The organism is Lysinibacillus sphaericus OT4b.31 (assembly GCF_000392615.1).
Taxonomy (GTDB): Bacteria; Bacillota; Bacilli; order Bacillales_A; family Planococcaceae; genus Lysinibacillus; species Lysinibacillus sphaericus_B.
In genome coordinates, this window is sequence record NZ_KB933398.1 from 1,650,076 (window position 1) to 1,707,746 (window position 57,671).

The window sequence follows — 57,671 nt, forward strand, 5'->3', positions numbered from 1 at the left end:
ACTTCACAGTGCGAGCAGATGATTTTGATTTAATTTCGATGACACAGGGGTCACAAATGATTCGTGCGAAAATTGATGAAATCAATATGAAGGGCTTAGATGCTTCAACTAAAGAGAAAAACTTACTAACGGTCATGGAACTTGCGCTTGAAATGTGTGAACGTGGTATGAGTTTCAAAAAGGTTGACTTGTATCGTTCCCAAGCTAGTGAGTTCATAATTGATGGTAATGCCTTGATTCCACCTTTTGATGCGATTCCTGGTCTTGGTACGAACGTTGCAAAAACAATTGTAGCTGCTCGTGAAGATGGAGAGTTTTTATCGAAGGAAGATTTACAGCAACGCGGTCGAGTGTCAAAAACACTTATTGAGTATATGGATCAATTAGGGTGTTTGGAAGGGATGCCAGACGCGAACCAACTGTCATTATTTTAACGATACTTTATTGTCCTAAATAAGGAAATTTGCAATGTAATGTGAATTGTGCTATCCTTATGGTAATAATTTGTTGATAGTTTTCCAGCAAAAGAGTGGGTCCTTCCCGCTCTTTTCTGTTGTTATATCGTAGCAAAACAAATTTTTTGACTAACAGCAGGTAAGACCGTCAAATTTCACCAAAGCAAATGGTGGAATTTCTGTTTTATTACGCCAGAAATTGATAAATGCAGGAGGAAACAATGAGCAAAGTACCATCTGTTATTGAAGAACTTGCCATGCCAATTGTTGAAGAGTTAAATCTTGAGTTAGTGGATGTCGAGTTCGTAAAAGAAGGACGTAACTGGTTTTTACGTGTTTATGTGGATACACCTGAGGGTGGAATTGACATTGACCAATGTGCTCAAGTTAGTGAACGACTTAGTTTACTGTTGGATGAAAAAGATCCGATTACACAAAACTATTATTTAGAAGTATCTTCACCAGGTGCAGAACGTCCATTGAAAAAAGATGCTGATTTTGAAAAAGCGATTGGTAAATTTATTTATGTAAAAACCTATGAGCCCATCAAGGACATGAAGGAATTCCAAGGCTACTTAACGTCATACGATAATCATATAATAGTGATGGAAGTACGTATTAAAACGCGAAAAATTACAGTAACAATTGAACAGGAAAAAATCGCTTTGGCACGACTTGCCATCGATTTCACAGCATAATGCATATTTAGGAGTGAAAACAAAATGAGTAGTGATTTGTTAGATGCGCTAACTGCGCTAGAAGAACAAAAAGGAATTTCAAGAGATGTGTTAATCGAAGCGATTGAGGCGGCATTAGTAACAGCATACAAACGCAACTTTAACCAAGCTCAAAATGTCCGAGTAGATTTAAATTTAGATAAGGGCTCAATTCGTGTATTTTCACGAAAAGATGTTGTGGAAGAAGTAGATGACGATCGCTTACAAATTTCATTAGAAGATGCAAAGGCCATTAATCCAGCATATCAATTAGAGGATATCGTAGAGCAAGAAGTAACGCCTCGTAATTTTGGCCGAATCGCAGCACAAACAGCGAAACAGGTTGTTACACAACGTGTACGTGAGGCAGAGCGAGGCTTAATTTATGAGCAGTATGTGGATCGTGAGGATGATATTGTCACAGGTGTTGTTGAACGTCTAGATGCGCGTAATATTTATGTTGGGCTAGGTAAAGTCGAAGCAGCGTTACCACAAAACGAACAAATTCAAGGTGAAACGTATCATCCACATGATCGTATTAAAGTATACATTACGAAAGTTGAACGTACGACGCGTGGACCACAAGTCATTGTATCGCGTACACACCCTGGCTTACTACGTCGTTTATTTGAAATGGAAGTACCTGAAATTTATGAGGGTATTGTCGAAATCAAATCCATTGCACGTGAGGCTGGCGATCGTTCTAAAATCTCTGTCTTTGCTCATAATGAGGAAGTCGATCCGGTTGGTTCTTGTGTTGGTGCCAAAGGTGCGCGTGTACAAACAATTGTCAATGAATTAAACGGTGAGAAAATTGATATTGTTGAATGGTCAGAAGATCCTGTTGTATTTGTAGCAAATGCTCTTAGTCCTTCAAAAGTATTAGATGTGCAAGTGAATGAAGAAGAAAAGTCAACAACTGTTGTCGTGCCAGACTATCAATTGTCTTTAGCAATCGGTAAACGCGGTCAAAATGCTCGATTAGCTGCGAAACTAACTGGTTGGAAAATTGATATTAAAAGTGAAACAGATGCACGTGAGTTAGGTATTTACCCATCTGCAACAAGCACTTTTGTACCTGCGGAAGATGTGGAAAGCGACTACGAAGATGTAGCAGTTGACTTATATCAAGACGACGAAGAATAAGTAAGAAAGCCCGTGTGACTAGTCAACTGACTTCATGCTGTGGACGCCTAGCGTCGACTGCATAAAGTCATAGTCACCGGCACATGTCTTGGATTTGGCATGACGATGCCAAATCCGAAACTACGCTGAAGCAGTTAGTTTTAGTTATATTATGGTTAGTCCACCTCTTACGAAGCTTCAGAGAGGAAAGGTGATTCTTATGGTGGTTAATAAAAAAGTGCCTCTTCGAAAATGTGTAGCCACTGGAGAAATGCTACCAAAAAAAGAAATGATTCGGGTTGTTCGTTCGAAAGAGGGCGAAGTAAGCGTTGATGTCTCGGGGAAAAAGCCTGGACGTGGCGCCTATGTTTCAAAGTCAGAACAAGCGATTGACATCGCACGCAAGAAAAATGTTTTAGGGCACCAACTTGATGTAAAAATTCCTGAAGAAGTCTACGAAGAACTACTAACGATTATTCGTAGGGAGTCAATACTATGACAAATCAAGCAGTGTTTAATTTGCTTGGCATCGCGGCAAGAGCCCGTAAAGTCATTTCAGGAGAAGAGTTAGTAGTAAAGGAAGTCCGCAATGGTAATGCTAAGATAGTACTGCTTGCAAACGATGCTTCTAAAAACTCTAGCAAAAAAATTCAAGATAAATGCACGTATTACAACGTTGAGTATCATGTAGTTGGCGATCGTTATGATCTAGGACATGCTACAGGTAAAGAAGCCCGAGTGGCTCTAGCTATTACCGATAAAGGTTTTGCAAGCAAATTGTCTAGTCTACTCAACGAAAAATAATCGGGGGTGAGCAGATGACCAAAATCAGAGTTCATGAATATGCGAAACAAGTGAATAAGTCGAGTAAAGAGGTTATTGAAGCGCTAAATAAATTAAATGTGAGTGTAACCAATCATATGTCTATGTTGGAAAACGACACAGTGACAAAGTTAAACCAATCATTTAAACCAGCAACTGAGAAAAAACAAGCGCAACAACCTACTCAAAATGCATCACAACGATCACAATCTAATGGGCAACAAAGACCACAACAATCGGTGAAAAAACAAGAGGGACAAAAGCAGCAATCTGTTACCTCTAAACCAAGAACGAACACTCAGCAACAATCTCAACAATCGTACCAAAACCAAAATTCGTCTAACGAAAAATCTAAGAATACTAAAGGTAATCAAAATCGAAATATGACACAAAATAATAATAACAACAACAATAATAATAACCGAAGAGGCGGCGGCTACAACCAACGTCCAAAACCAGGAATTCACGGCGGTAAACGCCGTCATCCAAAAACGCATCAGCCTACATTACCAGTGAAACAAAAAGAATTACCAGAAAAAATTACATTTGTTGAATCTCTTTCTGTCGCAGAATTAGCTAAAAAGCTGCACCGTGAGCCATCTGAAATCATTAAAAAATTATTCATGCTTGGTGTAATGGCGACAATTAACCAAGAATTAGATAAGGATGCAATCGAGTTAATTTGTACAGACTATGGTGTAGAAGTAGAAGAAGAAATTCGTATAGATATTACGGATTTAGAAACGCACTTCGAACAAACAGAGGAAGTAAATGAAGCAGAATTATCAGAACGTCCTCCTGTAGTAACAATTATGGGTCACGTTGACCATGGTAAAACAACGTTACTAGATTCTATCCGTCATACAAAAGTTACAGCTGTAGAAGCGGGTGGTATTACGCAACATATCGGTGCTTACCAAGTAACTGAAGGCGATAAGAAAATTACATTCCTAGATACACCTGGACATGCTGCTTTCACAACGATGCGTGCACGTGGTGCGAAAGTAACGGACTTAACAATTTTAGTGGTAGCTGCGGATGATGGTGTAATGCCTCAAACCGTTGAAGCCATCAACCATGCAAAAGCGGCAGAAGTGCCAATTATTGTAGCGGTTAATAAGATGGATAAACCTTCAGCAAACCCTGACCGCGTTATGCAAGAATTAACAGAACATGGTTTAGTACCTGAAGCTTGGGGTGGCGAAACAATTTTCGTACCAATCTCAGCATTAAAAGGTGAAGGTATCGATACATTATTAGAAATGGTATTACTTGTAGCTGAGGTTGGCGAGTTAAAAGCAAATCCTGACCGTTTAGCACTTGGTACAGTGATCGAAGCACAGCTTGATAAAGGCCGTGGTTCAGTAGCGACGCTTTTAGTACAAGATGGCACATTAAAAGTTGGAGATCCAATCGTAGTTGGCCATGCATATGGTCGTGTACGTGCAATGGTCAATGATAAAGGCCGTCGTGTCAAAGAGGCTGGTCCATCAACACCAGTAGAAATTACAGGTTTAAGCGATGTGCCACAAGCTGGTGACCGCTTCGTTGTATTCGAAGACGAAAAAACAGCACGCCAAGTTGGGGAAACACGTGCAATGACAGCGATTCAAGCACAACGTTCTGAAAAGCAACGTGTCACGCTGGATAACTTGTTTGAACAAATGAGCCAAGGCGAAATGAAAGAACTTAACTTAATCGTTAAAGCTGACGTACAGGGTACAGTAGAAGCAATGGCTGCATCACTTATGAAAATTGATGTCGAAGGCGTTAACGTGAAAATTATTCATACTGGTGCTGGGGCAATTACAGAATCAGATATTTCTCTTGCGGCAGCATCAAATGCCATTGTTATTGGCTTCAACGTACGTCCTGATGTCAATGCAAAACGTGCAGCTGAAGAAGAAGGCGTAGACATTCGTTTACACCGCGTTATCTACAAAGTAATCGAAGAAATCGAGCAAGCGATGAAAGGTATGCTTGATCCAGAATTTGAAGAAAAAATTATTGGTCAGGCGGAAGTTCGTCAAACGATTAAAGTATCAAAAGTTGGTACAATTGCCGGTTCTTATATAACAGAAGGTAAAGTAACTCGCGATTCTGGCGTACGCGTCATCCGTGACAACGTCGTGATTTTCGAAGGTGAACTAGATACATTAAAACGCTTCAAAGATGAAGTAAAAGAAGTGGCAAGAGGTTACGAATGTGGTATTACAATTACAAACTTCAATGATATTAAAGAAGGCGACATTATTGAAGCTTACATTATGGAAGAAATTAAACGTTCATAATGATTGTCTATGCAGAGGTTGAATTCATCATTCAAACTGCCCATTCGTTAAAGGAAAAACGCGCTGTCTTACAGCGTATGATTACCCGCACAAAGCAGAAATTTAATGTGTCCATTGCGGAAATTGACCATCAAAATGTATGGCAGCGAACAAAATTAGCGCTTGTTGCTGTTTCTTCTTCGAAAGATGCAGCTGAGCGTGAAATCAATCATGCACTCCATTATTTGCAGTCAAATCCGTCTTGGGAGCAGCTAAATGTGTGGCGAGACTATTTATAAGTAGGGAAGGGTTTTTGCGCTTATTTGTACGCGAGAGACATAGTACTGTTAGCAGCTATGTCTCTATCCGTGTATAACATGTGCTTGGATCATTCAATCTTGCTACTCCTCTATATGTTTCACCGTTGAGGACGTGTTAGCAAGAGTAGAACCCAAGCAAGTAGTGTAACAATCTGGACATCGAAATTGAGGTGACGAACTATGTCTCTACGCTCAAATCGTGTTGCTGAGCAAATGAAAAAAGAACTTGGTGAGATTATTGGCCGTAAAGTTAAAGATCCACGTGTTGGCTTCGTAACTGTTACAGGCGTTGACGTAACAGGTGATTTACAACAAGCAACAATTTATATCACTTCTCTAGGCAATGAACGCGAACGAGAGGAAACACTAAAAGCATTAGTAAAAGCTTCTGGTTTCATTCGTTCAGAAATCGGTTCACGTATCCGTTTACGTCGAACACCTGAGTTAATCTTTGAGTTTGATTCATCGATTGAATATGGGAACCGAATTGATTCATTACTACGTGATTTACACAAAGAATAACCAATGTGCTTACGCGCTCTACTATCCCCGACAAGCGTTGAAGAGCCCAAAGTGAGAGGGATACTTACACTTTCACCCGATGCTTTACGACCGCTAAGGGAACGAGCTAAGGCCTACAAGAATAGAAAATAAAAAAGTCTGCCACATGCATGTCCATGCAGGCAGGCTTTTTTCTGTATGTTAGTACAAATACACGAAGGTAAATTTGAATTTGGGGGATTTATATGAACGGTATTTTACCGCTTTGGAAGGAACGTGGCATGACGAGCCATGATTGCGTATTTAAATTACGAAAGATATTACGTACAAAAAAGGTTGGCCATACAGGCACTCTGGATCCTGGTGTGGAGGGTGTCCTACCTATTTGCATTGGCCAGGCAACTCGTATTGCAGAATATTTAACAGATGCGGGCAAGACATATGAAGCGGTTATTTCGATTGGACGGACAACAACAACAGAGGATGCAGAAGGGGAAACAGTTGAGGAAGATAACACAAATAAGTCGTTTACACGTGCTAAACTGCTCGAAGTATTAGCTTCCTTAACAGGGGTTATTAATCAAACACCACCGATGTTTTCGGCTGTTAAAGTGAATGGTAAGCGCTTATATGAATATGCACGTAAGGGAGAAACTGTCGAGAGACCAACCCGTCAGGTGACAATTCATGCCTTAGAGCTACTAGATAATGCGGATTTTTACGAAGGACAAGAAATAACTTTCCCTGTCCGTATAGCCTGTAGCAAGGGCACATATATACGCACTTTATCGGTTCAAATTGGCGAGGCACTTGGGTATCCAGCCCATATGAAAGAACTCGTTCGTACAGCGTCAGGCACATTTAAACAAGACAATTGTTTTACATTGGCACAAGTAGCAGAGCTAATGGAAGCAGAACAAGTCAATACTTGTATCTTACCTGTTGAGCATGCACTATCAGATTACCCATATATTGAGATATCGCCTGCCATTGAAAAAGAAATTTTCAATGGACAAGTGCTTCCAGCAGATGCATTATTAAAGATACATGATAAAATTGTGTTTGGGATTAATGGGAAAGCATTTGCGGTATATCAAGCTCATCCGACAAAGGAAGGGTTTATGAAGCCACATAAAATGTTCCCGACGATAGAGTAGGAGGATTTTTTGTATGGAGGTCATTCATTTAAAATACCCACATCAATTACAGCAACGAGAAAGTATGCAACCGTATTCTTTGGCCATTGGTTTCTTTGATGGCGTGCATATTGGACATCAGGCAGTTATTGAAGCAGCAAAGAATGAAGGGAACAAGCGACAAATTCCAACTGCCGTTATGACATTTGATCCACATCCTTCCTTGGTGCTAGGTGGACGTAATGAAAAGGTATTTTACATTACATTACTACAACAAAAATTACAATTATTTGAAGAACAAGGTGTTGATAAAGTATTTGTAGTGCATTTTACGTCGGATTTTGCAAAGCTGTCTCCAGCTGATTTTGTGGATACTTTTATCCGTTCATTGAATATTCAGCATGTGACTGCTGGCTTTGATTTTTCATTTGGTGCATTTGGCAAAGGCACTATGGAAGATATGCGTGCATTAAGTGATGGGGATTATGGCGTGACAGTTGTTGACAAGAAGGCAGATGAGCTAGAAAAAATTAGCTCCACTCGTATTCGCAAGTTATTGCAAGAGGGCGATATGGAGGCAGCACGTACGCTATTAGGACGACCTTTCGAAGTAACGGGAATGGTTGTTCATGGTGATAAGCGCGGACGCACGATTGGCTTTCCTACTGCGAATGTCCAAGCATTAGAGGGCGCATTTATTCCAGCAAGTGGTGTATATGCTGTACGTCTCCTTGTCCAAAATAAATGGTATGATGGTGTTTGCAACGTAGGCTATAAACCAACGTTCAAAGACCCAAATGACAAGCAACTATCTATCGAGGTACATATTTTAAACTTCGAAAAAAATATTTACGGTGAAGAAGTACATGTCACTTGGTATAAACGAATTCGTAGCGAGCGAAAATTCGATGGAATAGAATCATTGAAAATACAGATCGAAAAAGACAAACAGGAAACAATTCAATATTTTGAGGCTCTGCGTTAATGCTTGCCTGGTCTATTGTTTTATGGTAACATTCATAAGTGCATAAAGTGCTTAACCTTAGCTCGGTATATCGATGACTCCAACGTTTACTGTGCTAGTGGGGATTAACAATTATTTAGGAGGTCAATAAAATGGCTATTACACAAGAACGTAAAAACGAAATTATCGCTGAGTACCGTACACACGAAAGTGATACTGGTTCTCCAGAAGTACAAGTTGCAGTTTTAACAGCGGAAATCAACGCTTTAAACACGCACTTACGTACACACAAAAAAGATTTCCACTCAGAACGTGGTCTTCTTAAAATGGTAGGTCGTCGTCGTCACTTACTTAAATATCTTCGTGAAACTGACGTTCAACGTTACCGTGAACTAATCAATCGTTTAGGCTTACGTCGCTAATTGACAATCGAAAAGCGGGATTATTCCCGCTTTTTCTTTATGTTTTAAAACTTTATACACCTTAAAATAAAGCCACTTAAACCAAAAAGAAATAAATCCTAAATAAATTGGCAATAACTAAATTTAAATGTATGATTATTTAATGAAATATTTAGCATAGAACAAGCATTTTTGGTACACTTACTATTAGTACATACAGACGAGTAAGTGTTTTTATAATAGAGAGGGGTTCATTGAATGAACGAAAAGAAAGTCTATTCCTACGAATGGGCTGGCCGTCCACTAATTATTGAAGTTGGACAGTTAGCTAAACAAGCAAATGGAGCTGCATTAGTGCGTTATGGAGATACTTCTGTACTAGCAACAGCAACAATGTCAAAATCACCAAAACCACTTGATTTCTTCCCATTAACAGTAAATTATGAGGAACGTTTATATGCAGCGGGTAAAATCCCTGGTGGCTTTATCAAACGTGAAGGCCGTCCTTCTGAGAATGCAATTTTAACGAGCCGTTTAATCGACCGTCCAATTCGTCCAATGTTCCCAGATGGTTTCCGTAATGAAGTACAAGTTATTTCTATGGTTATGTCAAATGATTCAGATTGTACGGCAGAAATGGCTGCAATGATCGGTTCATCTTTAGCTTTAGCGATTTCGGATATTCCGTTTGACGGACCAATCGCAGGCGTTCAAGTTGGTTATATCGACGGTGAATTCGTTGTGAACCCAACTGTCGAACAATCGAAATATTCAACTGTACACTTAACAGTGGCAGGTAACAAGGACGCTATCAACATGGTTGAAGCAGGCGCTCTAGAAGTGCCTGAAGAAATTATGCTTGAGGCAATTATGTTTGGTCATGATGAAATTAAAAAAATTATCGCTTTCCAAGAGCAAATTGTAGCTGAGGTTGGTAAAGAGAAAAAAGAAATTACTTTATTCGAAATCGACGAAGCGATTCAAGCTGATATTAAAGCTGCATGTGAAACAGAAATGCATGATGCAATTCAAACAGTTGAAAAACATGCACGTGAAGAAGCGATTCGAACTGTAAAAGAACGCATTGTTGCTTCTTATGAAGAACAAGAAGCTGATGATATAACGATGAAACAAGTACACACAATTTTAGATAAAATGGTGAAAGACGAAGTACGTCGTCAAATTACTGAAGATAAAATTCGTCCAGACGGTCGTAAATTAGACGAAATTCGTGCACTTTCTTCTGAAACTGGTTTACTACAACGTACACATGGTTCGGCACTATTCACACGTGGACAAACACAAGCCCTTTCAATTTGTACATTAGGCGCGCTTGGCGACGTACAAATTATCGATGGCTTAGGTATAGAAGAATCTAAACGCTTCATGCATCACTACAATTTCCCTCAATTCTCAGTAGGGGAAACTGGCCCAATTCGTGGACCAGGTCGTCGTGAAATTGGTCACGGTGCTTTAGGTGAACGTGCATTATTAGCAGTTTTACCAGATGAAAATGCATTCCCATACACAATTCGTTGTGTATCTGAGGTACTGGAATCAAACGGTTCAACATCTCAAGCTTCTATCTGTGCTTCCACTTTAGCAATGATGGATGCAGGTGTGCCATTAAAAGCACCAGTTGCTGGTATCGCAATGGGTCTTATTAAAAAAGGTGAGCATTATTCAATCCTAACAGACATTCAAGGGATGGAAGATCATCTTGGAGACATGGACTTTAAAGTAGCGGGTACTGCAAAAGGTGTAACTGCCCTTCAAATGGATATTAAAATTGACGGTTTATCACGTAATATTTTAGAAGAAGCGTTAACACAAGCTAAAATTGGTCGTATGCATATTCTAGAATCAATGCTTGCAACACTTGCAGAGCCACGTGCAAAATTATCTGCTTATGCGCCAAAAATTGTCATTGTGAAAATCAATCCTGATAAAATCCGTGATGTAATCGGACCTGGTGGTAAACAAATTAATAAAATTATTGAAGAAACTGGCGTGAAAATTGATACAGAGCAAGATGGTACAATTTACATCTCTTCTGCAGATGAAGACATGAATGCACGTGCAAAACAAATTATTGAAGACATCGTACGTGAAGCAAAAGTGGGCGAGTACTACTTATCGACAGTAAAACGTATTGAAAAATTCGGTGCATTCTGTGAAATCTTCGCTGGTAAAGATGGCTTACTACACATCTCAGAGATTCAAGAAGAACGCACAAAACAAGTTGAGGACGTACTAAAACTTGGCGATCAATTACTTGTAAAAGTGATTGAAATCGACAAGCAAGGTCGTGTGAACCTATCTCGTAAAGTGGTTGTACAAGAGGAAAAAGAACGCGCTGAACAAGATAAATAATAAAGTGAAAGAGGCTGGGACATAAATAGTTTCAGTTCACGTAAAAAATCGAGATTGCATGATGCAATCTCGATTTTTGCGTTTGTTTTTGACTAGATGTAGTGGAGGATTATCCTCGTACCGCATATTTTCTTCTATTCACGGCCATTAGTGCGAGGCCGATTTCGTTCTCAGCTTTCGATTTTCCACGGACAGAAAATCGTGTGAAACCTAAATTAGCTTTCAAGAATCCGAAAACTGGCACCACGTCAACTTTGCGTTGACGGTAAATCATAGCCGTTTCTTCTTCTGAAAGCTTCGCTCTTACATATTCTTTTTGCTCTTCCCATTTCTCATTGAACCATGAGCTTTCGATTCGTGCCTTCTTGTGCTTTTGTACAAAACTTACGCAATGGACAACCTGCGTGATGGATGAAAGGAACGAAAGCTTAAATCGGATTACTTTGACTAAATGGTGGATAGAAAAGGCGGTATCGTTTTTCTTGTAATTTCACTTCTAAATCTAGCGGTAAAATGAGTTGATTCATGTTATAATCTTTAAACATAAGTTCTTTCTATGTTAATTTTTGTAGGGGTACTTAAATTTTATCAGAAGATGTCCTTTTTTTATGCCTAAAATTATGAATAGATTTAATTGAAATAGAAGTGTTTCATTAGTTGTTCGGAGCGAAGGCGGCGACTCCAGTGGGAACAGCACGCACGAGCGGAAGCACCCGGACTGAGCGAAGCGAGGGAGAAGGCTGGAGTCGTGCCCGTGGAAAGCGTCCGCCGTAGCGGATAACAACGGCTACGAAGTAGACTAAAAAACAAAGCCTCGAAGATTTTACTAATCGTAAAATTTTCGAGGCTTTTCATTTTTGAAGTGAGTTGTTTTGTCCCAATCTCTTTTTTGAGATATAATAACAGACTAACATATATAATATTGCTAATGGGGGAGATTGTTTGGTTCAAGTACATACATGTCACAACGGTGTTCGTATTGTATCGGAGCAAATTGACCATGTGCGCTCTGTGGCACTTGGCATTTTTGTGGATGCTGGCTCACGATACGAGTTACCAGAGGAAAACGGTATTACACATTTTATTGAGCATATGTTATTTAAAGGGACAAAGACGCGTTCGGCACGTCAAATTGCCGAAGAATTTGATCGTATCGGTGGAGAGTTAAATGCCTTCACATCCAAGGAAAATACGTGCTATTATGCAAAAGTATTAGACCATCATGCAGCGCTTGCGATGACAATATTAGCAGATATGTTCTTTAACTCGACGTTTGCCAAAGAAGAATTAGAGAAGGAACGTCAAGTGGTACTAGAAGAAATTTTAATGAGTGAAGATGCTCCTGATGACGATGTCCATGAAAAGCTATGGGAAGTCATGTATCCAAACGATGCGCTCGGTCGCCCAATTTTAGGCACTGCAGCAACATTACAAACGTTTACAGCTGACATGATTCGCAACTATATGGCAAAACATTATGGACCGCAATCTGTCGTTATTTCAATTGCTGGAAACATTTCAGCAGAACTTTTGGCAACTATTGAGAACTTGTTTGGGCATTATCAGGCATCACCACTTGCCGTAGCGCCAATTCTTACAAAACCTCAGTTTCATGCAGGCGAAGTTGTGAAAGCACGTGACACGGAGCAGGCGCATTTAGCACTGTCTTATCCAGCTATTGGTGTAAAAGACCCAGACATGTATAGCTTTATTGCACTTAATAATATTATTGGTGGCAATATGAGCTCTCGCCTGTTTCAAGAGGTGCGTGAAGAGCGCGGCTTAGCCTATACAATATTCTCTTATCAATCCTGTTATGCAGACGTTGGTGCATTTACGATATACGGTAGTACAAGCCGTCAGCAATTACCCCAGCTACAACATACAATCGATGCAACAATGCTTGATATCGTAGCAGGTGGTGTCACAGAGGAAGAACTCGATAATGCAAAAGAACAGCTAAAAGGTAGTTTTGTCTTAGGTCTAGAAGGAACAGGCGCACGTATGAACCGCAACGGGACAAGTGAACTTGTGCATCGAAGACATCGTTCGGTAGATGAAGTTTTAGCTTCTATTGATGCTGTATCAATGGCATCGGTAGATCGTTTAATAGCCAAAATATTAAAATCAGAACCAGCCATTTCAATAATCGGCCCTGATTTATAAATAATGCAGAATCATTCACTAAGCTAAAGGTGAATGATTCTTTTTTTCCTTTCATAGAAAAAGACTTTCTCAATTAACTATTGATATTCTCAATAAACTTTGTTAGCATAAATGATATTGAAAATCATTATCATCTATTGGGAGGATATTTATAAATGAAGAAGTTTGCTTGTCTAGGTTTGATAACGTTATCATTAGCACTAATTGGATGTGCAGAACAACAGGAAAAAGTTAAGAGTGAAGATTCCGTTGAAGTGGAGGTGCAGGAACAAGATACGGCAGCTACAGAAAGCGATGTATTGGCAGATGGTATTGATGAAGGAAAATTCCAAGAATTACTAGCTGCTTTTCCAGTTACGGTTCCAGATAAAATTGCAACGACGTCTGTTCCTTTAACAGAAATGCTGCATTTGTTGGATATTAAACCTGTAGGAGTTCCGACATCTACAAATCCGATTCCAGCAGATTTTGATGCGATTACACGTATCGGCTCACCGATGGCACCTGATTTAGAGGTCATTTCAAGTTTACAAACAGATTTGATTCTTGGTGCATCCTCATTACAAGATTCACTGGATAAAACGTTACAAGGAATGAATTTACAAGCGGCTTATTTACCGACAGATTCGTTTGAAGATTTAAAACTAAGCTTTAAAGTATTAGGCACGTACTTTGGCAAAGAAGAAAAAATGAATGAAGTACTACAAAATATTGTAGAAAAGGAACAAGAATTAGCGAAGCTTGCGCAAGGCAAAGAACTGCCGTCAGTTATGTTGGTGATTGGAACATCGGATGACTTCATGGTTATGAACGATAAATCGTATTTAGGAAGTTTAGTAGAACAACTAGGTGCAAATAATATTGCTAAGTCAGTCTTAAAAACGGAATCCACATACTCAGCAATTAACTTGGAAGATATTGTTGTCGCTGATCCAGATATGATTTTTGTATTGGCGTCAGGGGATCACGGAGCAAATGAAGATAAGTTCAAACAAGAAGTGGCTAAAAATAGTGCTTGGACACAATTATCAGCCTATAAAAACGATAAAATTCATATACTAGATTATAGTATATTTGGTGTAACATCTATTACAAATGTCGATACAGCGTTAACAACAATTGCTGATTATTTCCTTGAATAGCGTGAGGTGCTTCACATGATTCGTACAACAAGAAGTCGCACAATTGTTATTATAACTTTTGCGCTCACACTGATAGCTGCGATAGTAGCAATAGGACTAGGCAGTGTGCATATTGCCGTTCCAGATATTTTAAAGACCATTTTTAATGGACGTGAAGAAGGGGTCTATACAACGATTATTTGGGATATTCGTCTGCCCCGTGTTTTATTGGCACTTATTATTGGCGCCAATATTGCTATCTCAGGTGCTTTGCTACAAGCAGTGATGGGCAATCCACTTGCAGATCCCGGACTTACTGGTGTAACGAGTGGAGCTGCAGCATTTGTTCTACTCATTATGTTAGCCAATCCTGAGTACACACATTTAATCCCGCTAGCAGCATTTGTCGGCGGATTACTAGCCGCTACAATTGTCTACGCACTTGCTTGGCGACGGACTGGCATCACGCCAATAACGATTATCTTATCAGGGGTTGCAGTCAACGCTTTATGCGGTGGGGTAATAGGTTTCCTTTCCATTATATATAGCGACCGTTTACCTTCAGCGGTGCAATGGCTGAATGGTAGCTTAGCAGCAAAAGGTTATGCATCATTGCAAATGATTTATATGTACGCCATTATCGGTTGGATTTTATCGATTTTTGCAATCCGCAAGGCTAACATTATTCGTTTGGGCGATCAAGTCGCTGTGAACTTAGGTGAAAATGTCACGCGTATTCGAATACTGTTATCTATCTTAGCTGTTTTTTTAGCAGCCATTTCTGTGGCAGCGATTGGCATGATTGGGTTTGTCGGTTTAATCGTTCCGCATATGGCACGATTACTTGTCGGCTCGGACTATAAATATATGTTGCCAATGAGTATGGCAATGGGGGCTATTGTATTACTGCTGGCTGATACGGGTGGTCGGACTTTATTTGCGCCATTGGATATTCCAGCGGGTATATTAATGGCGGTTATCGGTGGTCCATACTTTTTATACTTAATGCGAAAGAGGGCGTTTTAATGTTAAAAATTGAGCAGCTTTCCGTTTGCTATGAGCACAAAGAAGTTGTCCATGATTTTTCATTTGATGTCAAAAAGGGAGAGGTATTGTCCATCATCGGTCCAAATGGCTCAGGAAAGTCTACGATTTTAAAGGCAGTGTCGCGTATGTTACCTTATCAAGCGGGAACTATTACGTTTGACGGAGAAAATATGCGCCAATTGTCATCAAAGGAAATTGCAAAGAAAATGTGTGTATTGAGTCAGCGCAACCAAGCCCCAGCCGATATAACAGTACGTAATTTAGTATGTTACGGACGGTATCCTCATAAAAAATGGTTTGAACGTTTGGATGATGAAGACTATGCGATTGTCGATTGGGCCCTAGAAAAAACACAGCTCACTCATTACAAAGATCAATCGATTGCTGCACTATCTGGCGGAGAATCACAGCGTGCTTGGATTGCAATGGCACTGGCACAAAGACCACAAATATTATTACTAGATGAGCCGACAACCTATTTAGATATTGCGCATCAGCATGAGGTGCTCGAGCTAGTACGTGAGTTGAACCGTGATATGGGAATGACCGTTGTCATGGTACTCCATGATTTGAATCAGGCTTCTAGTTATAGTGACAGTATCGTTGTTGTAAAAGATGGCTATCGTGCACAAATTGGGACGCCAGATTATGTCATGACAGAACAAATGATTCAGACCATTTATAAAATGGAGGCAGAAATTCAACATGTTGAATGGGATTCAGCCCCACGTATTCAATTAAAAAGTACTATTAAATGTTAGGAGGCTTTATCATGAAAAAGACAATAGATATTGAAAAAATTAAACAAGATTATGAAGTGTTTATTCAAGGAAAAAAAAGTTGTGTGTTAAGTCTAGTTAACGGTGAAGGAAAGCCATTTAGTAGCACGACACCTTTTGTACGTATAAACGGCAAGTTTTATATTTATATTAGTCGTATCGCAGAGCATTTCCAGCTACTCGAGCAGGCACAATTTGTCGATGTATTATGTGTTGCAGATGAAGCTGTGACGTCTAATAGCTTTGCTGCTGAGCGCGCGCGCTGGCAATGTACGTCTAAGCATTTAGGTAATGAAGGGTATGAGGAAGTGTTTGCTAAATTCGATGGGGTACATAGCGCACCAATGATGAAGCTGTTACGTACGCTTGATTTTTCACTATTTGAGCTAACACCAATAGAAGGCCGTTATGTTGTAGGTTTTGGTAAAGCATTTGATATCGATTTAGTCAACGATACGTTAAAACATGTAGTCGTTGATAAGTAAACTTTTGACGCTTTCATTTTTACCAGTTAACCTACAGATGTGAAGACAAAAGGTTTCGGGAATGCCTATCATTCCCGAAACCTTTTGATTTTTTTTGTAGTTTTTCTGCAACGATTATTGAGATTGTATACAGCAACAGATGTAGGTGTTTCAATAAATCGCTATTATTGAGCATAACAATTTACACCATTATTGCAAATAAAAATAGTAAAGTAGTCGTTTCTATCAAAAAATCTCCTTTGCTGCCAATAAAGCGAGACATTTTCGAAAGACAAAAATGCTAATCATAGTGCTGATAATGGTCGGAACAAGGATCACTAATAAATTTCCCGCCACTAACGATAGATAATAATGGATAGGATAGTTGATTAGAAAAATAAGGAAAACAGCCGTAAACAGCCTTAAATTTTTCATACTCTTCGTATCTTGAACGTGTAGTATGTAAAATTGTATACAGATAAGTAAAATCACACAACTAATATTTGCGAAGTACAAAGCGAACTGCTCAGAAAAATTACTGTATATAGTAATATGCATAAAATAAAAAGGTGCAGTGATAATAAAAAGAAGTAAAATTTGACAATAGCAAAATAGAAAATCAGTTTTTAACTGTGTTTTTTTTGCTAGTGGTAAGCTATTTACAAATAGTTCCCAGTTGGCGTTCTTGTCCTGCTCATAAAAACTATTGACAATATTAAGTGAAAATATAACGATGAAAAACAGCATAGAAAAACTATCGAAATACTGTATACTGATGAAATTAATAATAATACAAATAATTAATATGCTAACTATTGAGAATTTTTGCATCGAAATTCTATACCAAAATAATGCTTTCATCCGCATCGCCTCCTAAAAATCTTTACGTTTATAAATACCAGTTGAAATAAGATAAGATAGCCATAAGATAAAAAGCCCAACAAAAGGTGCAAGGTAGCTATAATCTTTCAGTTTGGATAGTATCACGAAAAAATTGGTCACATATCCTTCTAATAGACCTAGTAAAAAGCCTGGTATGAAGCATAATGCAATAACAACCATTCTTCCTTTGATTGAGCCGAATTTAATATAAATTGGTAATAACGTTGCCAGCATACAAAAAGCAACTGTCACAATTAGGCTGAAAATCAGAAAAAAATCGGTTGTCGAAATGTTAGTTGTATAGCGATTAATAAGTATGACAAAAGGTAACGCAATCACAAGTCCAATGATCATCAAAATGATACTTAGTATATATTTGCTGAGCACTATTTCGCCTTTTGAAATAGGAAGCGTATTCGCATATTTATCCCAGTTGCATAGCTCATCGTATGTGAGAGCAGTTATAGCTTGAATGGTTACGATAAAGACAATAAATGAAAAAAGTATTGCACCCTGTTGCATGAAAACAGACATGATTAAAATGGCAATGAGAAAAATAGCCTGAGATTTCAATTGACGCTGGAAAGTCATTAAATCTTTCACTAGCAGTGCAGTCATCACACAACACTACCTTTCACATAAAATAGCATAATTTCCTCAATAGTCGGCTTTTCAAGACTAAATGCCGTACTTACTTCGTTTTTACGGACAAGTACCTCAACACCAAAAGCACCGTTGCGCTTCCCGATAACAGCATGTTCAGGTAATTCACTTACTTCCTCATTATTCCCTTTAAAAATGCCGTATTCATAAAGCATTACATCCTTACTTTCACTAAATAAAATTTCACCATTATGGATACATGTAATATAATCCGCAATCTTTTCTAAATCGCTCGTAATGTGTGAAGAAAATAAAATACTATGTGTTTCATCCTGCATAAAATCTAAAAACAAGTCGAGAATTTCTTCACGAATAATGGGATCGAGCCCACTTGTTGGTTCATCTAAAATCAATAATTTTGGATGATGTGACAAGGCTAGTGCAATTGACAGCTTCATCCTCATTCCTCGGGATAACTCTTTAATCCTTTTTCGCTCAGGCACTTTAAATTGCGTTAGCCGCTCATAATAATAGGGCGAATCCCACGTTTTAAATACTCTCTTCATAAATTTGTCGAGTTGCGTCGCATTTAGCGTCTCGGGTACATGTAAATCGTCAAAAACGACACCGATGTCGTTTTTTATCGCAATTTCATGTTCGACAGCATCCTTGCCAAATAGCAAAATTTCGCCATATTCTTTTTTAAGGAGATTTAACATGCATTTAATCGTTGTTGACTTGCCCGCACCATTCTCTCCAACAAATCCCATGACTGTTCCTTGGGGTACAGAAAAACTCACATCTTTTAGTGAAAAGCCAACAAAGCTTTTATGTAAATCATGAATTTCAATGGCATTCATTTAGTTGTCCTCCTCTAAAGTTAATGTTAGAAGCTCTTGTACTTCCTCTTTTGTAAGCCCTGCTGTTTTTGCTGTTTTAACGGCCTTTTGCAAATGTTCTTCAACCTGACGTAGTAATTCCTCACGAAGAAAATCTTGATTGCGCTCCGTAACAAAGCTCCCTTTGCCTGCGACGGTTTCTATAAAACCATCTCGCTCTAAATCAGCATAGGCCCGTTTCGTTGTCATCACGCTAATTTTTAACTCCTTCGCAAGCATACGAATAGAAGGTAATGCATCACCGGCCTGTAATTTATTGGCCAAGATTGCTTCTTTTAATTGCATCGTGATTTGCTCGTAAATTGGCTTATCGCTGGCGTTACTTAAATGAATATGCACTTTTTTCACCTCACAGATTTAATGACGCAGGTGTATTTATGGTTGCCATTGTACTTTTGACACATAAGACATACGCCGAAATATTTAACTGTATATATACACTATATACAGACTGGGCGAAAGATGCAACCTAGAAGACTCTTAATGATGGGCACGAATTGCAGAAACTCGGCATATATTGGGATAACGGCTCAAGGAGGGAGATGAGGCATGCTACTATCAGAAATGGTGGATAAAGAGTTAATTCAGGTTGAAGGTGGGGTACATTTTGGCATACTGGCACACACAGAATGCCTATTAGATGTACAAACAGGAAAAATCCATGGTTTTGAGATTATTAAAGATAAGATGCCATTCCAAAAAAAGAAAGTAAAAGTTAGTGAAATGATCCCATGGCATGAAATTATACTAATTGGCGAAGATCGAATTTTATTTAACAAAACAACGACGGTACAGTCAGAATTTTTACAGTGAGGTGAGCTTTTGGAAAACGAAAAATGGCTCGTGATCGGAGAAGACTCGAGATTAAAGGAATTAGCGACAATGTTGAGGAGTCCATCACGTACAGTATTTTATAAAAGAACAACCGTCTGGAATGAGGAGTTAAATAAACTGGTTTTAGAGTTCCAGCCCAATAAAATTATTCTACCCATTCTTCCATTAAAGATTGAGGTTGAACAATTATACGGTATATCTCAAGTTAAGTTTTATACGGGGCGACTGACGATGCATTGGAAGCACTTGCTTGAAAAAAATGAAACGAATTGCTATTTACAGCAAGAGTCTTTTATATGGCAAAATGCTCGTTTAACAGCAGAGGGATTTATCGCTACGTTTTACGGTTTAGAGCAAAAATGTATTTACGGACAAAACTTTACTATCGCGGGTTTCGGACGCATAGCCAAAATGCTCGCGTCTTTACTCGTTAAGATGGGTGCTAACGTGCACATTGTAGCAAGGTCGGTTGTGCAAGTAAGTGAAGCAAAGGCCTATGGTTACAAAGCGACAAATTTAGATGATCGAAAATGGTCAGTCCATGACAGCATATTTATTAATACAATTCCGGCCAAGTGGATTACGGAAACATTCCAAGATCATGTACCTGCAGTACTATATGATTTAGCTTCGGAACCAGGCTGTTTAGATATAGATGCTAATCAGTTACAAACGTATGTACTATTGCCATCATTACCTGGGAAATACTTTGCACATGATGCCGCAGAAATATTGTGCAAGGCAATAGAGGAGGAAGAAAATTGCTAACGGGGAAACGAATTGGATTAGGTATAACGGCTTCACATTGTACGTATGAAGATGTTGTGCCAAAAATTCAAAATTTTATCGATGTAGGAGCGACGGTTATTCCGATTATTACCCACTCTGTATTACATGCAGCTACACGCTTCGGCACAGGTGAGGAGTGGATTGAAAAAATCGAGGCTTTAACAGGACAACAAGTCATTACTTCTATTAAAGAGGCGGAACCATTTGGACCATCAAATCCACTGGATGCTATGGTTATAGCACCGATGACAGGCAATAGTATTAGTAAATTTGCCAACGCAGCCACAGACAGCCCAGTGTTAATGGCAGCAAAGGCAACCTTACGCAATGGCTCACCTGTCATCCTGGGCATCTCTACCAATGATGCTCTCGGCTTAAATGGCATGAATATTATGAAACTGCTCAATGCTAAAAATATATATTTTATTCCATTCGGTCAGGATTCACCACATGGAAAACCGAACTCATTGATTGCTGATTTTGATAAAATGGTAGATACCGTTTATGCAGCAATTACGCAGAAAATGCAATTACAACCGCTGTTGATACAATATTTCAAATAAATCATTGATTACACACAATTTTCAGTAATTTTGTGATACAATAGCACACATTATGGAACTTGTATTCAAGGAGAGATGACAGATGACAAAGCAGTTAACAGTTGCGGTTGTAGGTGCAACAGGAGCAGTAGGGTCTAAAATGATGGAGCAGCTAATAACACGAAATTTTCCTATTGGTGACATTAAGTTTTTAGCTTCTGCACGTTCAGCAGGAAAACCAATCGAATTTAATGGTAAGACATATACAATTGAAGAAGCGACACCAGAAGCTTTCGAAGACGTCAATGTCGCTTTATTCTCAGCGGGTGGTTCGGTATCAGCGGTGCTTGCGCCAGAAGCGGCAAAACGAGGTGCGGTGGTCATTGATAATACGAGCCATTTCCGTATGGATCCAGAGGTACCACTAGTTGTACCTGAGGTAAATCGCGGCGATCTTGCTAAGCATAAAGGAATTATTGCAAATCCAAATTGCTCTACAATTCAAATGGTGGCGGCCCTTGAACCAATTCGTGCAGCATTTGGCTTAACGAAGGTATTAGTATCGACATATCAAGCAGTTTCAGGTGCAGGTATTACTGCGATTCAAGAATTAAAAGCACAAAGCGCAAACTGGGATGCAGGTAAGGAAGTAGAAGCAAATATTTTACCATCTGGTAGCGATAAACGTCATTTCCCAATTGCTCGTAATGTCATTCCACAAATCGATAAATTTACAGACAATGGCTTTACATACGAAGAAATGAAAATGATTAATGAAACGAAGAAAATCATGCATGCACCAGAGCTAAAAGTAGCTGCAACTTGCGTACGTGTGCCAGTCGTTTCGGGACACTCTGAATCTGTTTATATTGAAGTAGAAAAAGAGGCAACGGTTCAAGAAATTTTTGAAGTATTACGGAATGCACCAGGTATTGAATTACAAGATGATATCGCAACACAAACTTACCCAATGCCAATTTATGCAGAAGGGGAAGACGCTACTTTTGTAGGACGTATCCGTCAAGACTTAGACAATGAAAAAGGATTCCACCTATGGATCGTATCAGATAATCTATTAAAAGGCGCTGCATTAAACTCGATACAAATTGCAGAAGCAATGCTTGAGGATAACTTACTATAAGAGGGGTGTAAGGATGAATATAGGTCGAATTGGAACGGCGATGATTACGCCGTTTAAGGAAGATGGCACGATTAATTATCCAGAACTAGAACGTATTATTAATCATTTAATAGGAAATGGTACTGATTGTATTGTTGCTTGTGGCACAACCTCTGAAAACCCAACGATGACCACAGAAGAAAAAATTGAAGTTGTACGATTTACAGTAGAAAAAGTTGCCGGTCGTGTACCAGTTATTGCAGGTACAGGGGATAACGAAACGGCATATTCTATTGCAATGACACACAAAGCTGAAGAAAACGGTGCGGATGGCATTATGCTAGTAGCACCGTATTATAATAAACCAAACCAACGAGGTATTTTTGCGCACTTTGAAACGATTGCCAAGGAAACGAAGCTGCCAGTGATGCTCTATAATGTACCAGGTCGCACAGGCATTAATGTGGCCTATGAAACTTCTGTTGCATTAAGTAAAATTCCGAATATCGCATGGATTAAAGAAGCGAGCGGAAATTTAGACCAAATGGGCGATATTATTGAGAACGTTGACGCTACAGATGATTTCCTTGTGTATAGCGGAGATGATGGTTTAACATTGCCATTACTTGCAATTGGTGGGGCCGGCATTATTTCAGTGGCATCTCACGTTGTCGGAAATGATATGCAGTTAATGATTAAAGCTTTTAAAGAAGGAAATCATCAGCTAGCTGCCCAAATTCATCGAGCATTATTACCACTAGTACGTGCTTTGTTTGCACAGCCGAATCCATCGCCTGTTAAATATGCGATGACAAAATTAGGCTTTGACACATTGAATGTTCGTCTACCTATGGTGGAGATGACAGATGAAGAAAAAGCGAACTTTGACCAAATTTGGGAAACGTATCATGAAAAAGCAAAGCGTTTTAGATAACCGTGTGGCGTCGCTGATGAAAATCAGCAACGCCTTTTTTTGAGCGGAGATTTGAATGATTCAGAGTTCCATTTGCATGTAACCTACATACCTCGCTCAGTTGAAGAGAAGAACCGTTCGGGTAACCACGCACCTCGACAGTTCCCCCCTACACTGCTCCTAAGATAGCAAAACACAGAGTCAGCCCCGAATACCACTAAGGCAATACAACTAACTTCCTCATCCAATCTAGTCTTTACCTCCTTAGTCCCTATAATCGATGGGTAACTCTTGCCTCAATTTAATTTTAGTAGACATAAAATACATGTTTCTAACATGAAACATGTATTTTTAATTTGTGCAAAAGCTTTGCAAACCGTATAATGAAAATTAAGTGGTTGCTGTTCGGGATATCTTTTAGGAGGAAACAAATTGACAAAAAAGAAAAATGAATTAATTCGCATCATTCCACTGGGTGGCGTGGGCGAAATTGGAAAAGCAATGTACGTAGTAGAAATTGACGAAGAGCTATTTGTAGTTGATAGTGGTTTAATGTTCCCAGAAGACGAAATGCTGGGCATTGATATCGTCATTCCTGATATTACGTATTTAGAAGAAAACAAAGAGCGTGTGAAGGGAATTTTCTTAACGCACGGACATGAGGATGCAATTGGCTCAATTGCTTACATCTTACAAAAAGTGAAAGCCCCTGTGTACGGGTCTAAACTAACAATTGCACTCGCGAAGGAACATTTGAAGGAGTTACCTGCACCACATCAGGTGAAGTTCTTTGAAGTAACAAATCGTAGCCGTATGAATTTCAACTCAACGTATGTGACATTCTTCCATACAACACATAGTATTCCCGATTCATTAGGGGTAGTGTTCCATACATCTGAAGGAGCAATCGTTCATACTGGAGAGTTTAAATTCGATCAATCTGCAACTGGTAAGTTCAAGCCAGATTTGGCAAAAATGGCTCAATTAGGGGAAGAAGGCGTATTTATATTGCTTTCGGAATCGTGTGAAGCGGAACGACCAGGTTATACGACATCTGAAATTGTGATTGAAGAACAATTATCAAAAACATTCCATTCAGCACCAGGACGTATTTTAGTCGCTGTGTATGCATCAAACTTTATTCGTATTCAACAAGTATTCGCGCAAGCTCAAAAATCGTTCCGTAAAGTGGCGATTGTTGGTAAGCCTTTAGAAAAAGCTGTTGATTTAGGTGTGCAGTTAGGTTATTTAACACTCGAAGAAGACACAATTATCCCAATCTCTGATATGCAAAAATATCAAGATGATGAAATTATTATTATTGCAACTGGCAATAGAGGCGAGCCACTAGACGCCCTAGAAAAGATTGTCCGTAAGCATCACAGAGACATTAAGATTAAAAAGGATGACACAGTGCTGATTACGTTCACGCCGTCTCCTGGTATGGAAGTACAAATGGCGAATACGATGAACTCGATTGCAAAAGCGGGAGCTGAAATTCTGACATCTAGTAAAAATGTGCATGTTTCAGGTCATGGTAGCCAAGAAGATTTAAAATTAATGCTTAACTTGATGCAACCGAAATATTTTATCCCTGTACAAGGTGAATATCGTATGCTTATTGCACACTCTAAGCTTGCACAACAACTAGGTATGCAAAAGTCACAAATTTTCATCGCTGATAAAGGGGATATTGTCGAATACAAAAACGGTAAAATGCGAATGAGCGGCCGTGTACAAGCAGGTAATGTCTTAATTGACGGTATTGGGGTAGGCGATGTTGGTAATATAGTCCTTCGTGACCGTAAATTATTATCACAAGATGGTATTTTCATTGTCGTGGTAACATTAAACCGTGCACAAAAGAAAATCGCGTCAGGTCCAGAAATATTATCGCGAGGTTTCGTTTATGTTCGTGAATCAGAAGCATTGATGGTAGAAGCATCTGAAATTGCTAAGAATGTGATAGAAAAATACGTTGGTAAAGAAACGTTTGAATGGACAAATATTAAACAAGAAATTCGTGATACATTAAATACTTATTTATTCCAAAAAACAAAGCGCCGCCCAATGATTATCCCAATCATTATGGAGTATTAAAACAAAGTAAAACTACACTGAAGGGTATTGTTCACCCTTCCCTCGATATATTTATGAATCGATGCTAAGATGCTACTTTTGTGGTCATGCCTAAGTCACCAGCATCATGTTGGCCTATGACATGAAAACGCATAGCGAATGCTGAGGATAAGTAGCGAATGAAAAAGGATTTTCTAGCCGACGTAACGGTGGAAAATCCTTTTTTTTGAAACAAAGGAGTTCTACATGATATCATTCGCTACATATATAAAATGGATTGCAAAAGAAGGTGAAAAAATGACTAGAAGAAAAAAGACAAAAGTAACTAAAGGGAAATCATCAGCAGATAATAAAGAAATGCACCCGCTTATGTTTGAAATTTTAGGGCTCGTCCTAATTGCACTTGCGGTCATTATGATTTTTGAATATGGCATGATCGGGCGTATACTCCAAACAATTGCAATGTTTTTTATAGGTAATTTACATTTTGCTGTACCGTTTATGCTTGTATTTATTGCTTTAATACTAATGATTGGCCGTAAAAAAGTAAGCATGAAGGACCGACTGATTTTCGGCATGCTACTTATTATTATGAGTTTAACAATTTTTAGTCATAGTATTCTATTTGAGCAATTATCCAAATCAGGTGGTTTATTATCAGACTCCGTATTACGAGAGTCTTGGCGAATATTAATTGATACTGATGGCGTGGTACATCGTAGTAATTCACTTGGCGGTGGTATGGTTGGTGCATTGCTGTTTAGTGGACTTCATGTGCTGTTTGAGGCAACAGGTGCGAAGGTTGTCGCATGGGTCATTTTCTTTATCGGATTGATTCTAGTGACTGGAAAAGCACTTGTTCCATATTTAGCGGAAAAAATGCCTGCTCTTTTTGGAAAATGGCAAAAAAAACAGCAAGATAAAAAGAAAAATGCTCCAAAGAAAAAACAAACGAATCGTCGCTCAAGAGCAGAGAGCATGGATGAGATTGCAGCTGAGGATTATAGTCAAACAGTACAAGTAGAAGAGGAAGTTTCCCATGAGCCGATTATCTCAGCCTTTACTCAAAATGTTTCACATGAACGACAGGAGACGTCTGTGGCTCCTCAGAATGTGGACATAGAAGAAGGAGAGTTGCTAGATGATGTTCATATTGAGGACACCGCTGCGATTGAAAATGCAGATTATCAGCTTCCATCGTTTAATCTATTAAAAATGCCACCACAGCATGACCAAAGTGGTGAATATTCAGTGATTCAAGCAAATGCGAAAAAGCTTGAGCAAACATTGCAGAGCTTTGGCGTAAAAGCAAAAGTGACACAAGTTCATCTAGGGCCAGCTGTGACGAAATATGAAATTTTACCCGATATTGGAGTTAAGGTAAGTAAAATTGTTAACTTACAAGATGACCTCGCGTTAGCATTGGCAGCCAAAGATATTCGTATGGAAGCACCGATTCCTGGGAAATCAGCCATTGGCATTGAAGTGCCAAATAGTGAGGTAGCGATTGTTACACTGAGGGAAGTGCTGGAGTCAAAAGATGGCGCAAAACCAGATGCATTACTTCAAGTGGCGTTTGGTCGTGATATTACGGGACAAGCTGTGTTAGCCGAGCTAAATAAAATGCCACATTTACTAGTTGCTGGTTCAACTGGTAGTGGAAAAAGTGTGTGTATAAATGGCATTGTCGTATCCATACTAATGCGAACAAAACCACATGAGGTAAAGCTGATGATGATTGATCCGAAAATGGTGGAGTTAAATGTCTATAACGGGATTCCGCATTTATTAGCACCTGTTGTGACAGATGCGCGTAAGGCATCGCAGGCACTAAAAAAAGTGGTATCAGAAATGGAACGTCGCTATGATTTATTTTCTCATACGGGCACTCGTAATATAGAGGGATATAACGGTCATGTACAAAAAGTAAATGAACAAACTGCTGAGAAGCACCCTAAATTACCATATATTGTGGTGATTGTGGATGAGTTAGCGGATTTAATGATGGTTGCATCCAGTGATGTAGAGGATTCTATTACACGTTTAGCTCAAATGGCTCGAGCAGCAGGTATCCATTTAATACTTGCGACACAAAGACCGAGTGTCGACGTATTGACTGGGGTTATTAAGGCTAATATTCCTTCTCGCATAGCCTTTGCGGTATCATCAGCGATTGATTCTAGAACCATTTTAGATATGGGGGGGGCAGAGCGATTACTTGGTCGAGGGGACATGCTATTTTTACCAGCAGGTGCTTCTAAGCCGAAACGTGTACAAGGTGCATTCTTATCAGATCAAGAGGTAGAAGAAGTCGTAGAATTTGTTATAGAACAGCAAAAAGCACAATATCAAGAAGAGATGATTCCAACAGAAGAGGAAACCGTTTTAGAAGAAACGGATGAACTTTTTGATGAGGCTGTACAATTAGTTGTTGGAATGCAAACGGCTTCGGTCTCAATGCTGCAACGTCGTTTCCGCATTGGCTATTCTCGTGCCGCTCGAATCGTTGATCAGATGGAACAACGTGGTATTGTCGGGCCTTCAGAGGGAAGTAAACCTCGTCAGGTACTCATTCATCAGTACGATAATTAACACTTTTGGTAAGACTGGATTTTGGGTGATATATACATTTTTGTCTAGTTGTTTGCGATAAATGAGGAGAAAGGGCGAATTCTATTACAGATTTTTCTCAAAACAGTTTATTTCATTCTACAAAAATGTTATATTTATGAACGATTAGTAGGAATGTTGTACATCAGATGTCTGATCTCTGATTTTGGTGGTGATATATGTGACTATTAAAGCAGATCATCGTCATCTCTATCTTCAAGTAATTGATCGTTTAAAATCTGATATTGAGACCGGCGTTTTCAAAGAAAATGAAAAATTGCCTTCAGAGTTTGAATTATCGAAATCACTAGGAGTCAGTCGAGCAACACTTAGAGAAGCGCTTCGACTGTTGGAAGAGGAAAATGTGATTGTGCGTCGACATGGGGTTGGTACATTTGTTAATCCTAAGCCGTTGTTTACATCTGGCATCGAGCATTTATCCAGTATTTCTTCTATGATCGAAACGGCAGGGATGGAACCAGGATCGCGTTTTTTAAAAGCAACTGAAACCGTACCTTCTGAGGAAGATTTAAAACGCTTCCAATGTGATGGCGAAGATAAAATACTCACGATTGAACGTGTCAGAACAGCGGATGGTGAACCAGTAGTTTATTGTATAGATAAACTACCAGCTAGCTTCCTGCCTACTGACTTTGTAGACAAAAAAGAAGTTTCACTTTTTTCTGCACTTGAACAATCGGGTAAAATTCACGTTGCCTACGCTGTGACTTACATTGATCCAGTTGGGTATCATGAACAAGCATCACCGATTTTAAATTGCGGTCGTGAAACAGCACTTTTAGTATTGAAGCAGCTGCATTACGATGACCATGATCAAGTAGTGTTGTATTCAAAAAATTATTTCCGAGCTGATAAATTCAGCTTCCACGTAGTAAGAAAACGGGTGTAGAACATTTCTATATTTTCCTGCTAATTACAATACCTTTGGGGGGTTAACACAATGAAAAAACGTAAATTTGGTTTAGTATTATCTTCAGTATTAGCTGCTAGTGCAATTCTAGGTGCATGTGGTACGAAAGAAGACAAAGGCAAAGAAAATGACAATGCTTCAACAGGCGATACAAACACAGAAGAAGCGTTCTCAATTGCAATGGTTACTGACGTAGGTGGCGTTGATGACAAATCATTCAACCAATCTGCATGGGAAGGTGTTCAAGCTTACGGTAAAGAGCACAACCTATCAAAAGGTGATGGTGGTTTCGACTATTTACAATCACAATCAGATGCAGACTATGAAACAAACTTAAACAAATTATTACGTCGTGACTTTAATTTAGTATTCGGTATTGGTTTCATGATGATGGATTCAATTGAAGCGATTGCTGCTGAAAATCCAGACAATCACTTTGCTTTGATTGATGCTGAAGTAAAAGCCGACAACATAGTTAACGTTCTTTTCAAAGAGCAAGAGGGTGCGTTCTTAGCAGGTGTTGCAGCAGCGAAAACGTCTAAGTCAGGTAAAATCGGCTTCGTAGGTGGCGTAGATATTCCAGTTATTAATCGCTTCCACGCTGGTTTCGTTGAAGGGGCTAAAGCTGTAAACCCAGATATCGAAATCCAAGTAAAATACACTGGTGCATTCGATAAAGCTGACCTTGGTAAAATTACTGCCAACAGCATGTACTCTTCAGGTGTAGATGTTATTTTCCACGCTGCTGGTGCAACAGGTAACGGTGTATTCTCTGAGGCAAAAGAGCGTAAAGCAAAAGACCCTAAAGCAGATGTATGGGTAATCGGTGTAGATGCTGACCAATACGAAGAAGGTAAAGTAGACGACAAAACAAACGTAACTTTGACTTCTATGTTAAAAGGTGTTAACACAGCAGTAGTAGATATTGCAAATAAAGCGAAAAATGGTGACTTCCCAGGTGGAGAAACACTTGTTTACGGTTTAGCTGAAGATGGCGTAAAACTTGCTGACTCCCGTGGTGCTATTACAGAAGATGTACAAAAAGTTATTGACGAATATAAAGAAAAAATTGCTAGCGGTGAAATCGTAGTTCCAGAAAAAGTGGAAAAATAATTCATCTCTTAATCATCATAAGGGCTTTTTGAAGGCCCTTATGATGATTTTTCAATCTATCGTTATATTTCGACTATTTTTAATATTCTATATGGATATATTTATATTTCGACATGGTTTCTCATATAGGGGTAGAATTTATATATGAGATTATCGTAAGCTTAAGATAATGATGGTACCAAGTTAATAGAAGAAAGGTTTCTAACGATGACCTTTCCTGTATTAATTTATCTTCATTCAGCAGATATTTTATGTACCGAAAGTGTAGCGTCAGTTATAGAAGGCGCCTACCTAGGTGAGAGATGCATGCGAGTGGATTTTTTGTTCTTTGGGTATTGAAAACCCCGCTGAACGAAGATAAGCCTTTGGTGGATGTCATAGGTTTTGAAGAGGTGACAAAAGGAAGTTAGTCTAATCGCAATTCAAAATTTGGACTCAAATACACCAAGGCGAATTTGATTTTAACAAAAGTGCCTAATAAGGGAGTGACTATATTGGAATACGTGATTGAGATGCTTGGAATCCGTAAAGAATTTGGTGATTTCGTAGCGAATAATAATATCACCCTCCAACTTGAAAAAGGCGAAATCCACGCGTTACTAGGTGAAAATGGTGCCGGGAAATCGACTTTAATGAACGTCCTTTTTGGTTTGTATCAACCAGAGGGAGGCGAAATTCGTGTTCGTGGGAATGCTGTTAAAATTACAAATCCGAATGTTGCCAATGATTTAGGGATTGGCATGGTGCATCAACACTTTATGTTGGTGGAAAATTTTACAGTAACAGAAAACATTATTTTAGGTACTGAACCTACAAAAATGGGGATTGTCAATATTAAAGATGCTGCGAAGAAAGTGCAAGCGCTTTCTGAGAAATATGGCCTTGATGTAGATCCAAATGCTAAAATCGAGGACATCACAGTTGGCATGCAACAACGTGTTGAAATTTTAAAAACATTATATCGCGGTGCGGAAATTTTAATTTTCGATGAACCTACGGCATCATTAACGCCGCAAGAAATTACGGAACTTATTCAAATTATGCGTCGCTTAATCGCAGAGGGAAAATCGATTATTTTAATTACGCATAAGCTAAAAGAAATAATGGAAGTTTCTGACCGTGTGACGATTATCCGTAAAGGTGAAGGGGTTGGTACAGTTGTTACGGCTGAAACAAACCCAAATCAATTAGCAGAGTTAATGGTCGGTCGCCAAGTCGAGTTCAAAACGGAAAAAACGGAAGCGCATCCTACGGAGGAAGTACTAACGATTGACAATTTAGTCGTAACAGACTACCGAAATATCGACAAAGTAAAAGGTTTGAACTTAAAGGTTCGTAAAGGTGAAATTGTAGGTATCGCAGGTATCGATGGTAACGGTCAATCAGAGTTAATTGAGGCAATTACCGGCTTACGTAAAGTGAAAAACGGGACTGTTAAACTGAATGGCAAAGATATGACAAATATGAAACCTCGAAAAATTACCGAAGAGGGCGTTGGACATATCCCGCAAGACCGACATAAACACGGTTTAGTACTAGATTTCCCAATTGGTCATAATATTGCACTACAAACGTATTATCAATCGCCAATTGCCAAAGGCTTTGTAATGGATTATAAAAAGGTGTCTGAAAAAGCACGCCAGATTATAGACGAATATGATGTACGAACAGGTAATGGTGAAATGACACCAGCTCGTGCTCTTTCAGGTGGTAACCAACAAAAAGCAATTATCGGTCGTGAAATTGACCGTAACCCAGATTTACTGATTGCCGCATTACCAACACGTGGTCTTGACGTTGGGGCAATTGAATTTATTCACTCTCGTCTAATTGAGCAACGTGATAAAGGGAAAGCAGTTCTGTTAATTTCCTTTGAATTAGATGAAGTTATGAATGTTTCAGACCGTATTGCAGTTATCTACGACGGTCAAATTGTGGACGAGCTCAATCCAAAAGAAACAACAGAGCAAGAACTTGGCCTATTAATGGCAGGGCAAAGTAGTAAAAAAAGCATGAGTAAGGAGGGGAACGACTAATGTCAAATCGTGTCATTAATATACTCGTTCCTATCATCTCTATCATTATCGGTTTAATTGTAGGGGCTATCGTGATGGTAGTCAGCGGCTATGACCCAGTACAAGGTTATATCGCTCTTTGGACAGGTATTTTTGGAGATTCATATTCAATCGGGAACACAATCCGTCAAATTACACCGTATTTATTGGCAGGTCTTGCAGTAGCATTTGCCTTCCGTACAGGTTTGTTCAATATCGGGGTTGAGGGGCAGCTCATTTTAGGTTGGCTTGCTGCAGCCTGGGTAGGCTATGCATTTGAGCTACCTAAAATCATTCACTTACCTTTAGCGTTACTTGCCGCAGCAGCTGCAGGTGCATTTTGGGCCTTTATTGCAGGTTTCTTAAAAGCGAAATTTAAAGTCCATGAAGTAATCGCGACAATTATGTTAAACTACACAGCACTTTATATTGCCAACGCTGTTATTAAAAACTTGTCGGATGGTAGCTTTAAAACAGAACGTATCCATGAAACAGCTTCTTTACGTTCTCCGTTTTTAAGAGAGCTTACAGACAATTCAAGTCTTCACTATGGGATCATTGTTGCACTTCTTATGGTAATTGTTATGTGGTTCATTCTAGAAAAAACAACACGTGGATATGAGCTCAAAGCTGTGGGCTTTAACAAGCATGCTGCAGATTATGCTGGGATGAGTGTAAACAAAAATATAATTCTAGCCATGACAATTTCAGGTATGTTTGCTGGTCTTGGTGGAGCAATGGAAGCACTAGGTACATTCCAAAATGCATCGATTAAACCAGGCTTTACAGGTATCGGTTTTGACGGGATTGCGGTTGCCTTACTTGGTGCCAACACGCCACTAGGGGTTGTATTTGGGGCTTCATTATTCGGCTCGCTTAAATATGGGGCACTCAATATGCCAAACGCTGCGGGTATCCCAGAGGAAATCGTATCGATTATTATTGCCTTGATTATCTTCTTTGTTGCATCTGGCTATATTATTCGAGTAGGTTTACAAAAGTTGAGTAAGAAAAAGGAGGGACAATAACATGAGCTTTTTAGAAATGTTATATTTCATCATCCCTTCTGCAATTCTTTATGCAACACCTTTAATTTTTACTGCGATCGGTGGTGTATTCTCTGAACGTTCTGGTGTTGTCAACATTGGACTAGAAGGTTTAATGATTGTCGGTGCATTTGTTGGTATTTTTGTCAATTTAGAATTTGCATCAACATTTGGTTCAGCTACGATTTGGGTTGCAATGCTTGCAGCTGTAATCGTAGGAGGAATTTTCTCCTTATTTCATGCCGTTGCTTCGATTTCTTTCCGTGCCGATCAAACGGTATCAGGGGTAGCTATAAACTTACTAGGTTTAGCGGTAACAGTTTTCTTGGTGAAAATGATCTATGATAAAGGACAAACAGACATGATTGACCAACCAATCCGTCGTTTTGGTATACCTTATTTAGAAGATATTCCATTCTTTGGTCGACTATTGTTCCATGATGTTTATAGTACGTCGATTTTAGCATTTGTTGTCGCAATCGGCGCGTGGTTAATCATTTATAAAACACCATTCGGTTTACGTCTTCGTGCTGTCGGTGAGCACCCAATGGCAGCAGATACGATGGGAGTAAACGTTAATAAAATGCGCTATATCGCTGTTGTTATCTCAGGAGCACTTGGTGGTCTTGGTGGTGCAGTATACGCGCAAACAATTACCCATGATTTCTCACATGCAACAATTGCTGGTCAAGGCTTTATGGCCATTGCCGCAATGATTTTCGGGAAATGGCATCCAATCGGTGCACTAGGCGCAGCGTTATTCTTTGGTTTAGCGCAAACATTAAGTATTGCAGGGAACCAAATTCCTTATGTGCAGGAGATTCCAGCTGTATACTTGCAAATTTTACCGTACTTGTTAACGATTTTTGCGTTAGCAGGATTTATCGGAAAAGCAAATGCACCAAAAGCGAGTGGACAGCCTTACATTAAAGGTAAACGTTAAAAGGTATAAGACTGGGCGATAAAAGCTCAGTCTTTTTTCCTTATATATTTTCTACTCAGCAATTATTTTTTACACTTTTCATATACATACTTTGGATTCTTTTTGCAATTATAGACAATAGACATGTATAGTATTTGTAGTACATTGTTATATTAAGAAAGATAGGAGGGTTTCATATGTTTAAAACAATACCTTTTGCAAAAGGTGTCAATTTGCATATCCGACAAACGACCCAATTTAAAACCGTAAATTTTTCAATTAAATGGAGAAGACCTTTAACGGCCGAAAGTGCGTCAGAACGCACGGTGTTAACAAATGTATTGCAACACAGTAATGCAAAATATACAACTACAGCTGCATTTCGCAGCTCTTTAGACGACTTATACGGGACAGTGTTGTATTTTGACACGTCTAAGCGTGGGAATGAGCATACCGTGTTGATGAATGTAGAAGCCGTGAATGATCAATATTTGGCTAATACGAGTGTTTTAAATGAAGTGCTCGGATTACTGCACACAGCAATTTTTGAGCCGAATTTAGAAAACGCTCTATTTAAAGAATCCATTGTGGCACGCGAAAAGAAAATGGTCATCCAGCGAATTGAATCCATCTTTGATGACAAATCTCGTTTTGCACAACTACGTTTACAACAAATTTTACGTCCGAATGAGCCTGCTTCAATTTCTGCCAATGGTACGGTAGAAGATATCGAGCGCATCACGCCGGCATCTTTATTCGCAGCTTACCAATCCATGCTAGCAAACGATAAAATTGACATCTATGTAGCCGGCGATATTAATGAAGACGAAATGGTAGCGAAGCTGAAACATGCCCTACCATTTCAGGATCGTACACCTGTTGAAATTCCTGCTATATTGCCGCAAAAACATCCACAAAATGATTATGTGCGTGAGCAGCATGACATGAAACAAGGGAAATTGCATATTGGTTTCAGTACACCCGTAAAATTTGGCGATGCAGACTTTGCCAAAATGCAAATTTTTAATGGCGTATTCGGTGGTTATCCACATGCCAAATTATTTATGAATGTTCGTGAAAAAGAAAGTTTAGCTTACTATGCATCTAGTTCATACGCATCGCATTATGGCTTGCTATTTGTTGTGTCGGGCATTGAAGCTAAAAATGAAGAAAAAGCCTTTTCACTTATTAAAGAGCAACTTGCTGTCATGCAGGCATGTGATATTTCTGATTTAGAGCTGGAGCAAACAAAGGCGATGCTGACAAACCAGCTAAAGGAATCCCTAGATTCTGCACGTGGACAAATAGAAATTTACGACCAATACAAGGATTTACCCGAGGAATTTTCTTTTGAAACCTGGGCAAATAAATGGAAGGCTGTTACGAAGCAAGATGTTGTCGAAATGGCAAAACAAGTGCAGCTAGAAGCGGTCTATTTCTTATGTGGAAAGGAGCAAGCCGCACAATGAAAACAATTGAATTTAAACAATTAGATGAAACACTTTACTATGAAAAGTTAGAAAATGGATTAGATGTTTATATTTTACCAAAAAAGGGCTTCTCAAAAACATTCGTGACATTCACGACAAAATACGGTTCTGTTGACCGTACATTTATGCCAATAGGTGAAACGGAAAGCATTTCTGTGCCAGATGGCATCGCACACTTTTTAGAGCACAAAATGTTTGAAAAAGAAGACGGTGACGTATTCCAAAAATTTAGTGAGTATGGCGCTTCTGCAAATGCCTTTACATCCTTTACACGAACAGCTTATTTATTTTCATCAACAGACCATATTTATAAAAGCACTGAAACATTATTAAATTTTGTGCAAGAGCCCTACTTTACTGAAGCGACGGTCAATAAGGAAAAGGGTATTATTGGTCAGGAAATCACGATGTATGATGATCAACCAGATTGGCGATTGTATTTCGGCACAATTGAAAATATGTATCACAATCATCCTGTGAAAATTGACATTGCAGGTACAATCGAATCGATTGATGGTATTACGGCAGACCATTTATACACGTGCTATCATACTTTTTACCATCCTTCAAACATGTTGTTATTTGCCATCGGAGCTGTAGACCCAGAGGAGATGATGGCATTCATTCGAGAAAATCAAGGCAAAAAAGAATTCCCTGAACCAATGCCAATACAACGATTCTTTGACGAAGAACCGACAGATGTTGCCATAAAAGAACGTACATTGCATATGGATGTTCAAAAACCTAAGTTATATATTGGCTTAAAGGCAAAAGAGACGGGGCTTTCTGGCCGTGACATGTTAAAGCATGAGCTTGCAGTACAAATTGCTTTAGAGCTTATCTTTGGACGTACATCTAAATTTTATGAGCGTGTTTATGATGAAGGGCTAATTGATGAATCGTATGCATTTGACTTTACATTAGAAAATGGCTTTGGCTTTGCCATGATTGGGTCTGATACAACAGAACCAGCTGCATTAGAGCAGGCTATTAAAGCAGAGTTAGCGAAATATGAGGGGAATGCTCAATTTGCAAGTACCGATTTAGAACGCATTAAAAGAAAAAAAATCGGTTTCTTCTTACGTGCACTGAACTCTATAGAGTTTATTGCCAATCAATTCACACGTTACTCGTTCAACGACATGAATTTATTTGATGTTGTACCAGTACTAGAAGAATTAACGATTGCAGATTTAACTACCGCATTTGTAACGATTCAAGGTGAATCGCAACAAACAGTATTCCAAGTTCTACCAACAGAGAAGGGCGAACAGTGAAGAAATTTGCGCTTGTATTAGGTGCTTCAGGAGAGATTGGCCGTGCCATCTGTCAGAGCCTGGCAGAGGACGGTTGGTCACTCTATGTGCATTATTCGAATAATAAGGAAGCAGCTCAAACTTTATTTAATGCTCTTTCTGAAAATTTCCCTACACAGGAATTCATGCTTGTGCAGGGGGATTTTTCAAAAATAACAGCAGCAAAAACGATTGCCTCACAAATTTTCACTGTGCAGGCGATCGTTTTTGCGAGTGGTCAAGCTCATTATGCACTGTTGGAAGATACTACAGTGGAGGATATGGACGCATTATGGCGTGTCCATGTGCAAAATCCAATACATTTAACAGCGTTATTATCCTCAAAGTTACGTGCTCATGCTAGTAGTTATGTGCTCTTTATTGGCTCCATCTGGGGCGAGGCAGGATCAGCTGGTGAAACACTTTATGCGACGGTAAAAGGTGCACAACATGCTTTTGTGAAGTCCTATGCGAAAGAAGCGGCATTGTCGCATATTCGTGTGAATGCTATTGCTCCTGGTTTTATCCAGACTACTATGAACAGTCATTTAAATGATGAGGAGCTAACTACTATTTTAGAGGAAATTCCACTTGGTACTGTCGGTAAAACAACTGATGTAGCTGAAATGGTTCGCTTCTATCTTTCAGGAAAGGCTGATTATGTAACAGGACAAATAATAAGATTAAATGGTGGCTGGTACATATAAGATTTTTTTTTGCACATACTACCTGTGTAAAGGAGGAGGATCTTATGACCATTTTAGAAAACTGGCAAAAATGGACATCTTTTTTAGGACAAAACGTAATGCAGGCTGAATCAAGTGGTATGCCGAAAAAAATGATTCAACAAGCAGCTATGCAAATCGGCGATTATTTGGCGACAAATGTCGATCCTAAAAACGAGCAAGAGCGAGTGCTGTCGGATTTATGGGGCGTTGCCTCTGAGGATGAGAAACAGGCATTGGCGAATTGTGTCGTAAAACTTGTTCAAAATAAAACTGTGCAATAAGAAAGAGGAGAGTTTATCTCCTCTTTTTTCTATATCAAAAAGTAATATCCATCAGGAAAAGGGAACGTATGTAAGCCTATTTGGAGTAAGCTGAAAAAAAATAGTAAGTTTTTTTAAATAACGCTGTAATTCCATGTATTCGAACTTTCCATTACATAAAAAATCAGCTATGATGGAACTTATAAAAGATTTTTTACGTTAACTAATAGGAAGGGAACGAGTGAGTTTGAGCGATTGGTACTTTGAATATGAGATTCAGGTGAATCGCCCTGGATTATTAGGAGATATTGCTTCACTTTTAGGGATGCTTCGTGTCAATATTATTTCAATAAATGGTGTCGATGAGGACCGTCGTGGTATGCTAGTACATACAGACAATGATGAGGCGATTGAGCGTTTTCGTACAATTGTTTCGACAATGGAACATATCCACGTTACCAAATTTCGACAACCTAAACTCCGTGATCGCTTAGCCATTAGGCACGGTCATTATATTCCTCGAGATGCAGATGAAAAAAATACCTTCCGCTTCGTGCGAGATGAACTTGGTATTTTAGTGGACTTTATGGCAGAGTTATTTAAGAAAGATGGTCATAAACTCATTGGAATACGTGGCATGCCTCGTGTTGGTAAGACTGAGTCTATTGTCGCGGCAAGTGTATGCGCCAATAAAAAATGGATTTTTTTATCTTCTACAATGATCAAGCAAACCGTTCGTAATAAGCTAGCTGGCGATGAATTCAGTGACAATAATATTTTTATATTAGACGGCATTGTAACACGTCGTTCGACAGATGAGCGACATTTGCAACTAGTACGTGAGATGATGAATATGTCATCCGTCAAGGTCGTAGAGCATCCAGATATGTTTGTTCAGCATTCAGAATATAAGATTGAGGATTTTGATTATATCATTGAACTACGTCACCACCCAGATGAAGAAATTACTTATGAAATAATGGAAAAAAATCATATGATGTCCGAATCCGATTCATTTGGAGGATTTAATTTTTAATTTGATATTAAAGTAGGTGTTATGAGTGGCAGAATTAGGGACTCGACTGAAAGAGGCGAGACTGTCTAAAGGCTACAGCTTAGACGATTTACAAGAGATAACGAAAATTCAAAAGCGTTATTTAGTAGGTATTGAAGAGGGCAATTATTCGATTATGCCTGGTTCATTTTATGTGCGTGCTTTTATTAAGCAGTATGCCGAGGCTGTTGGTTTAAATGCAGAGGATATTTTAGAAACTTATAAGAGTGAATTACCAGGAACGCAAAACGAACAAGTAAGCCAATCGATGACACAAAGTCCAAGCAGAAGGAAAGTTCCATCTAATAAAATGATGGAAGCAATGCCCAAAATAATTGTCGGTTTATTTATTATCGTTATTATTGTTGCAATTTGGGTATTATGGCAATCTAAAAATAATGCCGGGACACCTGTTATTGACGATACGTCACCAGAGATGGAGTACGATACAAAAGTTAAACCGATTGATAGTGAAAAAGATAAAGAGGAACAAGACAAAAAAGAACAAGAGAATGCCAATAAGGATGATTTAAAAGGTGATTCAAAAGAAGAAACACCTGAAGAAAATAAAGTTGAAGAAGATAAGCAAACCATTTCAACGGGTACAATAGAAGCAGATGGTGCGACAACTTCTTATACATTGACAGGTTCAGAGGCATTTAAAATACGCATTGAGGTAGCAGGTCCTACATTTATCGGTATTCGTAACCAACAGCAACAAGAATTGCTATCGGATACACGCGTGTATAACGCAGGCGAAGTAGTAGAATTTGACGCAACGGCGCAAAATTATGCCCGTATCCGTCTTGGTAATTCGACACAAGCTAAGATTTATATTAATGACGAGCTTTTAACGTATGCTCAGCAAATCGTAACGCAAAACATCGTCATCAATTTCAATAAAGAACAGTAGTCGTCTTGTGATGACTACTTTCTTTCTTCATGAAAGGTGTTAGAAAAATGAACATTCCAAATAAAATTACCATCTCGCGAATTTTACTTATTCCATTTTTTGTTATTGTTATGATGTTTGATTTTGGTTGGGGAACAATGACGTTATTTGGTGCAGAGATGCCAGTCCATCATTTTGTAGGAGCGCTTATTTTTATCTTTGCTTCAACGACCGATTGGGTAGATGGTTTTTACGCGCGTAAGTACAATCTTGTGACAACGTTTGGGAAATTTTTAGACCCACTAGCGGACAAATTACTTGTATCAGCCGCATTTATATTAATGGTAGAGCTTGACATGGCATCGGCTTGGTTGATCATAATAATTATAAGCCGTGAGTTTGCCGTAACTGGTCTACGCTTAATTTTGGCTGGTGGAGGAGAGGTCGTAGCGGCGAACCAACTTGGTAAAATTAAAACTTGGGCGCAAATTGTCGCTATTGCTGCTGCACTTCTACACAATACCATCTTTACACTTATCGGTATCCCGTTCGATACAATTATGTTATATATTGCATTGTTCTTTACACTTTGGTCAGGATGGGATTATTTCTATCTAAATCGTCGTGTACTGCTGGAGTCTAAATAAGAAAGGTCTTGTGAATCATGAATGCTGAAATTCTTGCAGTTGGCTCAGAGTTATTGCTTGGACAGATTACAAATACAAATGCGAAGTTCATCTCAAGTCAGTTGTCTGAGCTAGGGATTAACGTATTTTACCATACTGTTGTTGGAGACAATTCAAAAAGATTGCAACAGGCAATAGCGGTAGCAGAATCGCGTGCTGATTTAATTATTTTCTCAGGTGGCCTTGGTCCTACAAAGGATGATTTAACAAAGGAAACCATTGCACGTCATCTAGGTATCGATTTAACTTTTGATGAAGTAGCCCTGTCCTATATCGAACAGTTTTTTGCCAAACGAGGACGACCAATGACGGAAAATAATCGTAAACAGGCGCTTGTATTAGCTGGTAGTGAAGTGCTGGCAAACCATCATGGTATGGCACCTGGTATGATTCTGACGAAGAATGAACGTACGTACATGTTACTTCCTGGTCCTCCAAAAGAGCTTGAGCCAATGTTCCAATTTGAAGCAAAACCCAAACTTGGTGCAATGCTCAATGACGGTGGCGTAATTGTGTCTCATGTGATGCGCTTTTATGGCATCGGGGAAGCTGAGCTCGAGGTAAATGTGCAAGATATTCTAGATACACAGACAAATCCAACTGTTGCACCGCTCGCTTCTGACGGTGAAGTCACATTGCGTGTGACAGCAAAGGCAGAAACAGAGGATGAAGCCCGCCAGCTTATTGCAGCGAAAGTGGCTGAAATCCAGGCAATAGTTGGAGACTATCAATATGGAATTGATGATGATTCCCTTGCCTCTAAGACGGTGGAGATGCTGTTAGACAATAACTTAACCATTTCTGCGGCTGAAAGCTTAACGGCAGGTTTATTTCAGTCAGAGCTGGCTGAAATACCAGGTGTAGGTACTGCGCTTATTGGTGGCATTGTCACGTATACAGAAGAAGCGAAGGTCAAGCAACTTGGTATCTCACAGGAATTATTAGATACATACGGTATTGTTAGTAGCGAATGTGCTGCAGCAATGGCTAGTACTGTACGTGAAAAGTTCGGCACTACTATTGGAATAGGTCTTACTGGTGCTGCTGGCCCTACCGCACATGACCACCAACCAGTAGGAACGGTTTGGATTGGGATTGCTATAGGTGACGAAGAACCGATAACGTATTTACTGCATTTATCGGGTATGCGCAATACAAATCGTTTGCGTGCGGTGAAGTTTACATGCCATTACTTAATGCAATTATTAGAAGAACGAGGCTTTATGAAACGTTACTAAATTGAAGTTAAAATAGAAATTTGGGTGGAGAAAATATACCCAAATTTTTATTTTGGAGAAAAATCGAATAAATGTTCGCTTTTTTCTTGCGTGTTTTCTCAAAAACAAGTATAGTAGAGATAGATAAAACAGTGAACAGTTTCGAAGGAGGAAAAACAATGAGTGATCGTAAAGCTGCCTTAGAACAGGCGTTAAAGCAAATTGAAAAGAATTTTGGGAAAGGTTCTATCATGAAGCTTGGCGAAAAAACAGATTTAGAAATTGCAACATCTTCAAGTGGTTCGCTAGCACTTGATGCAGCATTAGGTGTTGGTGGTTATCCTCGTGGACGTATCATCGAAGTGTATGGCCCAGAATCATCAGGTAAAACAACAGTAGCCCTACATGCAATTGCAGAAGTACAAGCATCGGGTGGGCAAGCTGCCTTTATCGATGCGGAACATGCTTTAGATCCAATCTACGCACAAAAATTAGGTGTTAACATTGACGAGTTATTATTATCACAACCAGATACAGGAGAACAAGCGCTGGAAATTGCAGAAGCATTAGTACGCAGTGGCGCTATCGAGATCATCGTTATTGACTCAGTAGCCGCATTAGTTCCAAAAGCGGAAATAGAAGGAGATATGGGTGATTCACACGTTGGTTTACAAGCGCGTTTAATGTCTCAGGCGTTACGTAAACTTTCTGGTGCTATCAATAAATCAAAAACGATTGCCATCTTCATTAACCAAATTCGTGAAAAAATCGGTGTCATGTTTGGGAACCCAGAAACAACACCTGGCGGTCGTGCGCTTAAGTTCTATAGCTCAGTTCGTTTAGAAGTACGTCGTGCAGAAGCCATTAAACAAGGCAATGACATTATGGGTAACCGTACGAAAATTAAAATTGTCAAAAACAAAGTAGCACCACCATTCCGTACAGCAGAAGTTGATATTATGTACGGTGAAGGAATTTCAAAAGAGGGCGAAACAGTCGATTTAGGTGTTGAGCTAGATATCGTGCAAAAAAGCGGCTCTTGGTATGCATACGGTGATGAGCGTTTAGGACAAGGCCGTGAAAATGCAAAACAATACTTGAAAGAAAATCCTGCCGTTCTAGATGATATTGCTAATAAAATCCGTGCTTCCTACGGTATTGCTGCATCCTCATATACAATTGCAGCACATGATGAAAATGAGGAAATGGATGAAGAGTTAATGCTTCTTCTTGAAGAAGAGAAATAAAAAATACATCGTTCTCGCTCTAATGAGTGAGAACGATGTATTTTTTTGCTTTAATGGCTAGAGAGCATGTCATTTTTTGTGGAAATTTGCGATATTTTCTTTTTATTCGTGTTGAAGTTTGCATTGAAAAAGCGCTTTGATGGGTAGCATGAAATGGTACACTGTTCTCTCACTCAATTGAGCAATTAAGAAGTGAAGCCTTTGGACTGGATATGTAAAAATATTAAACAATGCTTGTGTTTATAACTAGCACGAAAGTATTAGGTAATAATTTGTCCTGATGGATATCACTTACTTTTTTCTTGTTCGAGGCGAACAGGTGACCGTCTATCCTTGACAGAGCTAAAAGCTAGATATACAATTAAATATGTATAATTTCTGAATTATGACTTTGAAATAGGCAGTACATTTTATCTTCATTCAGTGAAAGACTCCCACCTATGAAGGTGGTGAGATGAATGCGGTGGTGGTTCCTTTTAGTGGGTTTAAACACCTACTGAAATAGAGGAACTCAGTCTAAGAACGCCACGTTCTGTGGCAACGACTGAGTGACCAACATTATGTTGGCCCAAAGCCTCTGGCGGATGTCATGGATTTTGAAAGGAATGAATATAAGGATGTTAGCCTAAAATCTTCGTATCCTGCGAAAACGGCTAACTGATCTGCATCGTGCAGACCTGAGCACAATTCAAAATCCGGACGCAATTACGCCAAGGCGAAATGGATGTATGCGCCGACTTGAAACTGTATTACCCAAATAGCAAGAGGAGGTGTTCATATGGATGGAATTACTATCATCTCCGCTTTGCTTGGACTCATCGTTGGTGCCGCTGTTAGCTATATCTACATGAAAAAAGTGAATGACTCAAAAATCACTGGTGCTAAACATGTTGCTGAAACAATCGTTGAAGAAGGAAAACGAGAAGCGGAGGCATTAAAGAAAGAAGCACTACTTGAAGCCAAAGATGAAACTCACAAATTTCGCACTGAAGCCGAAAATGACATTCGTGATCGTCGTTTAGAACTTCAAAAACAAGAGAACCGTTTATTGCAAAGAGAAGAGAATCTTGATCGCAAGGATGATGCTCTGAATAAGAGAGAAGCTGGCTTAGAGCGTAAGGAACAAGCTCTTGCCGAAAGACAACAGCATATTGAACAGATGGAAAGCAAAGTGGACGAGCTCGTCGCCACACAAAAAACAGAGTTAGAGCGTATTTCTGCATTAACAAGAGATGAGGCGAAGGCTATCATCTTAGGTGAGGTAGAAAAAGAGCTCGCAACTGATATTGCTGTGATGACGAAAGAATCTGAAACACGTGCAAAAGAAGAATCTGATAAAAAAGCACGTGAGATTTTATCACTGGCACTGCAGCGTTTTGCAGCTGACCACGTAGCAGAAACAACAGTCTCTGTCGTGACTTTGCCAAATGATGAGATGAAAGGTCGTATTATCGGTCGTGAGGGCAGAAATATCCGTACGCTAGAAACGTTAACAGGTATTGACTTAATCATCGATGATACACCAGAAGCGGTTATATTATCGGGCTTTGATCCAATACGTCGTGAAACAGCTCGACTTGCACTTGAAAAACTTGTACAAGATGGACGTATTCACCCTGCGCGTATCGAGGAAATGGTTGAAAAGTCTCGCCGTGAAGTGGATGAACAAATTCGCGAAACAGGGGAACAAACGACATTTGAAATTGGCATTCATAATCTACATCCAGACTTAATGAAGATTTTAGGGCGCATGAAGTATCGTACAAGCTATGGTCAAAACGTGCTAAAACACTCAGTAGAAGTTGCACATTTAGCTGGTTTACTTGCAGCTGAACTTGGTGAAGATGTAGCATTGGCTCGTCGTGCAGGCTTATTACATGATATTGGTAAGGCAATTGACCATGAAGTGGAAGGTAGCCACGTCGAAATCGGTGTAGAGCTTGCCAAGAAATACAAAGAACATCCGGTCGTTATTAACAGTATCGCTTCTCACCATGGTGATACAGAAGCAACTTCTGTTATTGCGGTATTAGTGGCTGCAGCTGACGCATTATCAGCAGCGCGTCCTGGTGCTCGTAGTGAGACACTTGAAAACTATATCCGAAGACTTGAAAAATTAGAAGAGATTTCAGAAAGCTATGATGGTGTTGAAAAATCATATGCTATTCAAGCAGGTCGTGAAATTCGTATTATCGTACAACCTGAAAAAATTGACGATTTAGCTTCACATCGTCTAGCCCGCGATATTCGTAAGCGAATTGAAGACGAGCTTGACTACCCAGGACATATTAAAGTAACAGTTATTCGTGAAACACGTGCTGTGGAGTATGCGAAATAATAAATAATTAAGAGGCTTCCCTTGACTTAGGTCAGGGAAGCCTCTTTGTGATTAAACAGTACATCATAGATGACAGAAACTATCAATTAAACTGTGAAAAGTCTATTGTAAATTAGATAGTAATGTTGATCAAAATGCTTTTTTAACATAGGACCGTTTAGGTTGATATGGGCTCAAACATCATTCAATGTAAGAAAAACTTTTAGTTGTAAAGCGTAAAGCCTAAAAACTCCAAACAGTCATAACCTGAAAATTCAGAGGCGAGATCCTGTAATGCTGGGTGGAAACTGTCATGCCCGCCCGCTAATCTAGTTCCAAGGGTAAAAAAGCGTATTCTCCGGTTTTAATAATCTCGCATTTACGAACTGCAATAGGTTGTTTAAAAATGGGACCATCTATTACTGTCGTATGGAACTCTCCACCTTCTCCACAGGGGTCAATACCACGAGCTTCAAGCTCCTTCACGTATTCATGAGTTAACGTTCGTCCTAAATCGTCCTCTCGCATGCCTAATGATAAATTAACCGTTACAATGAGCGTTACAAACCCTAGGTTTATGAACTCTTCGACAGTTTCACGATGGTTCATTTCCCATAAAGGCATCCCAAGCTTTAATCCGGCATTCTTTGTAACCTTTTCATGCCAACAGCCATGAGCAGGCATATCTAAGTCTCCTGTTACTAACACTTCTGCTCCTTGGATTTTAGCTTTTTCTAAAAGGCGCATAAATATTTTTTCATAATCTGTCCAGCTTGCAGCTGCAGTATAGACAGGCAAATCTATAGATTTAGCTTGGGCACGTATGAGTTCTGGAGGCATTCCATGAGATCTGGAACGTTTCCCTTCTTCCTCCATCATAACGATTAGGCCAATCGCTTCTCCAACCTGCTGTGCTTTATATAGCGCTAAGACACTATCCTTGCCTCCGCTAAAAGAAGCAATAAATTTATGTCCGTGAGCATTATTTTTCCAATCCTTTAATTCTGCCATTCATATCTTTCCCCTTTATATTTATGACTTTTACTTGATGCATGCTATTAGCTATTTCATATATGAGATTTCATAGCTCTATTTGTTAGATTTTATCACGATTGAACCTTATAGATAGGATATTAATGCATTCCGATACAAAAAACGTGAAATTCTAAGGTTGATGAAAGAAAAGTTCATCTCAAAGAAATTGCAGCATTCGACAGATAAAATGGAGTATCTGGAAATCACTACTGCAATAGTGATTTGGACGATTGCTTAGTTTAGCAGCTAAAAATGATTTAACTTTTTCATAAAAACTAAACTTAAATCTGCCTGATAAGAATCCATAATAATCAACATTTTTTACAATGGATTCTTTTTTTGTGTCGGCAAATAGGGGTTTGCGAGGGATTTTTAATCAAACTTTATGGCCATGCTAGATCCACGTGTTCTTTTCTTTGAATAAATAAAAGTGAGCAACAATATATTGGTAAATAAAATCGTATTGAGCCAGCCACATAAAATTTTTGAATGATGCTTTTGATAATTCAACAGTTCAGTAGTGAGACCTATAATAACAAGCATATGTTTTGATAAGGGGTGAAGGACGTTGAAAGATACAATCACATTACAAGATGTATTGACAATAGTACGAAGACATGTGCTTTTTATAATAAGTTTTACACTATTCGTAGCTCTAGTGACAGCCTTTATTAGTTATTTTATTTTACAGCCTATTTATGAAGCAGAAACCCAGCTTTTAGTAAATCAAAAAAACACGGAGCAACCATATATAGGGGTACAACAGGTTGAGACAGATTTACGATTAATTAATACGTATAATATCATCATTAAAAGTCCAGCTATCTTATCTAAAGTCATTAATAATTTGAATTTGGATATGACGCCAGAAATATTAATGGAACAAATTACTGTAACTAGCGCAAATAACTCACAAGTCGTGAATATTAACGTCGAAGATAAGCAAGCGGACCTAGCTGTCGACATTGCTAATATGATAGCAGACGTATTTCAAGAGGAAATTCAAATCTTAATGACTGTTGATAATGTAAATATTTTGTCAGTAGCAAAATCGGATGAAGAGCCTGAGCCAGTAGCACCGAACCAAACCCTCTATATTGTGGCAGCCTCATTTATTGCTTTTACCTTGAGTGCTAGTTTCACAATCTTAGTAGCAAGCCTCGATACGACAATAAAGACGGAACAAGATGTTGAAGACACGATCGGATTACCGATTATTGGCCTAATTAGTCAAATTAGTGATGTCAACAGAAGTGCTAGGGTTGGAACCCATAAAATGAGGAGGGAGTAGCGATGTTTCAACAAAAAAAGGCGCAAAGAAAAAAGCGTGTAAAAATGGCCCGGAAGCTTGTAACAGTTGCAAATAGTCATTCCATTGTCTCCGAACAATTTCGGACAGTCCGTACAAATATTACTTTTTCGATGCCAGATAAAGATATAAAAACAATTTTAGTGACCTCTGCCACACCAGGTGAAGGAAAGTCAACAAATGTAGCTAATTTAGGGGTAGTGTTTGCACAAGAAGGGAAAAGGATAGTCATTGTGGATGCAGATTTACGTAAGCCAACAATGCATTATACGTTTTTATTGCAAAATGCAAAAGGTCTGTCCAATTTACTCACAAGGCAATTGAGTGTGATAGAAGTCGTCAATAGTACAGATATTCCTAATCTTTTTGTCTTGACGAGCGGACCAATCCCACCGAACCCAGCTGAGTTACTTGCTTCTAAAAAACTGGATAGCTTGATGGAAGAATTAAAGAAGGAATTTGATATCATTATTTTCGATGCACCACCGATTTTATCAGTGACTGATGCACAAATCTTATCCAATAAATGTGATGGCACACTGTTGATTGTTAATAGTGGTGCTGTGGAAAATACTAGTGTTATCAAGGCAAAGGCTAGCCTTGAATCCTCACAAGCAAATATTTTAGGTGTCGTATTAAATAACTATAAATTACCGCGGAGTCAATACTATGAAGAATATTATAGATAGCTATAGGATGGAGATAAGGAAGTGAAACGCAGTGATTGATGTGCATAGTCATATTTTATTTAATGTCGATGATGGGCCCGAAAGCTTGGAAGAGACACTCAGCATATTTGACCAAGCTGTTGCACAAGGAATTTCAGGAATGATTTCAACCTCACATGCTTTACATCCGCTCTATCATGTTCCTTTTGAGGTAGTGAATGAACAAATTAAGCGATTACAAAAGGAAATTGATAGGCGTACTTTACCATTAACACTATACCCAGGACACGAGGTACGTTTGTCAGGGGATGTTCTAGCGCTTTGTGAAAAAAAGCAACTACATACATTAGCACATTCAAACTATTTACTGTTAGAGCTTCCATCTAATTTCATACCCAAGTATACAAAAGAAATCATTTACGGCTTACTAACAGCAGACATCACCCCCATCATTGCACATCCCGAGAGAAATAGAGTTATTGCCGAAAATCCAGGTCATTTAGAGCAGCTGATACGCGAGGGAGCACTCGCACAAATAACAGCAGGAAGTTTAGCTGGTATGTTTGGAAAGACCATTCAAAAGCTTTCCATAACATTAGTGCGTTCGAACCTTGTTCATACTTATGGTTCGGATGTGCATAACTTAAAAACACGTCCCTTATTATTTGAAAAGGGACTCCGCTTTCTAGAAAAACAAAAAGAATTAGATGCAGTAGATTGTTTTCTTGAAAATAACACAAGAATACTAAACAACCAGCCTTTACTATGTTATGAGCCGGAAGATACTTTCACAAAAAAAAGATGGAAGTTTTTTTGAAAGAACAAAAAAACGTCCTGTGTATGGACGTCAAAAAAACAAATAAAGGCGAAAATGTTATAGCAGGCATTAAATATGTAAGGGGATAGTCAATGTGCGAGTGGTTTTAATGAGAAGTAATCCTGTTGCTCCAGATCCAAGGGTTGAAAAGGAAGCGGACAGCCTTGTGAAAAATAATTGGCCTGTACAAATTTTAGCGTGGGATAGAGACGATAAGTATAAGGCGAAAGAGCAATTATTGGAACGTAGACATGCCATTAAAATAACAAGATTTGGGTTGCCGGCTACGTATGGTGGAGGTTTTAAAAAAAATTTCTTTCCATTGTTGAAATTTCAAATAAAACTAATTCAATGGCTTCTTCGAAATAAAAATACCTATGACATTATCCATGCTTGTGACTTTGATACGGCACTAGTAGGGACGATTTGTGGAAAAATACTTCATAAAAAAGTAATCTATGATGTTTTCGATTCGATTACAGCACCATTTAATGGGCCTGAGAGTATTGGAAAAATTGTTGAGAAAATAGATATTGTGCTAATGAACAATGTGGACGCAGTAATCATTTGTACAGAGAAACGGAAAGAACAGATTGCTAAATCATCGCCCAAAAAAGTAGAAGTTATTTATAATACCCCACTTTATGTAAATCTAAAAGATGACTTAAAGTTAAATCCCCACAAAGTGAAAATAGTTTATGTGGGCATATTGGCTAGAGAGAGACTTATTAAGGAATTAGTGGATGTAGTTAAGAATAACTTGAACTACGAATTACATATTGGCGGGTTTGGAGAATTGGCTGATGAACTAGCGCAGATTTCAAAAGAGTGCGATAACATACTATTTTACGGTAAGTTACCCTATGAACAGACATTAGCGTTAGAAAATAGTTGCGACATCATGACAGCTATCTATGATCCGGAGCTTTCGAATCATTATTATGCAGCGCCCAATAAGTTTTATGAGGCATTAATGCTCGGTAAGCCCTTGATAATGGCAAAAAATACAGGAATGTCTGAAGTGGTAGCTGACAACGATCTTGGAGAGTTAATTGATTTTAATAGAGAGAGTTTACAAAAAGCCATAGACAGCTTGGTAATGCGTAAAACAGAGTGGCCAGTAATTGCGCATAAAATGAAAGTACTATATGAAAAACAGTATAGTTGGTGCCAAATGGAAAAGAGGTTAACGGATCTATACAGCAACTTATGACAGATTTACTTGTAAACTATATGAAAATTTACAATAATATTGGATTGCTAGGGGGACTCTATGAAGATATTATTTGTTGCACAAAATTTTCAGATGGGCGGTATTCAGAAGGCTTTAATTAACACACTCAAAGAAGTTAGTCTCTATAAGCAATATGAAATAGATGTATTTACATTTAGTGAAGGTGAATTAATGAAGGACATTCCCCCTAATGTTAATGTATGTACAGGAAATTTACTGTTACAACTAATCGCTACTCCTTTTGCCGAAGTGAAAAAGAGGCAAAATGTGTGGCATCTAACGCTACGTATGTTATGTATGATTGCCGTTCGATTAATTGGGTCTAACAATTTTTATGCAATAATCTTAAAAACACATCGCAAAGAAAGGCTTTATGATATTGCCATTTCTTATTTTAATGACGTGCCACACAATTATTTTAACCAGGGTACTAATCTATTTGTAGATAAATTTGTAAGGGCAAATAGGAAGTTCGCGTGGATACATACGGATCCTCTTAAGGCCAACTTTAACTATGATGCATGTGTCAAAACCTATAAAAATTTTGATCGATTGTTTTGTGTTTCTGTAGCATGTAAGCAAAATTTAATGCACTTTCTGCCGCAATATAAAGACAAAATTCAAGTGGTCTATAATTTTTTCCCAATCGAAGACATAAAAGAAATGGCATTGCACGAAACACCATTTGAAAAAGGCACGATGGATTTATTATCTATCGGGAGGATTGACAATGCCACGAAAAGATTCGATTTTATTCCACAGCTATGTCAGTTATTAAAGGACGCGTCAATTAGTAATTTTCGCTGGAGAATTGTAGGTGATGGGCCAGATTTACTGCACAATAAAAGATTGGCCTTTGAATTAGGTGTAGCTGATGTAGTTGAATTTGTAGGAGAATTACACAATCCATATCCTTATATAAAACAAAGTGATGTGCTCATTCTAACCTCGGCATATGAGGGTTATCCAATGGTGGTAGGGGAAGCGTTGATATTAGAAACGCCAGTTATTACCACCAATTTTGCCGCTGCGAGGGAACTAATTAGTGATGGCCAAAATGGCTTTATTACGGGGGGGAAATTGGAAAATCTTTATCCGGTCATTGCCGGTGTCATCGAAAATGCAGACAGGCTTCAAAGAATGAAAAAGTTTATCGAAGAAAAACCATATACAAATCGAAAAGCACACGAGCAACTAGTATTGGAGTTTGATGCAAAATGATATTGAAAAATAAGTATTTCAGTATTCTCATCTGTATTATTTCCAGTATATTTGTTGTGTTAAAAATGTATACAGGTAGCAATTTATTTCTTTGGATTTTTTTTCTTATAACTTCTACGGCAATGCTGTGGGATAAGCAACAGCATAGAATTGACTATCTATTATTTTTTATTTCATGGGTGTATGTCATTAAGTTTGATTTAACGAGCTATTCACTTTTTGTCGTCCTCAGTTTTTTCTATATAGTTTTAAGTATCTTGACGATTATTTTGCAAAACGAAGCTATGTCAACAAGACTCATGTTAACCTATTTGCTATTTGTATTTTATGCTGTTGGTGTAACACTTTTAAGTGGCGGTAATCTGATTGAAGTATTGGGCTTTGTGTTGAATTATAGTGTAATCTTTTTTGCTATTCAGGCCATTAACCATAAAGATTACTTCCGAAGATATACGTATATCTATGTATTAGGCTTACTTGCAGCTGCAACAGTTCGTTTAATAAGCTTTTCTATTCCAACAATTGATAATTTTATTCAATCTATGACGGTTGTGAATACGGTAAGGACGCTGAGTACAATAAGTACTAGATTTACTGGCTTAGATTTAGACCCTAATTATTTTAGTTTGCAAATATTAATAGCCATGTCTTGTTTATTAGTACTGTTTAATCACAATGGCAAAAAGGAGAAAAAGTCGATTGTTCTTATCATTATCTTAGCGGCATTTGGCGTACTGACTTATTCTAAAATGTTTATTATCACATTAATCGTATTAATTTTGCTGACGTTTATTGTGTTCATTAAAAATAATGTTAAAACGGCTATAAAGTTTTCTTCTTTCATATTGGTGATTTGTGGGACATCACTCATTTTTTTTTACGAAAGGTTATTCGAAATTTATTGGATTCGATTTTTTGGAGCAGGCATATCTACTGATGCCATTACTACTGGACGCGTGAGTAGTTGGGGGATGTTTGCAAGTGAAATTTTGCAAAACACAAAAATATTTGTTTTTGGAGCGGGCTTTGGGACAACTTTTTCGAAAGTGAAAATGGCCCATACGATGTACTTATCGACACCCTATTATTTAGGTTTATTGGGCGTAGTACTCGCTTTACTTTACATTTTTAGTTTATATAAAGTGCTAAAAAATAATGTTGGTATAAAAGATAATACGAGCTTTCAAGTACTTTCAGTCAACGCCTTACCCCTTTATATCATGTTAATTGCGAATATTGGACTTGATTCCTTTGTAATGGATTATTTTCCTTATCATATTTTATTACTCATGTTTGCATTAACCATGAGTAAAAGTCAGGAACTTTGCATGAATGGGAGATGAGGCGATGCCATTTCTAAGTGTTGTTGTGCCTATCTATAATGTGGAGCCTTATTTACGCGAATGTATTGAGAGTATATTGAACCAGGAATTCGTAGATTTCGAGTTAATCTTGGTAAATGATGGTTCAACGGATAATTGCTCCGTAATGTGTGAGGAATACGCGGAGCTGGACGCAAGGGTTATCGTCATCCATAAAAATAATGGGGGTCTTGTCAGTGCGCGAAAAGCGGGGCTAAGTGTCGCAAGTGGGCAATATATTGGTTTTGTGGATAGTGATGATTGGATTGAAGTTGATATGTACAAATCATTATGTGACGCCGCACGTAAATTTGATGTAGACATCGTCATTTGTGATATTGTTGAAAATTATCCAGAGCAAGAAGTGAAACGAACGCAAATTGTCGCGCCGGGACTGTATGGGAAGGATAGGATGAAACAAGAGGTATATCCAATTATGCTGTTTTCAGGCGAATATTATCAATTTGGATTATTTCCTTCAGTCTCCAATAAATTATTTAAAAGAGTGCTTATAGAAAAATGTCAATTTGATGTGGATGATAGAATCCGTTTGGGAGAAGATGTTGCTTGTACGTATCCATGCTTGCTCGAGGCGAACAATCTATTCATATTAGAAAATAAGTATCTCTACCATTATCGTCAAATTCCTTCTTCTATGACAGCGAGGTATGATGAGAAATTCTTTGAAAAAATAATGATTTTGTGGAAACAATTGAATGATTTAAAACGAGATGCGGAACATTTGGTTCCTAATTTTGCTGAACAATTACAATATTATTTTACGTATTTAGTAATTGCCGCCGTTAATAATGAATGTAGTCGCCACAATCAAAAGAGCTTGCGTGAGAAAAAAATCTTTATCGATAAAATGTTAGCTCATGCGGAAATGAAGAAGGCGTTACAGGCGGTGCACATGAATAAAATACCGTTCAAATCAAAGGTTTATATTTGGTTATTAAGGAAACAACAGATTCTTTTACTCTATGGTTTGATTTGGTTGAGCCGGAGTAGAAAGTTTCGATCCTACTGTTCCTGAAGGATAAGGTGTTTGCCAACATGAGAACGAAAAAAGTGATATTGAATTTAATGTCAAATATAATGCTTCAAATTGTTTCGGCAGCCATTAATTTCATTTTACCTCGATTATTTATGACGACGTATGGCTCCGCTTCAAATGGACTTATTTCCTCCATAAAGCAATTTTTAAGTTATTTAAAGATTGTAGAAGCAGGTGTAGGCAATGCGTCTATTGCAGCACTTTATCAGCCTTTGTCTTTGAGCGACAAAGACAAAATAAATGGTATACTCGCTGCTACCAATCATTTTTATAGACGTTCAGGTTATTTCTTTACTGTGTTAGTCGTAATTTTAGCTATCTTCTATCCTTTAGTGGTAGGCGATGAGGTGAATCCGCGTACAGCCTTTTACATGGTACTTATTCTAGGGATCAGTACCATGTGGGAGTATTTTTATATAGGGAAATATTTAGTGTTACTGACGGCGGATCAAAAAAGTTACGTTATTTTTCGTATCCAAACCATCTTGCTAATTGCCAGTACGATATTATCATTGACGCTTATAGTCCTTGGCTTTTCCATCGTTGTTGTTGTTGCTAGTTCAAGTGTCCTGTTATTACTAGATATTCTTTTTTTAAGAAGCTATGTCCAAAAAAAATATTCATATTTTAATATAAGGGTAAAACCTCATACACTTGCCATTAAAGCGAAATGGGATGCTTTAATTCATCAAATCGCTTCATTAGTTGTCTTTAATACACCGTTTATTTTGATAACAATTTTTCTGGGCCTTAAAGAGGTTAGTGTATTTACGGTGTACAATATGGTGTTTAATGCCGTCACTTTATTTGTTTCAGCTTTTTCGGGGGCGATGTTAGCAGCATTTGGTGACATTCTTGTAAAAGAGGATAGGGGCGATCTGCAAAAACATTTTCAATATTTTGAGTACATTTTTTATGCAGTCGTCGCTTTCTGTTATACATGTACAGCCATTTTAATTTTACCGTTTATGACGATTTATACAGTGGGTATTGAAGATGTTAATTATATACGACCGTGGTTAGCGACACTATTTGTTATTGTAGGTGTTGCCAATACGATTCGTATTCCTTCCAATACGTTAGTAAACTCAGCTGGCCATTTTAAAGAGACAAAAAACCGTGCCATTATTGAAGCGGTCATTAACCTTGTGACGTCCATTATTTTTGTACAGTTTTTGGGTGTTGAGGGGGTATTGATAGGGGCGCTCTGTTCATATGTCTATCGTACTTGTGATTTAATTTTGTATACGTCAAATGCAATATTGAAACATTCAGCGCTGGTTACAGTCAAAAAAATTTCCCGCAATACGATTTTAGCATGCATCGCAGCCTCTCCGTTTATATTTATTGAACTCCATATTACAGGTGCAGGTTCTTGGTTAGTAGCAGCTACATGTGTTTCTTTATGGACAATTACCATTGTTCTTTTAGGGAATTTTTTACTTGAACCTAAAATGATGCGTGATATTTTGCTGCATGTAAAGCGCACAATTTCCAACGACTAAAAAGTTTTTCCTATGTGTTTACGTATGACCGATAAGCTAAAAGCATAATTGACTTGCAAGATCGATTGCTTAGAAATGGCAGGTGGGAAAAATGAAACCAGTAGTTAAAGAAATATTTTTACTAAGATGCGTTGCCTGTTTGGGAATTGTGTTAATGCACGGAGTCACTTTAGCATTAGATATGTATGACATGGAGGAAAGTCCATTATTATTTGTACTGACGTCTATCCAATTGGCATTAATGTTCGGCACACCACTCTTTATTTTTATCTCCGAGTTCGTGATTGCATATTCTTATCCGAATCAATTGCCCAAAAAATTTTATGACAAACGTATTAAGTATATTTTTATCCCTTTTCTATTTATAGGTATTCTAGATGCAGCTCTTCATTCGATTGGAACAAATAGTGGTGAATTCGAAAAAAAAGTATTTCTAAATTTGTTCGAAGGTGATTTTCACGGCTATTTTATCGTTATCATTTTTCAATTTTATTTTTTACATCCCTTATTTGTAAAATATATTGTATCAAAATACCCCGCCTATAAAGTGATTCTAACAGCATTTCTTATAAATTTTGGTTACTTAGCTTTTTTTAATTTTTTGGATTTGTACGAGTATTTTTCCTATTTGCCATATGCAGAACTGGAGTGGAGCGTTTTAAATAGGATGCCCTTTCCTGCATGGATAGCTTATTTTGTAACAGCCTACTATTGCGGCAGAAATTATGAAATTTTCCTATCATGGTTACATCGTTTTCGTTATCAACTTTTCGTTGGATTCCTTTTTACACTCAGTAGTTTACTAGCTATCCAATTTTGGGGCTTTATCACTGAAATTCACTCAAAGAGAATAGATGTCATACTGTATACATTGAGTGTCGCTTTCCTGTTATTTTTTATTGCGAGTAAATTGCAGAGAATGCCAAGATTTATGATTTTTATTAGTCGCTATTCCTTTGGCATTTATTTGTTACATCCATTATTTAATATATTGGTAAAAGGCTTTTTATCCCCCTATGTAGAAAAATTAAGCATTTTTTCTGTTGTGGGCATTTCATTTTTTATTAGTACGAGTTGCTCCATTGGTGTGACATATATCTTGAACAAATGGAAATTCGGGGCTTACTTAGTAGGGCAAATACATCACGATGTAAAAACGAGTGCTACTAAAGCAAAACAACTACTCAGCCATCGCTCATGATGTCACCGTGAGATTGTCGTTTGGTAAACATCGGCACAACGATAAATATCGTCAGATTGTATATAGTGTAGACTAGGCATGGTTTGCTTTTTATTTTGCGATGGGCGAAGAAAAAATGGTAAACTAAATAGTGTTATTTATAGAAAGAGTGGTTTTGCAAAATGAAAGTGCTATTTATTGGAGATATTGTCGGCTCAATTGGTCGTGATGCAGTGGAAAAATATTTGCCACGTTTAAAGAAAAAATTTAGCCCAGACGTTGTCATTGCCAATGGTGAAAACGCAGCAGCAGGTCGTGGTATTACCCGTAATATTTATACGGACCTTTTACAAATGGGTGTGGATGTCATTACGATGGGCAATCATACTTGGGACAACAAAGATATTTTTGATTTTATTGATGATGCGGATTACTTAATTCGTCCAGCCAATTTTTCGAGTGAGGCACCTGGTAAAGGAATGGTGCAAATTTCAAAAAATGGTGTCACATTATCGGTTATTAATTTGCATGGTCGGGTGTTCTTGCCTCCGCATGAGGATCCATTTGCAATGGCGGATGAATTGATTGAAGAAGCGCGTAAAACGTCACCGCTCGTATTTGTGGATTTCCATGCAGAAGCGACAAGTGAAAAAATTGCACTTGGTTGGCATTTAGATGGCAAGGCGTCAGCGGTCGTAGGGACACATACACATGTACAGACTGCAGATGCGCGCATTTATCCGAAGGGGACAGCCTATATTACCGATGTTGGAATGACAGGACCGTATGATGAAATTTTAGGGATGACGAAGGAAAGTGTTATTTACAAATTCCAGACAAATATGCCATCCCGCTTTGAAGTGCCAAAAAAAGGGCGCGACGTGTTAAGTGGCTTTTTCGTTGAAATGGATGACAAAACAGGAAAAGCTGTGCACTGCGAAAGAATTTATATAAATGAAGACTATCCGTTCCAAGGATAATGTGAACAACTACTGTGTCATGAAAAACACAGTAGTTTTTTTTGTGTGAACAAGCAATAATCCTTAGATTAAAGCTTGGCGAAAGCAAGTGAGAACGCACTTTTATATACTATGAATTGTA

General features: G+C 38.5%; 54 protein-coding genes and 1 pseudogene (1 of these 55 running past the window's edge). 49 read left to right on the forward strand and 6 right to left on the reverse strand.

The genetic code is table 11. The features are described from left to right. The 12 genes from H131_RS07450 to pnp form a co-directional block, all read left to right on the forward strand. A protein-coding gene (locus tag H131_RS07450; protein ID WP_010858480.1) for a PolC-type DNA polymerase III crosses the window boundary here: on the forward strand, positions 1 to 434 show its final stretch. The gene continues 3,898 nt to the left of window position 1, outside the view; 434 of the gene's 4,332 nt are visible here — the last part of the coding sequence; its start codon lies beyond the left edge, outside the window; it ends in the stop codon at positions 432 to 434. Positions 435 to 676: 242 nt separating this feature from the next. Continuing rightward, the gene (gene rimP / locus H131_RS07455) at positions 677 to 1,153 is read left to right on the forward strand and encodes a ribosome maturation factor RimP (RefSeq protein WP_010858481.1); all 477 of its coding nucleotides are present in this window, start codon (positions 677 to 679) and stop codon (positions 1,151 to 1,153) included. A gap of 24 nt (positions 1,154 to 1,177) precedes the next feature. Next, entirely contained in the window at positions 1,178 to 2,317 is a 1,140-nt protein-coding gene (gene nusA, locus H131_RS07460; RefSeq protein WP_010858482.1) for a transcription termination factor NusA, read from the forward strand. A gap of 199 nt (positions 2,318 to 2,516) precedes the next feature. After that, a complete protein-coding gene (gene rnpM / locus H131_RS07465) occupies positions 2,517 to 2,795 on the forward strand; it encodes an RNase P modulator RnpM (RefSeq protein ID WP_036129949.1) in 279 nt (92 codons plus the stop codon). Next, positions 2,792 to 3,100: a YlxQ family RNA-binding protein gene (locus H131_RS07470; RefSeq protein WP_010858484.1), complete on the forward strand. Its 309-nt coding sequence runs from the start codon at positions 2,792 to 2,794 to the stop codon at positions 3,098 to 3,100. The genes rnpM and H131_RS07470 overlap by 4 nt, the downstream gene beginning before the upstream one ends. 14 nt (positions 3,101 to 3,114) lie before the next feature. Continuing rightward, positions 3,115 to 5,409 carry a translation initiation factor IF-2 gene (gene infB / locus H131_RS07475; RefSeq protein ID WP_010858485.1) on the forward strand — a complete coding sequence of 765 codons (2,295 nt, stop codon included), beginning with the start codon at positions 3,115 to 3,117 and terminating at the stop codon, positions 5,407 to 5,409. Continuing rightward, positions 5,409 to 5,687, forward strand: a complete 279-nt coding sequence (locus H131_RS07480; protein WP_010858486.1) for a DUF503 domain-containing protein — start codon at positions 5,409 to 5,411, stop codon at positions 5,685 to 5,687. Before infB ends, H131_RS07480 begins: the two co-directional genes overlap by 1 nt. Before the next feature lie 201 nt (positions 5,688 to 5,888). Then, a complete protein-coding gene (gene rbfA, locus H131_RS07485) occupies positions 5,889 to 6,230 on the forward strand; it encodes a 30S ribosome-binding factor RbfA (RefSeq protein WP_010858487.1) in 342 nt (113 codons plus the stop codon). Positions 6,231 to 6,454: 224 nt separating this feature from the next. Then, positions 6,455 to 7,366: a tRNA pseudouridine(55) synthase TruB gene (truB, locus tag H131_RS07490; RefSeq protein WP_010858488.1), complete on the forward strand. Its 912-nt coding sequence runs from the start codon at positions 6,455 to 6,457 to the stop codon at positions 7,364 to 7,366. 13 nt (positions 7,367 to 7,379) lie between these two features. Beyond that, positions 7,380 to 8,330 (forward strand): riboflavin biosynthesis protein RibF, encoded by a 951-nt coding sequence (gene ribF, locus H131_RS07495; RefSeq protein WP_010858489.1) that lies wholly within the window; start codon positions 7,380 to 7,382, stop codon positions 8,328 to 8,330. Positions 8,331 to 8,461: 131 nt separating this feature from the next. Then, positions 8,462 to 8,731 carry a 30S ribosomal protein S15 gene (gene rpsO, locus H131_RS07500; protein WP_010858490.1) on the forward strand — a complete coding sequence of 90 codons (270 nt, stop codon included), beginning with the start codon at positions 8,462 to 8,464 and terminating at the stop codon, positions 8,729 to 8,731. 237 nt (positions 8,732 to 8,968) lie between these two features. Continuing rightward, a complete protein-coding gene (gene pnp, locus H131_RS07505) occupies positions 8,969 to 11,083 on the forward strand; it encodes a polyribonucleotide nucleotidyltransferase (RefSeq protein WP_010858491.1) in 2,115 nt (704 codons plus the stop codon). Between the two features lie 124 nt (positions 11,084 to 11,207). Here pnp and H131_RS23505 read toward each other — a convergent pair. Beyond that, a pseudogene (locus H131_RS23505) lies at positions 11,208 to 11,487 on the reverse strand (transposase); the annotation flags it as partial. Positions 11,488 to 12,025: 538 nt separating this feature from the next. On the opposite strand from H131_RS23505, the gene H131_RS07510 reads away from it, so the two are divergent. The 5 genes from H131_RS07510 (at position 12,026) to H131_RS07530 (ending at position 16,681) form a co-directional block, all read left to right on the forward strand. Further along, entirely contained in the window at positions 12,026 to 13,249 is a 1,224-nt protein-coding gene (locus H131_RS07510; RefSeq protein WP_010858493.1) for a M16 family metallopeptidase, read from the forward strand. A 155-nt stretch (positions 13,250 to 13,404) separates the two neighbouring features. Beyond that, entirely contained in the window at positions 13,405 to 14,391 is a 987-nt protein-coding gene (locus H131_RS07515) for an ABC transporter substrate-binding protein (protein ID WP_010858494.1), read from the forward strand. A 15-nt stretch (positions 14,392 to 14,406) separates the two neighbouring features. After that, positions 14,407 to 15,396 (forward strand): FecCD family ABC transporter permease, encoded by a 990-nt coding sequence (locus tag H131_RS07520; protein WP_010858495.1) that lies wholly within the window; start codon positions 14,407 to 14,409, stop codon positions 15,394 to 15,396. Then, on the forward strand, positions 15,396 to 16,178 hold the full coding sequence (locus tag H131_RS07525; protein ID WP_010858496.1) for an ABC transporter ATP-binding protein: 783 nt from the start codon (positions 15,396 to 15,398) through the stop codon (positions 16,176 to 16,178). The genes H131_RS07520 and H131_RS07525 overlap by 1 nt, the downstream gene beginning before the upstream one ends. An 11-nt stretch (positions 16,179 to 16,189) precedes the next feature. Further along, a complete protein-coding gene (locus H131_RS07530) occupies positions 16,190 to 16,681 on the forward strand; it encodes a pyridoxamine 5'-phosphate oxidase family protein (protein ID WP_010858497.1) in 492 nt (163 codons plus the stop codon). A 225-nt stretch (positions 16,682 to 16,906) separates the two neighbouring features. Here the strand turns inward: H131_RS07530 and H131_RS07535 are convergent, their stop codons facing one another. Genes H131_RS07535 through H131_RS07550 form a run of 4 tightly spaced genes read right to left on the reverse strand, consistent with a single transcriptional unit; the run spans position 16,907 to position 19,383 of the window. Further along, the gene (locus H131_RS07535) at positions 16,907 to 17,527 is read right to left on the reverse strand and encodes an ABC-2 transporter permease (RefSeq protein WP_329600433.1); all 621 of its coding nucleotides are present in this window, start codon (positions 17,525 to 17,527) and stop codon (positions 16,907 to 16,909) included. A 6-nt stretch (positions 17,528 to 17,533) separates the two neighbouring features. Next, positions 17,534 to 18,160, reverse strand: a complete 627-nt coding sequence (locus H131_RS07540; RefSeq protein ID WP_010858499.1) for an ABC-2 transporter permease — start codon at positions 18,158 to 18,160, stop codon at positions 17,534 to 17,536. Then, the gene (locus H131_RS07545; RefSeq protein WP_010858500.1) at positions 18,160 to 19,005 is read right to left on the reverse strand and encodes an ABC transporter ATP-binding protein; all 846 of its coding nucleotides are present in this window, start codon (positions 19,003 to 19,005) and stop codon (positions 18,160 to 18,162) included. The genes H131_RS07540 and H131_RS07545 overlap by 1 nt, the downstream gene beginning before the upstream one ends. Continuing rightward, positions 19,006 to 19,383 carry a GntR family transcriptional regulator gene (locus tag H131_RS07550; RefSeq protein ID WP_010858501.1) on the reverse strand — a complete coding sequence of 126 codons (378 nt, stop codon included), beginning with the start codon at positions 19,381 to 19,383 and terminating at the stop codon, positions 19,006 to 19,008. Positions 19,384 to 19,593: 210 nt separating this feature from the next. Here H131_RS07550 and H131_RS07555 point away from each other — a divergent pair, with 210 nt between their 5' ends. The 22 genes from H131_RS07555 to rny all read left to right on the forward strand — a co-directional run bounded on the left by H131_RS07555 (position 19,594) and on the right by rny (position 45,204). Then, positions 19,594 to 19,857 carry a YlmC/YmxH family sporulation protein gene (locus H131_RS07555; RefSeq protein WP_010858502.1) on the forward strand — a complete coding sequence of 88 codons (264 nt, stop codon included), beginning with the start codon at positions 19,594 to 19,596 and terminating at the stop codon, positions 19,855 to 19,857. Between the two features lie 9 nt (positions 19,858 to 19,866). Further along, complete coding sequence (locus H131_RS07560; RefSeq protein ID WP_010858503.1) at positions 19,867 to 20,646, forward strand: NAD(P)-dependent oxidoreductase; 780 nt, start codon at positions 19,867 to 19,869, stop codon at positions 20,644 to 20,646. Continuing rightward, complete coding sequence (locus H131_RS07565) at positions 20,640 to 21,230, forward strand: dipicolinate synthase subunit B (RefSeq protein ID WP_010858504.1); 591 nt, start codon at positions 20,640 to 20,642, stop codon at positions 21,228 to 21,230. Before H131_RS07560 ends, H131_RS07565 begins: the two co-directional genes overlap by 7 nt. Positions 21,231 to 21,312: 82 nt before the next feature. Continuing rightward, positions 21,313 to 22,350 (forward strand): aspartate-semialdehyde dehydrogenase, encoded by a 1,038-nt coding sequence (locus H131_RS07570; RefSeq protein ID WP_010858505.1) that lies wholly within the window; start codon positions 21,313 to 21,315, stop codon positions 22,348 to 22,350. Positions 22,351 to 22,363: 13 nt separating this feature from the next. Continuing rightward, positions 22,364 to 23,263, forward strand: a complete 900-nt coding sequence (dapA, locus tag H131_RS07575; protein ID WP_010858506.1) for a 4-hydroxy-tetrahydrodipicolinate synthase — start codon at positions 22,364 to 22,366, stop codon at positions 23,261 to 23,263. Between the two features lie 411 nt (positions 23,264 to 23,674). Continuing rightward, positions 23,675 to 25,342 carry a ribonuclease J gene (locus H131_RS07580; RefSeq protein WP_010858507.1) on the forward strand — a complete coding sequence of 556 codons (1,668 nt, stop codon included), beginning with the start codon at positions 23,675 to 23,677 and terminating at the stop codon, positions 25,340 to 25,342. A 276-nt stretch (positions 25,343 to 25,618) separates the two neighbouring features. Continuing rightward, the gene (locus H131_RS07585; protein ID WP_036131189.1) at positions 25,619 to 27,913 is read left to right on the forward strand and encodes an FtsK/SpoIIIE family DNA translocase; all 2,295 of its coding nucleotides are present in this window, start codon (positions 25,619 to 25,621) and stop codon (positions 27,911 to 27,913) included. A gap of 199 nt (positions 27,914 to 28,112) precedes the next feature. Next, positions 28,113 to 28,841: a GntR family transcriptional regulator gene (locus H131_RS07590; protein WP_010858509.1), complete on the forward strand. Its 729-nt coding sequence runs from the start codon at positions 28,113 to 28,115 to the stop codon at positions 28,839 to 28,841. Positions 28,842 to 28,892: 51 nt separating this feature from the next. Then, the gene (locus H131_RS07595) at positions 28,893 to 29,975 is read left to right on the forward strand and encodes a BMP family lipoprotein (RefSeq protein WP_010858510.1); all 1,083 of its coding nucleotides are present in this window, start codon (positions 28,893 to 28,895) and stop codon (positions 29,973 to 29,975) included. A 494-nt stretch (positions 29,976 to 30,469) separates the two neighbouring features. Beyond that, a complete protein-coding gene (locus tag H131_RS07600) occupies positions 30,470 to 32,011 on the forward strand; it encodes an ABC transporter ATP-binding protein (protein ID WP_010858511.1) in 1,542 nt (513 codons plus the stop codon). Beyond that, positions 32,011 to 33,057 carry an ABC transporter permease gene (locus H131_RS07605; RefSeq protein ID WP_010858512.1) on the forward strand — a complete coding sequence of 349 codons (1,047 nt, stop codon included), beginning with the start codon at positions 32,011 to 32,013 and terminating at the stop codon, positions 33,055 to 33,057. The genes H131_RS07600 and H131_RS07605 overlap by 1 nt, the downstream gene beginning before the upstream one ends. Position 33,058: 1 nt before the next feature. Next, positions 33,059 to 34,018, forward strand: a complete 960-nt coding sequence (locus tag H131_RS07610) for an ABC transporter permease (RefSeq protein WP_010858513.1) — start codon at positions 33,059 to 33,061, stop codon at positions 34,016 to 34,018. A gap of 176 nt (positions 34,019 to 34,194) precedes the next feature. Further along, on the forward strand, positions 34,195 to 35,466 hold the full coding sequence (gene yfmF / locus H131_RS07615) for an EF-P 5-aminopentanol modification-associated protein YfmF (protein ID WP_010858514.1): 1,272 nt from the start codon (positions 34,195 to 34,197) through the stop codon (positions 35,464 to 35,466). Beyond that, positions 35,463 to 36,764 (forward strand): EF-P 5-aminopentanol modification-associated protein YfmH, encoded by a 1,302-nt coding sequence (yfmH, locus tag H131_RS07620; RefSeq protein ID WP_010858515.1) that lies wholly within the window; start codon positions 35,463 to 35,465, stop codon positions 36,762 to 36,764. Before yfmF ends, yfmH begins: the two co-directional genes overlap by 4 nt. Beyond that, positions 36,761 to 37,489: an elongation factor P 5-aminopentanone reductase gene (gene ymfI / locus H131_RS07625; RefSeq protein WP_010858516.1), complete on the forward strand. Its 729-nt coding sequence runs from the start codon at positions 36,761 to 36,763 to the stop codon at positions 37,487 to 37,489. Before yfmH ends, ymfI begins: the two co-directional genes overlap by 4 nt. Positions 37,490 to 37,533: 44 nt before the next feature. Then, complete coding sequence (locus tag H131_RS07630; RefSeq protein WP_010858517.1) at positions 37,534 to 37,791, forward strand: DUF3243 domain-containing protein; 258 nt, start codon at positions 37,534 to 37,536, stop codon at positions 37,789 to 37,791. Between the two features lie 226 nt (positions 37,792 to 38,017). Continuing rightward, entirely contained in the window at positions 38,018 to 38,806 is a 789-nt protein-coding gene (locus H131_RS07635) for a DUF3388 domain-containing protein (RefSeq protein ID WP_010858518.1), read from the forward strand. A 25-nt stretch (positions 38,807 to 38,831) separates the two neighbouring features. Next, on the forward strand, positions 38,832 to 39,737 hold the full coding sequence (locus H131_RS07640; RefSeq protein WP_010858519.1) for a helix-turn-helix domain-containing protein: 906 nt from the start codon (positions 38,832 to 38,834) through the stop codon (positions 39,735 to 39,737). 47 nt (positions 39,738 to 39,784) lie between these two features. Continuing rightward, complete coding sequence (pgsA, locus tag H131_RS07645; RefSeq protein ID WP_010858520.1) at positions 39,785 to 40,363, forward strand: CDP-diacylglycerol--glycerol-3-phosphate 3-phosphatidyltransferase; 579 nt, start codon at positions 39,785 to 39,787, stop codon at positions 40,361 to 40,363. Between the two features lie 17 nt (positions 40,364 to 40,380). After that, positions 40,381 to 41,640, forward strand: coding sequence for a competence/damage-inducible protein A (locus H131_RS07650; RefSeq protein ID WP_010858521.1), 1,260 nt, complete (start codon positions 40,381 to 40,383; stop codon positions 41,638 to 41,640). Positions 41,641 to 41,798: 158 nt separating this feature from the next. Then, on the forward strand, positions 41,799 to 42,866 hold the full coding sequence (gene recA / locus H131_RS07655; protein WP_010858522.1) for a recombinase RecA: 1,068 nt from the start codon (positions 41,799 to 41,801) through the stop codon (positions 42,864 to 42,866). A gap of 778 nt (positions 42,867 to 43,644) precedes the next feature. Beyond that, complete coding sequence (gene rny / locus H131_RS07660; RefSeq protein WP_010858523.1) at positions 43,645 to 45,204, forward strand: ribonuclease Y; 1,560 nt, start codon at positions 43,645 to 43,647, stop codon at positions 45,202 to 45,204. Positions 45,205 to 45,507: 303 nt separating this feature from the next. On the opposite strand, the gene H131_RS07665 is transcribed toward rny, so the two are convergent. Further along, on the reverse strand, positions 45,508 to 46,194 hold the full coding sequence (locus H131_RS07665) for a Dph6-related ATP pyrophosphatase (RefSeq protein ID WP_010858524.1): 687 nt from the start codon (positions 46,192 to 46,194) through the stop codon (positions 45,508 to 45,510). Between the two features lie 592 nt (positions 46,195 to 46,786). Between H131_RS07665 and H131_RS07670 the strand changes: the two genes are divergently transcribed. The 10 genes from H131_RS07670 (at position 46,787) to H131_RS07715 (ending at position 57,550) form a co-directional block, all read left to right on the forward strand. Then, positions 46,787 to 47,509 carry a YveK family protein gene (locus tag H131_RS07670; protein ID WP_010858525.1) on the forward strand — a complete coding sequence of 241 codons (723 nt, stop codon included), beginning with the start codon at positions 46,787 to 46,789 and terminating at the stop codon, positions 47,507 to 47,509. A 2-nt stretch (positions 47,510 to 47,511) separates the two neighbouring features. Next, on the forward strand, positions 47,512 to 48,216 hold the full coding sequence (locus tag H131_RS07675) for a CpsD/CapB family tyrosine-protein kinase (protein ID WP_010858526.1): 705 nt from the start codon (positions 47,512 to 47,514) through the stop codon (positions 48,214 to 48,216). Positions 48,217 to 48,247: 31 nt separating this feature from the next. Next, positions 48,248 to 49,012, forward strand: coding sequence for a tyrosine-protein phosphatase (locus H131_RS07680; protein ID WP_010858527.1), 765 nt, complete (start codon positions 48,248 to 48,250; stop codon positions 49,010 to 49,012). Between the two features lie 94 nt (positions 49,013 to 49,106). After that, positions 49,107 to 50,225, forward strand: coding sequence for a glycosyltransferase family 4 protein (locus tag H131_RS07685; protein WP_010858528.1), 1,119 nt, complete (start codon positions 49,107 to 49,109; stop codon positions 50,223 to 50,225). A gap of 60 nt (positions 50,226 to 50,285) precedes the next feature. Further along, complete coding sequence (locus tag H131_RS07690) at positions 50,286 to 51,467, forward strand: glycosyltransferase (protein ID WP_010858529.1); 1,182 nt, start codon at positions 50,286 to 50,288, stop codon at positions 51,465 to 51,467. Further along, positions 51,464 to 52,810 (forward strand): hypothetical protein, encoded by a 1,347-nt coding sequence (locus H131_RS07695; protein ID WP_010858530.1) that lies wholly within the window; start codon positions 51,464 to 51,466, stop codon positions 52,808 to 52,810. Before H131_RS07690 ends, H131_RS07695 begins: the two co-directional genes overlap by 4 nt. A 4-nt stretch (positions 52,811 to 52,814) precedes the next feature. Beyond that, a complete protein-coding gene (locus H131_RS07700) occupies positions 52,815 to 53,864 on the forward strand; it encodes a glycosyltransferase family 2 protein (RefSeq protein WP_155242379.1) in 1,050 nt (349 codons plus the stop codon). A 20-nt stretch (positions 53,865 to 53,884) separates the two neighbouring features. Continuing rightward, the gene (locus H131_RS07705; RefSeq protein WP_010858532.1) at positions 53,885 to 55,390 is read left to right on the forward strand and encodes a lipopolysaccharide biosynthesis protein; all 1,506 of its coding nucleotides are present in this window, start codon (positions 53,885 to 53,887) and stop codon (positions 55,388 to 55,390) included. Between the two features lie 91 nt (positions 55,391 to 55,481). Continuing rightward, positions 55,482 to 56,591 carry an acyltransferase family protein gene (locus H131_RS07710; protein ID WP_010858533.1) on the forward strand — a complete coding sequence of 370 codons (1,110 nt, stop codon included), beginning with the start codon at positions 55,482 to 55,484 and terminating at the stop codon, positions 56,589 to 56,591. Between the two features lie 161 nt (positions 56,592 to 56,752). Then, a complete protein-coding gene (locus H131_RS07715) occupies positions 56,753 to 57,550 on the forward strand; it encodes a TIGR00282 family metallophosphoesterase (protein ID WP_010858534.1) in 798 nt (265 codons plus the stop codon). The last annotated feature ends 121 nt before the right edge of the window (positions 57,551 to 57,671 follow it).

Excerpts from the sequence above, each read along its gene's own strand:
- rimP (WP_010858481.1), top strand. The coding sequence starts at position 677 with ATGAGCAAAGTACCATCTGTTATTGAAGAACTTGCCATGCCAATTGTT.
- nusA (WP_010858482.1), top strand. The coding sequence starts at position 1,178 with ATGAGTAGTGATTTGTTAGATGCGCTAACTGCGCTAGAAGAACAAAAA.
- rnpM (WP_036129949.1), top strand. The coding sequence starts at position 2,517 with ATGGTGGTTAATAAAAAAGTGCCTCTTCGAAAATGTGTAGCCACTGGA.
- H131_RS07470 (WP_010858484.1), top strand. The coding sequence starts at position 2,792 with ATGACAAATCAAGCAGTGTTTAATTTGCTTGGCATCGCGGCAAGAGCC.
- infB (WP_010858485.1), top strand. The coding sequence starts at position 3,115 with ATGACCAAAATCAGAGTTCATGAATATGCGAAACAAGTGAATAAGTCG.
- H131_RS07480 (WP_010858486.1), top strand. The coding sequence starts at position 5,409 with ATGATTGTCTATGCAGAGGTTGAATTCATCATTCAAACTGCCCATTCG.
- rbfA (WP_010858487.1), top strand. The coding sequence starts at position 5,889 with ATGTCTCTACGCTCAAATCGTGTTGCTGAGCAAATGAAAAAAGAACTT.
- truB (WP_010858488.1), top strand. The coding sequence starts at position 6,455 with ATGAACGGTATTTTACCGCTTTGGAAGGAACGTGGCATGACGAGCCAT.
- ribF (WP_010858489.1), top strand. The coding sequence starts at position 7,380 with ATGGAGGTCATTCATTTAAAATACCCACATCAATTACAGCAACGAGAA.
- rpsO (WP_010858490.1), top strand. The coding sequence starts at position 8,462 with ATGGCTATTACACAAGAACGTAAAAACGAAATTATCGCTGAGTACCGT.
- pnp (WP_010858491.1), top strand. The coding sequence starts at position 8,969 with ATGAACGAAAAGAAAGTCTATTCCTACGAATGGGCTGGCCGTCCACTA.
- H131_RS07515 (WP_010858494.1), top strand. The coding sequence starts at position 13,405 with ATGAAGAAGTTTGCTTGTCTAGGTTTGATAACGTTATCATTAGCACTA.
- H131_RS07520 (WP_010858495.1), top strand. The coding sequence starts at position 14,407 with ATGATTCGTACAACAAGAAGTCGCACAATTGTTATTATAACTTTTGCG.
- H131_RS07525 (WP_010858496.1), top strand. The coding sequence starts at position 15,396 with ATGTTAAAAATTGAGCAGCTTTCCGTTTGCTATGAGCACAAAGAAGTT.
- H131_RS07530 (WP_010858497.1), top strand. The coding sequence starts at position 16,190 with ATGAAAAAGACAATAGATATTGAAAAAATTAAACAAGATTATGAAGTG.
- H131_RS07535 (WP_329600433.1), bottom strand. The coding sequence starts at position 17,527 with ATGCGGATGAAAGCATTATTTTGGTATAGAATTTCGATGCAAAAATTC.
- H131_RS07540 (WP_010858499.1), bottom strand. The coding sequence starts at position 18,160 with ATGACTGCACTGCTAGTGAAAGATTTAATGACTTTCCAGCGTCAATTG.
- H131_RS07545 (WP_010858500.1), bottom strand. The coding sequence starts at position 19,005 with ATGAATGCCATTGAAATTCATGATTTACATAAAAGCTTTGTTGGCTTT.
- H131_RS07555 (WP_010858502.1), top strand. The coding sequence starts at position 19,594 with ATGCTACTATCAGAAATGGTGGATAAAGAGTTAATTCAGGTTGAAGGT.
- H131_RS07570 (WP_010858505.1), top strand. The coding sequence starts at position 21,313 with ATGACAAAGCAGTTAACAGTTGCGGTTGTAGGTGCAACAGGAGCAGTA.
- dapA (WP_010858506.1), top strand. The coding sequence starts at position 22,364 with ATGAATATAGGTCGAATTGGAACGGCGATGATTACGCCGTTTAAGGAA.
- H131_RS07585 (WP_036131189.1), top strand. The coding sequence starts at position 25,619 with ATGACTAGAAGAAAAAAGACAAAAGTAACTAAAGGGAAATCATCAGCA.
- H131_RS07595 (WP_010858510.1), top strand. The coding sequence starts at position 28,893 with ATGAAAAAACGTAAATTTGGTTTAGTATTATCTTCAGTATTAGCTGCT.
- H131_RS07605 (WP_010858512.1), top strand. The coding sequence starts at position 32,011 with ATGTCAAATCGTGTCATTAATATACTCGTTCCTATCATCTCTATCATT.
- H131_RS07610 (WP_010858513.1), top strand. The coding sequence starts at position 33,059 with ATGAGCTTTTTAGAAATGTTATATTTCATCATCCCTTCTGCAATTCTT.
- yfmF (WP_010858514.1), top strand. The coding sequence starts at position 34,195 with ATGTTTAAAACAATACCTTTTGCAAAAGGTGTCAATTTGCATATCCGA.
- yfmH (WP_010858515.1), top strand. The coding sequence starts at position 35,463 with ATGAAAACAATTGAATTTAAACAATTAGATGAAACACTTTACTATGAA.
- H131_RS07630 (WP_010858517.1), top strand. The coding sequence starts at position 37,534 with ATGACCATTTTAGAAAACTGGCAAAAATGGACATCTTTTTTAGGACAA.
- pgsA (WP_010858520.1), top strand. The coding sequence starts at position 39,785 with ATGAACATTCCAAATAAAATTACCATCTCGCGAATTTTACTTATTCCA.
- H131_RS07650 (WP_010858521.1), top strand. The coding sequence starts at position 40,381 with ATGAATGCTGAAATTCTTGCAGTTGGCTCAGAGTTATTGCTTGGACAG.
- recA (WP_010858522.1), top strand. The coding sequence starts at position 41,799 with ATGAGTGATCGTAAAGCTGCCTTAGAACAGGCGTTAAAGCAAATTGAA.
- rny (WP_010858523.1), top strand. The coding sequence starts at position 43,645 with ATGGATGGAATTACTATCATCTCCGCTTTGCTTGGACTCATCGTTGGT.
- H131_RS07665 (WP_010858524.1), bottom strand. The coding sequence starts at position 46,194 with ATGGCAGAATTAAAGGATTGGAAAAATAATGCTCACGGACATAAATTT.
- H131_RS07675 (WP_010858526.1), top strand. The coding sequence starts at position 47,512 with ATGTTTCAACAAAAAAAGGCGCAAAGAAAAAAGCGTGTAAAAATGGCC.
- H131_RS07690 (WP_010858529.1), top strand. The coding sequence starts at position 50,286 with ATGAAGATATTATTTGTTGCACAAAATTTTCAGATGGGCGGTATTCAG.
- H131_RS07695 (WP_010858530.1), top strand. The coding sequence starts at position 51,464 with ATGATATTGAAAAATAAGTATTTCAGTATTCTCATCTGTATTATTTCC.
- H131_RS07700 (WP_155242379.1), top strand. The coding sequence starts at position 52,815 with ATGCCATTTCTAAGTGTTGTTGTGCCTATCTATAATGTGGAGCCTTAT.
- H131_RS07705 (WP_010858532.1), top strand. The coding sequence starts at position 53,885 with ATGAGAACGAAAAAAGTGATATTGAATTTAATGTCAAATATAATGCTT.
- H131_RS07710 (WP_010858533.1), top strand. The coding sequence starts at position 55,482 with ATGAAACCAGTAGTTAAAGAAATATTTTTACTAAGATGCGTTGCCTGT.
- H131_RS07715 (WP_010858534.1), top strand. The coding sequence starts at position 56,753 with ATGAAAGTGCTATTTATTGGAGATATTGTCGGCTCAATTGGTCGTGAT.